This is a genomic window from Aeromonas sp. 84A, from assembly GCF_051919345.1.
GTDB lineage: Bacteria > Pseudomonadota > Gammaproteobacteria > Enterobacterales > Aeromonadaceae > Aeromonas > Aeromonas veronii.
The window spans coordinates 2,579,590-2,637,260 of record NZ_JBQBEW010000001.1; the positions used below are offsets into that span (position 1 = coordinate 2,579,590).

46 protein-coding genes and 1 pseudogene (2 of these 47 only partly in view) are annotated in these 57,671 nt (G+C 59.3%); 15 read left to right on the forward strand and 32 right to left on the reverse strand.

The annotated features are described in order from the left end of the window. The 3 genes from ACTG20_RS11765 to ACTG20_RS11775 all read right to left on the reverse strand — a co-directional run. Nucleotides 1-309 carry the beginning of a D-amino acid dehydrogenase gene (locus ACTG20_RS11765; protein WP_376787910.1) on the reverse strand. 999 nt of this gene lie to the left of the window's left edge, so the window shows 309 of its 1,308 coding nt (coding positions 1-309); the start codon lies at nt 307-309; its stop codon lies beyond the left edge, outside the window. 142 nt (nt 310-451) lie between these two features. Next, on the reverse strand, nt 452-1,972 hold the full coding sequence (locus tag ACTG20_RS11770; RefSeq protein WP_194496196.1) for a cryptochrome/photolyase family protein: 1,521 nt from the start codon (nt 1,970-1,972) through the stop codon (nt 452-454). Continuing rightward, nucleotides 1,972-2,136, reverse strand: a complete 165-nt coding sequence (locus tag ACTG20_RS11775) for a DUF2256 domain-containing protein (RefSeq protein WP_194496197.1) — start codon at nt 2,134-2,136, stop codon at nt 1,972-1,974. Before ACTG20_RS11775 ends, ACTG20_RS11770 begins: the two co-directional genes overlap by 1 nt. A gap of 460 nt (nt 2,137-2,596) precedes the next feature. Here ACTG20_RS11775 and ACTG20_RS11780 point away from each other — a divergent pair, with 460 nt between their 5' ends. After that, nucleotides 2,597-3,982, forward strand: a complete 1,386-nt coding sequence (locus tag ACTG20_RS11780; RefSeq protein WP_194496198.1) for a tryptophanase — start codon at nt 2,597-2,599, stop codon at nt 3,980-3,982. Nucleotides 3,983-4,116: 134 nt separating this feature from the next. Here the strand turns inward: ACTG20_RS11780 and cdd are convergent, their stop codons facing one another. From cdd to ACTG20_RS11795, 3 genes are all read right to left on the reverse strand, one after another. Beyond that, nucleotides 4,117-5,001: a cytidine deaminase gene (cdd, locus tag ACTG20_RS11785; RefSeq protein ID WP_194496199.1), complete on the reverse strand. Its 885-nt coding sequence runs from the start codon at nt 4,999-5,001 to the stop codon at nt 4,117-4,119. A 197-nt stretch (nt 5,002-5,198) separates the two neighbouring features. Then, a complete protein-coding gene (locus ACTG20_RS11790; protein WP_194496200.1) occupies nt 5,199-5,885 on the reverse strand; it encodes an LrgB family protein in 687 nt (228 codons plus the stop codon). Continuing rightward, nucleotides 5,882-6,238 (reverse strand): CidA/LrgA family protein, encoded by a 357-nt coding sequence (locus tag ACTG20_RS11795; protein WP_005333279.1) that lies wholly within the window; start codon nt 6,236-6,238, stop codon nt 5,882-5,884. The genes ACTG20_RS11790 and ACTG20_RS11795 overlap by 4 nt, the downstream gene beginning before the upstream one ends. Nucleotides 6,239-6,398: 160 nt before the next feature. Between ACTG20_RS11795 and ACTG20_RS11800 the strand changes: the two genes are divergently transcribed. Next, the gene (locus ACTG20_RS11800) at nt 6,399-8,108 is read left to right on the forward strand and encodes a glycoside hydrolase family 36 protein (protein ID WP_194496201.1); all 1,710 of its coding nucleotides are present in this window, start codon (nt 6,399-6,401) and stop codon (nt 8,106-8,108) included. 78 nt (nt 8,109-8,186) lie between these two features. On the opposite strand, the gene ACTG20_RS11805 is transcribed toward ACTG20_RS11800, so the two are convergent. Together ACTG20_RS11805 and sbcB are read right to left on the reverse strand one after the other, a co-directional pair. Next, a complete protein-coding gene (locus ACTG20_RS11805) occupies nt 8,187-8,687 on the reverse strand; it encodes a hypothetical protein (RefSeq protein ID WP_005360277.1) in 501 nt (166 codons plus the stop codon). Between the two features lie 155 nt (nt 8,688-8,842). After that, entirely contained in the window at nt 8,843-10,270 is a 1,428-nt protein-coding gene (gene sbcB, locus ACTG20_RS11810) for an exodeoxyribonuclease I (RefSeq protein ID WP_439987672.1), read from the reverse strand. Nucleotides 10,271-10,610: 340 nt separating this feature from the next. Between sbcB and ACTG20_RS11815 the strand changes: the two genes are divergently transcribed. Genes ACTG20_RS11815 through ACTG20_RS11825 form a run of 3 tightly spaced genes read left to right on the forward strand, consistent with a single transcriptional unit; the run spans nt 10,611 to nt 13,878 of the window. Further along, complete coding sequence (locus tag ACTG20_RS11815; protein WP_194496203.1) at nt 10,611-11,924, forward strand: anaerobic sulfatase maturase; 1,314 nt, start codon at nt 10,611-10,613, stop codon at nt 11,922-11,924. Between the two features lie 3 nt (nt 11,925-11,927). Further along, a complete protein-coding gene (locus ACTG20_RS11820; RefSeq protein WP_194496204.1) occupies nt 11,928-13,043 on the forward strand; it encodes a tetratricopeptide repeat protein in 1,116 nt (371 codons plus the stop codon). Nucleotides 13,044-13,077: 34 nt separating this feature from the next. After that, nucleotides 13,078-13,878 carry a formylglycine-generating enzyme family protein gene (locus ACTG20_RS11825; protein WP_110303098.1) on the forward strand — a complete coding sequence of 267 codons (801 nt, stop codon included), beginning with the start codon at nt 13,078-13,080 and terminating at the stop codon, nt 13,876-13,878. On the opposite strand, the gene ACTG20_RS11830 is transcribed toward ACTG20_RS11825, so the two are convergent. The 8 genes from ACTG20_RS11830 to ACTG20_RS11865 form a co-directional block, all read right to left on the reverse strand. After that, nucleotides 13,875-14,810, reverse strand: a complete 936-nt coding sequence (locus tag ACTG20_RS11830; RefSeq protein WP_110303097.1) for a LysR family transcriptional regulator — start codon at nt 14,808-14,810, stop codon at nt 13,875-13,877. The two genes, ACTG20_RS11825 and ACTG20_RS11830, sit on opposite strands and share 4 nt — an antisense overlap. Before the next feature lie 187 nt (nt 14,811-14,997). Beyond that, nucleotides 14,998-16,335, reverse strand: coding sequence for a BatD family protein (locus ACTG20_RS11835; RefSeq protein ID WP_234915281.1), 1,338 nt, complete (start codon nt 16,333-16,335; stop codon nt 14,998-15,000). Nucleotides 16,336-16,360: 25 nt separating this feature from the next. After that, nucleotides 16,361-18,091, reverse strand: coding sequence for a VWA domain-containing protein (locus ACTG20_RS11840; protein WP_194494814.1), 1,731 nt, complete (start codon nt 18,089-18,091; stop codon nt 16,361-16,363). Continuing rightward, entirely contained in the window at nt 18,088-19,131 is a 1,044-nt protein-coding gene (locus ACTG20_RS11845) for a vWA domain-containing protein (protein WP_194494813.1), read from the reverse strand. The genes ACTG20_RS11840 and ACTG20_RS11845 overlap by 4 nt, the downstream gene beginning before the upstream one ends. Then, nucleotides 19,124-19,645, reverse strand: coding sequence for a DUF4381 family protein (locus ACTG20_RS11850; protein ID WP_151286763.1), 522 nt, complete (start codon nt 19,643-19,645; stop codon nt 19,124-19,126). Before ACTG20_RS11850 ends, ACTG20_RS11845 begins: the two co-directional genes overlap by 8 nt. After that, nucleotides 19,645-20,628 carry a DUF58 domain-containing protein gene (locus ACTG20_RS11855; RefSeq protein WP_194494812.1) on the reverse strand — a complete coding sequence of 328 codons (984 nt, stop codon included), beginning with the start codon at nt 20,626-20,628 and terminating at the stop codon, nt 19,645-19,647. Before ACTG20_RS11855 ends, ACTG20_RS11850 begins: the two co-directional genes overlap by 1 nt. A gap of 8 nt (nt 20,629-20,636) precedes the next feature. Beyond that, nucleotides 20,637-21,614, reverse strand: coding sequence for an AAA family ATPase (locus ACTG20_RS11860; protein ID WP_439987674.1), 978 nt, complete (start codon nt 21,612-21,614; stop codon nt 20,637-20,639). A gap of 143 nt (nt 21,615-21,757) precedes the next feature. Then, nucleotides 21,758-23,296, reverse strand: a complete 1,539-nt coding sequence (locus tag ACTG20_RS11865) for an arylsulfatase (RefSeq protein ID WP_223849303.1) — start codon at nt 23,294-23,296, stop codon at nt 21,758-21,760. 364 nt (nt 23,297-23,660) lie between these two features. Here ACTG20_RS11865 and ACTG20_RS11870 point away from each other — a divergent pair, with 364 nt between their 5' ends. The 6 genes from ACTG20_RS11870 (at nt 23,661) to rplY (ending at nt 31,503) form a co-directional block, all read left to right on the forward strand. Continuing rightward, nucleotides 23,661-23,843, forward strand: a complete 183-nt coding sequence (locus tag ACTG20_RS11870) for a hypothetical protein (protein ID WP_439987675.1) — start codon at nt 23,661-23,663, stop codon at nt 23,841-23,843. Between the two features lie 295 nt (nt 23,844-24,138). Beyond that, entirely contained in the window at nt 24,139-25,416 is a 1,278-nt protein-coding gene (locus ACTG20_RS11875; protein WP_439987676.1) for an HD-GYP domain-containing protein, read from the forward strand. Nucleotides 25,417-25,536: 120 nt separating this feature from the next. Then, the gene (locus ACTG20_RS11880; protein ID WP_005333273.1) at nt 25,537-25,959 is read left to right on the forward strand and encodes a CBS domain-containing protein; all 423 of its coding nucleotides are present in this window, start codon (nt 25,537-25,539) and stop codon (nt 25,957-25,959) included. A gap of 242 nt (nt 25,960-26,201) precedes the next feature. Beyond that, a complete protein-coding gene (gene hrpA, locus ACTG20_RS11885) occupies nt 26,202-30,116 on the forward strand; it encodes an ATP-dependent RNA helicase HrpA (RefSeq protein WP_194494809.1) in 3,915 nt (1,304 codons plus the stop codon). A 95-nt stretch (nt 30,117-30,211) separates the two neighbouring features. Beyond that, nucleotides 30,212-31,099 carry a hypothetical protein gene (locus ACTG20_RS11890; RefSeq protein WP_194494808.1) on the forward strand — a complete coding sequence of 296 codons (888 nt, stop codon included), beginning with the start codon at nt 30,212-30,214 and terminating at the stop codon, nt 31,097-31,099. A gap of 116 nt (nt 31,100-31,215) precedes the next feature. Continuing rightward, on the forward strand, nt 31,216-31,503 hold the full coding sequence (gene rplY / locus ACTG20_RS11895; RefSeq protein ID WP_005333252.1) for a 50S ribosomal protein L25: 288 nt from the start codon (nt 31,216-31,218) through the stop codon (nt 31,501-31,503). 106 nt (nt 31,504-31,609) lie between these two features. Here the strand turns inward: rplY and ACTG20_RS11900 are convergent, their stop codons facing one another. Further along, nucleotides 31,610-32,002 carry a MerR family transcriptional regulator gene (locus ACTG20_RS11900; protein WP_005360322.1) on the reverse strand — a complete coding sequence of 131 codons (393 nt, stop codon included), beginning with the start codon at nt 32,000-32,002 and terminating at the stop codon, nt 31,610-31,612. Between the two features lie 122 nt (nt 32,003-32,124). On the opposite strand from ACTG20_RS11900, the gene ACTG20_RS11905 reads away from it, so the two are divergent. Then, nucleotides 32,125-33,300, forward strand: coding sequence for a thiolase family protein (locus tag ACTG20_RS11905; protein WP_194494807.1), 1,176 nt, complete (start codon nt 32,125-32,127; stop codon nt 33,298-33,300). On the opposite strand, the gene ACTG20_RS11910 is transcribed toward ACTG20_RS11905, so the two are convergent. From ACTG20_RS11910 to ACTG20_RS11960, 11 genes and pseudogenes are all read right to left on the reverse strand, one after another. After that, nucleotides 33,297-34,520, reverse strand: coding sequence for an EAL and HDOD domain-containing protein (locus tag ACTG20_RS11910; protein ID WP_005333249.1), 1,224 nt, complete (start codon nt 34,518-34,520; stop codon nt 33,297-33,299). The genes ACTG20_RS11905 and ACTG20_RS11910 overlap by 4 nt on opposite strands. 115 nt (nt 34,521-34,635) lie before the next feature. After that, the gene (locus ACTG20_RS11915) at nt 34,636-35,904 is read right to left on the reverse strand and encodes an OmpP1/FadL family transporter (protein WP_439987677.1); all 1,269 of its coding nucleotides are present in this window, start codon (nt 35,902-35,904) and stop codon (nt 34,636-34,638) included. A gap of 252 nt (nt 35,905-36,156) precedes the next feature. Continuing rightward, nucleotides 36,157-37,443, reverse strand: coding sequence for an outer membrane protein transport protein (locus ACTG20_RS11920; protein WP_005360328.1), 1,287 nt, complete (start codon nt 37,441-37,443; stop codon nt 36,157-36,159). A gap of 402 nt (nt 37,444-37,845) precedes the next feature. Next, a complete protein-coding gene (locus tag ACTG20_RS11925) occupies nt 37,846-38,625 on the reverse strand; it encodes a DUF3379 domain-containing protein (RefSeq protein WP_194494805.1) in 780 nt (259 codons plus the stop codon). Continuing rightward, entirely contained in the window at nt 38,618-39,217 is a 600-nt protein-coding gene (locus ACTG20_RS11930) for a sigma-70 family RNA polymerase sigma factor (protein WP_005333245.1), read from the reverse strand. The genes ACTG20_RS11925 and ACTG20_RS11930 overlap by 8 nt, the downstream gene beginning before the upstream one ends. Before the next feature lie 13 nt (nt 39,218-39,230). Next, entirely contained in the window at nt 39,231-40,742 is a 1,512-nt protein-coding gene (locus ACTG20_RS11935) for a BatD family protein (protein ID WP_194494820.1), read from the reverse strand. Between the two features lie 20 nt (nt 40,743-40,762). After that, nucleotides 40,763-42,213 (reverse strand): annotated as a pseudogene (locus ACTG20_RS11940) (VWA domain-containing protein). Next, nucleotides 42,204-43,196, reverse strand: coding sequence for a VWA domain-containing protein (locus ACTG20_RS11945; protein ID WP_194494803.1), 993 nt, complete (start codon nt 43,194-43,196; stop codon nt 42,204-42,206). The pseudogene ACTG20_RS11940 and the gene ACTG20_RS11945 overlap by 10 nt, the downstream one beginning before the upstream one ends. Beyond that, nucleotides 43,193-43,732 carry a DUF4381 domain-containing protein gene (locus ACTG20_RS11950; RefSeq protein ID WP_194494802.1) on the reverse strand — a complete coding sequence of 180 codons (540 nt, stop codon included), beginning with the start codon at nt 43,730-43,732 and terminating at the stop codon, nt 43,193-43,195. The genes ACTG20_RS11945 and ACTG20_RS11950 overlap by 4 nt, the downstream gene beginning before the upstream one ends. Continuing rightward, on the reverse strand, nt 43,717-44,619 hold the full coding sequence (locus ACTG20_RS11955) for a DUF58 domain-containing protein (RefSeq protein WP_194494801.1): 903 nt from the start codon (nt 44,617-44,619) through the stop codon (nt 43,717-43,719). The genes ACTG20_RS11950 and ACTG20_RS11955 overlap by 16 nt, the downstream gene beginning before the upstream one ends. Then, nucleotides 44,610-45,560, reverse strand: a complete 951-nt coding sequence (locus ACTG20_RS11960; RefSeq protein WP_194494800.1) for an AAA family ATPase — start codon at nt 45,558-45,560, stop codon at nt 44,610-44,612. The genes ACTG20_RS11955 and ACTG20_RS11960 overlap by 10 nt, the downstream gene beginning before the upstream one ends. Nucleotides 45,561-45,742: 182 nt before the next feature. On the opposite strand from ACTG20_RS11960, the gene fadI reads away from it, so the two are divergent. Next, nucleotides 45,743-47,053 (forward strand): acetyl-CoA C-acyltransferase FadI, encoded by a 1,311-nt coding sequence (gene fadI / locus ACTG20_RS11965; protein WP_194494799.1) that lies wholly within the window; start codon nt 45,743-45,745, stop codon nt 47,051-47,053. Beyond that, the gene (gene fadJ, locus ACTG20_RS11970) at nt 47,053-49,200 is read left to right on the forward strand and encodes a fatty acid oxidation complex subunit alpha FadJ (protein WP_194494819.1); all 2,148 of its coding nucleotides are present in this window, start codon (nt 47,053-47,055) and stop codon (nt 49,198-49,200) included. The genes fadI and fadJ overlap by 1 nt, the downstream gene beginning before the upstream one ends. A 161-nt stretch (nt 49,201-49,361) precedes the next feature. Here the strand turns inward: fadJ and ACTG20_RS11975 are convergent, their stop codons facing one another. The 4 genes from ACTG20_RS11975 to ACTG20_RS11990 form a co-directional block, all read right to left on the reverse strand. Next, nucleotides 49,362-50,882: a SpoVR family protein gene (locus ACTG20_RS11975; RefSeq protein ID WP_019445117.1), complete on the reverse strand. Its 1,521-nt coding sequence runs from the start codon at nt 50,880-50,882 to the stop codon at nt 49,362-49,364. A 9-nt stretch (nt 50,883-50,891) separates the two neighbouring features. Next, nucleotides 50,892-52,163 carry a YeaH/YhbH family protein gene (locus tag ACTG20_RS11980; RefSeq protein ID WP_005360363.1) on the reverse strand — a complete coding sequence of 424 codons (1,272 nt, stop codon included), beginning with the start codon at nt 52,161-52,163 and terminating at the stop codon, nt 50,892-50,894. A 23-nt stretch (nt 52,164-52,186) separates the two neighbouring features. Further along, nucleotides 52,187-54,109: a PrkA family serine protein kinase gene (locus ACTG20_RS11985; protein ID WP_005333223.1), complete on the reverse strand. Its 1,923-nt coding sequence runs from the start codon at nt 54,107-54,109 to the stop codon at nt 52,187-52,189. Between the two features lie 591 nt (nt 54,110-54,700). Next, the gene (locus ACTG20_RS11990) at nt 54,701-56,617 is read right to left on the reverse strand and encodes a RecQ family ATP-dependent DNA helicase (protein ID WP_194494798.1); all 1,917 of its coding nucleotides are present in this window, start codon (nt 56,615-56,617) and stop codon (nt 54,701-54,703) included. Nucleotides 56,618-56,971: 354 nt separating this feature from the next. Here ACTG20_RS11990 and sstT point away from each other — a divergent pair, with 354 nt between their 5' ends. After that, a protein-coding gene (gene sstT / locus ACTG20_RS11995) for a serine/threonine transporter SstT (RefSeq protein ID WP_005345324.1) crosses the window boundary here: on the forward strand, nt 56,972-57,671 show its 5' portion. Its footprint extends 551 nt past the window's final position; the window shows 700 of its 1,251 coding nt (coding positions 1-700); the start codon lies at nt 56,972-56,974; its stop codon lies off the right edge, out of view.

Here is a 57,671-nt window from a genome sequence, read left to right on the forward strand (position 1 = left end):
CATCCAGCGCAGCTGGAAGGGATCGGCAGTGGGGCGCACGGTGAAGGGGGCATGCTTTTGCAGCATCCATTTGGCGGCCTTGAGGGGGATGCCGGGTGCCGCCCAAGGGGCCGCATAACCGGGTGATATCTGCCCGGCGTTGGCATGGCTGGTTTCAAGGGCGACGCCATCTTGTCGCTCCAGCAGGGTCACCTTGTGACCCGCTTTGGCCAAATACCAAGCGCTGGTTACCCCAATTACGCCACCACCGAGAACCACTATCTCCATATCGTCTTTCCTTGACAGATCTCCTGATGTGGCCACCACCATAATCAGCCGCCACAGGATATTCAACCGCTCTGCGCAGGATTGGGATCTCCGTCTGCTTGCCAGTTACAAGCTGGTGTTTGGTGCGATGGTGAGCCTGATTGCCAGCGTAAATCGCTGCGCTGTTGTGAGGGACATGGCCCGCTTACAACTGCTCCAGCTTGATCAGGTAGTGCTCCGCCGTTACCAGAATGGCCTGCTGCTGCGCTGCGGCTTGGCCATCCCAGTTGGCATAGGGGAGGGCGAGGCGGGGATTGCCGCCCAGTTTGTCCCGATTGCGCCAGAGAAAGTGCCAGTAGAGGCTGTTGAAGGGGCAACTTCCGTCGCCGTGGCGGGTTTTCACCTGATAGTGGCACCCCTTGCAGTAGTGGCCCATCCGCTCGAGATAGGCGCCGCTGCTGGCGTAGGGCTTGCTGCCCATCAGGCCGCCATCGGCAAACTGGCTCATGCCGCGGGTGTTGGGCAGCTCCACCCACTCGATGGCATCCACATAGATACCGAGATACCAGGCATCCACCTCGTCAGGATGGATCCCCGCCAGCAGGGCAAAGTTACCGGTCACCATCAGCCGCTGGATATGGTGGGCGTAACCGTGCTCCAGAGACTGGCCAATGGCGTGGCGCACGCAGGCCATCCTGGTTTCTCCATTCCAGAAGAAACCCGGCAGCGGCCGGTTGGCCCCGAGAAAATTGGTCTGCTGGTAGTCGGGCATCTTCTCCCAGTAAAGGGCACGGACAAACTCGCGCCAGCCGAGGATCTGGCGGATAAAACCCTCCACCTGCGCCAACGTGATGGTTGCCTGATTGGCCTGCCAGTGGGTCTCGGCGGCGCGGATCACCTCAAGCGGATGAAGCATCTTGCTGTTGAGGGAAAACGACAGACGGCTGTGAAACAGACTCCAGCCCCGCTCGCTCAGGGCATCCTGATAGCGGCCAAAGTGGGGTAAGCAGTGGGTGAGAAAATGGGCGAGCAGCTCACGACTCTGGCGCCTTGTGATGGGCCACGGCAGCCTGCTGGCATCTGCCTCGCCGATGGTGCGGACCCCGTGGCGGGTCAGCATGGCATCAATCTCGCTCACATCATTGGCAAAGGTGAGGGGCGTCGGGATCGGCTGACGCTCCGGCAGCTTGGCGCGGTTCTCGTCATCAAAATTCCAGCGCCCGCCAAGGGGTTGGCCGCGCTCATCGAGCAGCACTTGATATTGCTTTCGCAGGGCGCGGTAGAAGAACTCCATCCGGCTGTGGGGGTAGCGCTGCCAGCCATCGCGGGGAGTGAGAAAATGCTCGCTCTCCACCTCGGTGGCAGGGATGGCAAGGCCCGCCGCCCAGCTTTTCAACTGGCTGGCGAGACGCCACTCGTCCGGGCTCTGCCAGGCAAAGCTGTCGACCTGATGTGCTTCGAGCTGAGCTTCCAGCAAGCCGGGCAAGTCGGGCCAGCGGGCGCTCTCATCCAGGGTCAGGTAACAGACGCGGTGGCCCGCTTGAGTGAGTGATGCTGCGAAGGCGCGCATGGCGGCAAAGAAGGCCAGCACCTTCTGGCGATGGTGGTGGCAGTAGTCGGTCTCCTGACGCAGCTCTGCAATCAGGTAGCAGACCGCCGGATCCGGGGTGCGAAACCAGCTGTGAGCGGCGTTCAGCTGATCGCCGAGAACAAGGCGCAGCTCCATCAGACTCGCTCTCCTACAGGTTGCTGGCTGTTGTGACGAGCGTGGCGACAGCGCTCGCTGCAGTAGCGAACCTCCTCCCAACTGTGCGCCCACTTGCGCCGCCAGCTGAAGGGGCGCTGGCAGACGGGGCAGATCTTCTCGGGCAGATGGGGTTTGCGATGCATGATGGCTTCCGGCCCTGGCTGTTGGGGGATGTGGCGTGTGGGTAGGGAGAATAACGAAGCGGGAGCGCGGGCGGATCAACCTCGCTGCCAGTTTGTCGCGCAGATGCCTACTTTGTGAGCGGGCGCACAGCCCGTCGGTGCGCCCCTTGTTTGCCAATTAACCAGCCGTTAACGTGGCGAGGCTGCCTGTTGGCAGCATCTATCAATGGATCTTGTTGGCCACCGACTGTCTACAACCGATATGGAGGGGAGTGATGCCAATCATGACAGCTACGCCCCGGGCAGCTTGTCTGCTCGCCCACTGGTATACCCGGGATCCCATTCTCACCTTCGACTTTCCTCACCGCTGATTGGCGGCACCCGCCGTTTGAATTTGTCAGCCGGACGACCCTGATCGCCCCGGCCTTTTTGCCAATCCCGATTTCAAACACACTGGCCTTGCGCCGGTGAGGAGTCTTATATGCGTCGTATACCCGAGCCGTTTCGTATCAAGATGGTCGAGCCCATCAAACAGACCACTGGCGCCGAGCGCCGTGCCGCCCTCGAGGCCGCTGGCTGGAACCCCTTCCTGCTGCTGGCTGAAGATGTCTATATCGATCTGCTGACCGACAGTGGCACCGGTGCCATGTCCGATCGCCAGTGGGCCGGCATCATGATGGGGGATGAGGCCTATGCGGGCAGCCGCAACTTCGTCGAGCTGGAGCGCACGGTGCGCGAGATTTTTGGCTATCAGCATGTGATGCCCACCCATCAGGGGCGCGGGGCCGAGCAGATCCTCTTCCCCGAGCTGGTCAAGCGCTGCAAGGGCAAGGCGCCGGTGTTTATCTCCAACTATCACTTCGATACCACCAAGGCCCACGTGGAGTTGGCTGGCGCGCGGGCCATCAACCTGCTCACCCCGAAAGCCCTCGACACCACGGCCCCTTATGCCTGGAAGGGGGATTTTGATCTCCCTCGCCTGAGCGACACCATCGAGACCCTGGGGGCCGCCAATGTAGCCGGCATCATCATCACGGTGACCTGCAACAGCGCCGGTGGCCAGCCGGTCTCCATGGCCAATATGGAGGCGGTCTCCGAGTTGGCCCGTCGTCACCAGATTCCGGTGGTGATCGACGCCGCCCGCTTCGCCGAGAACGCCTGGTTTATCAAGGAGCGGGACCCGGCCTATGCCAAGTGCAGCATCAAGGAGATAGTGCGCCAGATGTTCGCGCTGGGGGATATCTTCACCATGTCGGCCAAGAAGGATGGGTTGGTCAATATCGGCGGGTTGTGTTGCTTTAAAGAGGATCTCGACCTGTTCCGTGCGGTGCAGGTGCGCTGCGTGGCGATGGAGGGGTTTGTCACCTATGGCGGCCTCGCCGGGCGAGACATGGCGGCACTCGCCATCGGCCTGCGCGAGGGGATGGATGAGGAGTATCTCACCTATCGCATCAGTCAGGTGGCTTATCTTGGCGAGCGGCTGGCCGAGGCGGGTATCCCGATCCAGACCCCCACCGGCGGCCATGCGGTCTTTGTGGATGCCAAGAAGCTGCTGCCCCATATTCCGGCCGAGCAGTTTCCGGCCCATGCGCTCGCCTGCGAGCTCTATCTGGAAGGGGGCGTGCGCGGGGTGGAGATTGGCTCCCTGTTGCTGGGGCGTGATCCCGCCACCGGCAAGCAGGAGGCGGCGGATTTTGAGCTGTTGCGCCTCACCATTCCGCGCCGGGTCTACACCCGGGATCACATGGACTATGTGGCCGACTGCCTGATCGCGCTGAAAGCGCGGGCCAGCGACATTCGCGGGCTCACCTTTGCCTACGAGCCGCCGCTGCTGCGCCACTTCACTTCGCGGCTAAAACCGGTCTGATCAGCAACCGGTCAGACGGGGTGATCAACCGCGCCAAACTGTGCAGATCACCGGTCGCTCCCGGTTAAACGGCCCAGTAAAAAAGCCCCCGCACCAAGGTGCGGGGGCTTTCGTTTATCGACGCAAAGCCGGGGTCAGACCGCCTGATACTCCAGCTCGACGGAGCCCAGCGCCTTGAGGGTGGACTGGGCGGAGTCACGCTGGCTGATCTGGCCGTTTTTGTTCTCCAGCAGCACGGCGCGGCGGATGGTGGCGAGATCTTCGCCGTTAAGCACCGCATGGGCGCAGGCCATCTGCATCGGCGGCAGGCTGGGGTTGAAGGCGGCGTTCTCGGCGTAGCGGCCAGAGAAGATGCGACCATCGGCAAACTGCAGCGCCACCGCGGCATAGCCCTGACTGTAGGGGGCGTAGCTTTGACGGGCGGCGGCCAGCGCGGCCTGCCACAGCGGGTCTTCGCTTTGAAGCTCAAGCTCTGCGTGATCCTGCGGGCTCATCAGCGCATCTGTGATGTCGAGATCCGCCGGGCCAAACGAGTGGGGCAGGAAGGATTGCAGGGCGCTCAGGTCATCGGGCAGAGAGACTTTCAGGATCTTGGCGGTGCTCAGCTCGTTCATGAACTGACGGCAGTGTCCGCAAGGGGTGTAGTTGACGGTGATTTCGCTGATCCCGGTCTCGCCACCCAGCCAGGCGTTGGAGATGGCGGACTGCTCGGCGTGGACCGAGTGGAACAGGCCTTGTCCCGCAAACTCCATGTTGGCACCGAAGTACCAGGTGCCACTCAGGCCGCAGGCGATGGCACCGACATAAAACTTGGAGATGGGTGCCACAGAACAGGCGGCAGCCAGCGGCAACAGGGCGAGACGCAGAGCGCGATCATCGAGACCTGTGGCGGCTTTCAGGGTGGCGACTTGCTCCGGCGTGAAGCGGGCTTTGAAGTCGGCACTATCCAGCATGGGGTGCACGGCTGCTTTGAGCGGGGCAGAGAGGGTATCGAATGGCTTGGCAAAACGGGGATGCATAGTGTGTCCTCAAAGGCCAATTGGGCGGCCATTGTAGGGAGCAAGCTCGGGTAAATGTGTGAGCAGGCTCACGCCCTGACGGGCAAACGGAGGGGGATGGTAATGGAAACGTTTGTCTTGTGCAAATTGTGCGGCAGGTCGCACCCCGAGAGGCCAGCAGGCCCCCCGGAATGGTCAACAGGTGGTCAATGGGGTGATCAGATCAGCCAGTGATAGATGGCAAACAGCAGCGGGGCGACGGCAGCGGTGAGGATCCCGCACACCACCATGGCGAGCGATGCAAAGGCCCCCTGGGTTATCCCCTTCTCGGCGGAGGTGGCGGTGCCGATGGCGTGGGCACAGGCCCCCATGGCGAGCCCTTGGGCTTCCGGGTCGGTCACTTTGAGCAATCTGAGCAGCGGGTAGCCGATCAGGGCACCGACAATCCCCACCACCACCACCACGGCGGCCGCGATGGCTGGAATGCCGCCGATGGACTGGCTGACGCTCATGGCGAGCGGGGTGGTGATGGATTTGGTGGCAAGGGAGGCGAGCAGTGCCGGATCTGTGCCCATAAAATGACCGATCAGCAAGGTTGTGCACACCGAGATCAAGACGGAGGCGAGGGTACAGATTAGGATGGGCTTGAGCTTGGCCTGGATCTGGCGCGCCTGTTGATAGAGCGGCAGCGCCAGCGCCACTACGGCGGGCTCCAGCAGCATGGTAATGGGGCTGCTGCCGCGCTCGTACTGCTCAAGGGGCAGGTTGAGCCAGAGCAGCAGGCCGATGATCACCGCGGTCGGCACCAGCACCGGGTTGATGATGGGCCAGGGCAGGCGGCGATAGAGGGCGCGGGTGGCGAAATAGAGCGCCAGGGTCAGAGGGATCGCTAGCCAGAAGATCATTTGTTCATCCTCTGGTAGAGCCGGCCAACGGTGGCGAGGATCAGCACGATCCCGAGCACGATACAGAGCATGATGACGCCGAAGGATTGGCGCAGGGGCTCAAGCCAGGCCACCAGTCCGACCGCGACCGGCACGAACAGCACGCCCATGTGGCGTAGCAGTAAGCCAGCCCCCAGCTCGACCCAGTGCAGCTTGATCAGTTGCAGGGAGAGCAGCACGAACAGCAACAGCATGCCGATGATACTGCCGGGAAAGGCGAACGGCAGGATGGCTGCCACGGATTTGCCTGCCAGCAGGCAGGCGACGATGACCATAAAGTCACGAAAGTACAGCAAGGCGCGTTGCGCGATCACGTGAACCTCATCGACTGGGAAGAAAAATCGCAGTTTACCAGAGAGGCCGGGTCGCGGCATTAAAACAATAACAACTGAAATCAGTTCGTTTGAAGCTGATTTGATTGGCATTTTTTGAAAAGTGCCTGATAGAACCCTTTTCGAACTACAAGGAGTAGTGATGACATCCCTTTTGTCCCGAGTTCGCCAGCTGGCGAACGATACTGCGTTGCCACCCCATCTGCTGCAAACCCGTCAGTGGGAAGGGCCCCTGTGTCGGGTGCGACTCGACAACACCGGCGCTGATGCCACTCCGGTTGAGCGCTGGGTGCTGTTTGACGGCAAGCTTGGCCTGCCGGTGGAGAGCGCCATCTATGGCGAAGGATTCCAGATGCTGGCCCAGACCATGGGTTGCTGGCAATCACCGCAACATGTCGGCCGTTGCCCCGATGCCAGCATCTATCGCATCACCGATGACAATGGCTATCACACCATTCACAACCTGTTGCTGGTGGAGCATGGCAAGGGGTGGCTGCTGCTCGCCTTTGCCAGCTGCCACCGTTTTGGCGGGGAGTTTCGTCTCTATCCCGATGGCCGCTTGCAGATCCTGATGAACTGCGAAGGGCGAAAACTTGCAGCCGGTGAGCACTGGCAGAGCGAGGCACTGATCTGCCTCGAAGGGGCGGAGCGCGAGGATCTGCTGGCCGAGCTGGCACAACTGATCGAGGCCGAGCACGGCTCGCTGATCGGTAAGGTAAGTGAGCGCCCGAGCGGCTGGTGCTCCTGGTATCACTACTACGCCGAGGTGAGCGCTGCTGATATTCGCGAGAACCTGCAGGTGCGTGCCGAGCGCTTTCCGGCCCTGCGTTATGTGCAGATTGACGACGGCTATCAGGCCAAAATGGGCGACTGGCTCACTCCGTCGGCCAAGTTCGAGCAAGGTGTAGCCTCACTGGCTGCGGAGATCAAACAGGCTGGCTGCGAGCCTGCCCTCTGGGTCGCTCCCTTTATTGCAGAGCCCACTTCGCAGGTGTTTCAGGATCATCCCGACTGGTTTGTGAAGGGGGATGACGGCCTGCCGCTCCCCTCCGAGCGGGTCACCTATGGCGGTTGGCGCTGCACCCCCTGGTATGTGCTGGACGGCACCCACCCCGAGGTGCAAGCGCACCTTGAACAGGTGTTCCGTACCTTGCGCGAGCAGTGGGGCATCCACTACTTCAAGCTCGATGCCAACTTCTGGGGCGCTATCCACGGTGGCCGCTTCCACGATCCGGCCGCCACCAGGGTTGAAGCCTACCGGCGCGGCATGGCTGCCATCCTGCGTGGTGCTGGCGATGGCGCTTTCCTGCTCGGTTGCAACGCGCCCATCTGGCCAAGCCTTGGGCTGGTGCACGGCATGCGGGTGAGCGATGACGTGGAGCGCAACGGCCACCGCTATCGCCAGATCGCCCGCGAGGCCTTCTGCCGTGCCTGGCAGAACGACAAGCTCTGGGCACTCGACCCCGACTGCATTTGCCTGCGGGATCTGCCGAGCCAGCAGGCCAGCAAGGCGGATTACAGCTTCCATCTGGCAGCGCTGGTGGCGAGCGGTGGCATGATGCTGGCCGGTGATCGGCTGCAAGATCTCGATGAGGAGCAGGCTGCGCAACTGTGCAAGTTGCTGGCGCTCTGCGCCGCCCGGGCACCCTCTGCCCGTTTCGAATCGATGGACTTTGCCTGCGGCGAAGTAAGCCTGCCCGAGGGCGGCACTCTGCTCTGCCTGTTCAACTGGGAGGGGCAACCACAGGAGTTTCTGCTGCCGGAGGGGGGAACCGATTGTTGGCTGGGACAGGCTGTCGGCACGGCTGTCACCCTGCAAGGGGGTGAGGGGCGGGTGATCCGCTACACCTGATCACAGCGTCACCACATACAATTCAGGCTCCATCACGGAGCCTGAATTGTTTCAATCAGCGGTTATCAGTCACGTTTTTCAGTAACGCCACTCAAAACCGACGGCGTATTTGGCGGAGCCATAGCCCGGGATATCACTGCCGGAGGCGATCGCCTTGAGGGTCAGCAACGGGGTGATGGGCACCCCCAGACCAAAACCGATGGCCAGTTGATCATTGGGGTTCCCCATCAGATCGACCCGCATCACCCGATAGAGGGACATATCCTCGCTCAGGTGCATATAGGCTTGCGAAGCGCGGTTATAGACCTGACCAAACACCTCCAGCTGGAAACCTGACTGTGCGCTGATGGCCAGCGGTACCCCGACAAACTTGTAGAGATGGGAGCCGTTGAAGTAGCTGTTGGTGATCAGGGGAGTGAAATCAGTCTGCTGATAAAGGGTGTTGAAGTTCTGTTCTACGATGCGATAGGTCTGCTCGGGCAGGCGAGCAAGATAGTCCGGCACATCGAACCGGTATGCGGCGTTGGCTGCCAGCGGCAGCAGGGCCAGTAATCCGAGCAGTGCGTGGTGACGAGGCATCAGCAAATGGCTTCCATTCGGCCAAAGAGATCTCTTGCTTGGGAGACATCCGCTCAGGATGTTGCAAGATATTGGTTTTTGGGGAAATCCCCTTCGTCATTATGACCTGAAGAAGGGGATGGGCGGGAAGGATTTATTGTGAAACTACTCACAACTCATAAATCTTCCAGATAGTGATAGAGACTCTTTAGAATCGCAAAGTTCCGTTCGTTACTCTGGTTCTGCTCTGCCAGCGCCTCGAGACGGGGCACGTAGTCCGGCAGACGGCGGCTGAAGTAGTCGCTGCAGTGCAGGCGCCAGCGCTTCTGCTCTGCTTCGCTCAAGGTGTGTGGCCAGTTGCGGGCACGATAGCGGAACAGCATCTCCGGCAGCCGGGAGTCGGTAAAGGCGAACTCCCGCTCACCCAGCAGATCCGCGGGGGTGGCACGCACCAGATCCATGGTGGACTTGTCGCCATGGCCAAAGAATCCGGCGTAGAGCTGGGTATCGGGGTCGCTCTCATTGCTGCCGGCAAACTCCTGATTGAACACTTCCACCAGTTTTTCCCGCACCTCGGGGTGGGCGCGCAGCAGATCCAGGCTCTTGCGGCACTGCTCCCGATTGATGCCGAGCTCGTCGGCGCGCTCCGCCGTCAGGGTGGCGGCCGGCGCCAGCACCGGGCACTTGTTGATGTGCACCAGTTTGACCGGAATGCCCGCCAGATCCCCCAGCTCCTCTTTCTTGGTGTAGAGGCGCTCGCGGATCTCCTCGCTGGAGAGTTCAATGAGCGGGGTGGGGTCGCGGGTCAGATCCACCATGATCACCGCGTTCTGGTTGTTGGGGTGCCAGGCGAGCGGCGAGACCCAGCTTGCACAACCCTGCCAGGGGGAGAACATGCCGGAGACATGCACCAGTGGCTTCATGGTCACCACGTCAATCAGCGCCTTCACCTTGTTTTTGTTACGCAGATCAAAGAGATAACCAAACAGCTTGGGTTGGGCTTTTTTCACCAGCTTGGCCATCTCGATGGTGGCCAGCACGTCCGAGAGTGCATCGTGGGCATTGGCGTGAGTAACGCCGTTGGCGACCGTCAGCTTTTCAAGTCTGAAACTCGGTTTTCCTTCATCGTCAAAGGCCCACTCGATCCCCTCCGGCCGCAGGGCATAGCAGGCCCGCAGCATGTCGAGAATATCCCATCGGGAGTTGCCGTTCTGCCAGCTGTAGGCATAGGGGTCATAGAAGTTGCGATAGAGGGTGTAGCGGGTCACTTCATCATCGAAGCGGATGCTGTTGTAGCCAAGCACACAGGTATTCGGCGTGGCGAATTGCTCGTGGATCTGGCGAATGAAATCCGCCTCGCACAGCCCATCCTTCATTGCCTTTTGTGGTGTGATACCGGTAATCAGGCACGCCTCCGGATCTGGCAGATAGTCCGCCGGCGGTTTGCAATAAATGACCAGCGGCTCGCCAATGAGGTTGAAATCTGCATCGGTGCGAATACCGGCAAACTGCGACGGCCTGTCCTTGGCGGGGCTGATGCCGAAAGTTTCGTAGTCGTGAAAGTAGAATGTTGGCTCGTTGCCCGCGTGTGCTTTTTTGCTCATGTTGCTCGAGATGAGGTATCCGATGACGGCGGCTAGCGCCTGGGTGGGCGGTGCCAGGCACCACAATTGCCTGCATGGTAAACCATAGCGCAGGCAGAACGAAGGGCGAGCCGTGCAGGTGGCGGTTTATTGGGCGGTTGCTCCCGATATCTTATGCACTTCTGTCTTGCTCACCGGGACTATACGACCAATTTATCTCGTAGGATGCGATGATTTTTTATGACATCAGAATGTTAGCCTGGTCCCATATCCGCTGGTTATAAGGGGTATAACCAGCGTGTGACAGCGGGAGCCTTTAGACTGCAGGCCTCAAAACAGCAATTTTGCAGGTGGTGCAGTTATGGTGATTACTCAGGGTCCACAGTTCAACGGCAAGGCATCCAAGCGGATGCATGTGATGGCCAAACCTATCGGGGCCGTGTGTAACATCGACTGTACCTACTGCTACTACCTCAGCAAGCAGGATCTGCTGGAATACAAGAAGGGGTGTTCGCCCCAGATGGATGAGCAGACCCTTGAGACATATATCCGTCAATATATCGAGGGGCAGAATACCCCCGAGATCATCTTCTCCTGGCAGGGGGGCGAGCCGACGTTGCTCGGGCTCGACTATTTTCGCAAGGTGGTTGAGTTGCAGCGCAAATACCAGCCGCAAGGGGTGGTGATCGCTAACGATCTGCAGACCAACGGCATCCTGCTCAACGATGAGTGGTGTGAATTTCTGGCCGCCAACAACTTTCTCATCGGTCTGAGCATCGATGGCCCCGAGTTGCTGCACAACGCCTATCGGGTCAACCGAGCGGGGCGCGGTACCTTCAATCAGGTGATGGCGGCGGTGGCGTTGCTGCATAAATACAAGGTGAAGTTTGCCACCCTGACTTGCGTCAACAACCTCACCAGCAAGAATGCGCTGGAGGTTTATCGCTTCCTGCGTGATGAGGTGAAGTCGCCCCAGATGCAGTTTATCCCCATCGTCGAGCAGAAGAGTTTTCGCACCACCGCGCCCCAGACCTGGCAACCGCAGGAGCAACTCAAGCAGGGGGACAAGCGCCTCAATCCCTGGCACAAAAAATCGGTGGTCGAGCCCTGGTGCGTCTCGGCCGAGGGGTGGGGGGATTTTCTCATCACCATTTTCGATGAGTGGGTGCAGCGGGATCTGGGACGGGTCTTCGTGCAATATTTCGAGGCGAGTGTCGAGACCTGGATGGGACGCAAGAACCCCCTCTGTACCTTGGGGGAGATCTGCGGCAAGGGGCTGGCGATGGAGCCCAACGGCGATGTGTTTGCCTGTGACCACTATGTCTATCCCAAGTACAAGATCGGCAATATCCACCATCAGCCGCTCAGTGAACTGGCGTATTCGCCCGCCCAGCAAGCCTTCGGCTTTGCCAAATCGCGCAGCCTGACCCGCCAATGCCAGCAGTGTGACTACCAGTTTGCCTGCTATGGGGAGTGCCCGAAGAATCGCTTTATTCGCACCCACGAAGGGGAGGCAGGTCTGAATTACCTCTGTGCCGGTTGGTACAAGTTTTTCAGCCATATCGATCAGTCGATGGCCTATATCCTGCGCCGTGCCGGTTACCCTGTGGCCCATGGCAAGTATCGTGATGCGGGGATGAATAACGGCGTCATGACACATGGTCAGAGGAAATAAGCGATGCAGAGCATGTTGAGTCGCTGCGAGTTCCGTCACACCCGCTCCGGCACCATGGGCGCCTTGTGGTTGGCCCTTGGCATGACCCTGTCTGGCGCAGCGCTGGCGGTAGCCAGCCCTGCGCCGCCGGTCACCTCATCAGCGAATGGGGTACCCACCGCATCCGTGGCGGCCAGTGCCCCCTCAGCCGCCCAGATCCAGCAGTGGGCCTACAGTGCGCAGGATATCTCCCTGCCAGCGGTGGAGCGGGCCGATGCCCTGCGCCAGCTGGCGGCTTATCCGAACCAGAACAGTCTGGTGGCGGTGGCCAGAAGCCTGCGTGATGAGCACGCATTGGTGCGCGAAGCGGCGGTGATTGCTGCCGATCCCTATCAGTTTGCGCACCGCTGGCGACTGCTCTCACCACTGCTGGCTGACAGCAGTGCCGAGGTTCGCCGCGCCGCTACCCTCAATCTGGCTCGCGATTATGGCGCCATGAATGAGGGGCAACTGAGCGCCATTGGCCAGCCGCTGGCGGAGGTGAGCGAGTATCTCGCCCGGCAGCAGGACCCTGCGCAGCAGCTGTTGCAGGCAGATCTCTATCGCTGGACCCGGCAGTGGGACAAGGCGCAGGCAAGCTACGAACACCTGCTGGCCAATCAGCCCGATAATCCCCTGATCTGGCTTGGTCTCTCTGACAACTTGCGGGCCCAGCAACGGGATGCCGAGGCGCTGGCCTTGCTCAACAAGGGGATCCTTGCGCTGCCGCAGAATGCCAACCTCCATTACGCCAAGGCGCTGACCCAGGTGCGCCTCGATCAGAAGAGCGAAGCGGCAGTCACCATGGCACAGGCGGCGGAGCTCGCTAGCAATAACAGCTACTTCTGGTATCTCAACGGGGTGCTGCAAGAGCCGCAGGATCTCGAGAAAGCCATCGGCTCGTTCGAGCTGGCCTACCGGATCTCCGGCGCGCCGGAGCAGCTCTATGCGGTGTGCGATATCTACCTTCGCCACGATCACCCCAAGAGCGATGCCTGCATGAGTGAACTTGGCAAGATTGCGCCCCCCGAGGTGCTGGCCGAGCTCAATAGCAAGCGCGCGAGCAAGACGAGCGCGCCGCCGGTTTCCGCTGGCCAGTGATGGCTGCCACTTCTCTTACTGCACAGGTCAAGTTATGACGATCATACCGTTCAAATGCGCAATTCCGTTGCTGGCGACCACCCTGCTGGTGGCTGGCTGCACTCTCTCGGTCAAACAGGGTAACCAGCCGCCCCATCCGCTGCGACAGAAGGTTGAAGCGGACATGGTGCTGGTGGAAGGGGGCCGTTTTGAGATGGGCTCCAACGACCCTGCCGCCAAAGCGAGCGAAGGGCCGCAGCATACGGTCTCGCTCAACAGCTTCTACATGGCAAAATTCGAGGTGACCCAGGCCCTGTTCGAAGCGGTGATGGGCCCCTCCATCAGCTATTTCCAGGCACCGGATGTACCGGTCAACAACCTCAGCTGGCAACAGGCCAATCTGTTTGTGACAAGGCTCAATGAGTTGACCGGCGCTCACTACCGCCTGCCCACCGAAGCTGAGTGGGAGTATGCAGCCAAGGGGGGCAAGCTGAGTAAAGGCTATCGTTATAGCGGCTCCGATCAGATTGATGAAGTGGCCTGGTACAGCGGTAACGCCAAGAATCGCGCCTATCCGGTGGGGCTGAAAAAGCCCAACGAGCTGGGGCTATACGACATGACCGGCAATGTGGGGGAGTTTGTGGCTGATGCCTATGAAGAGACCTTCTATCGCCATAGTCCTCAAGAGAACCCGAACAATGCCCAGGAGAGCAAGAGCCACCTCGCCCATAAGTCGGTGCGAGGCGGCAGCTACGCCTATGAGGCTGAATTGTCTGAAAATTTCCGGCGTGATTTCGCCAGCCAGTCGGTGATGATGGCTGACATGGGATTGCGACTGGTGCGAGATGCCCGTTAGGGCTGAACGATGGAGGTGGTCAGCCCCAGCTCGCTGACCACTTCGAACAGCTGCTGGCGCAGCCAGCGGTGACCCGCCTCGGTGGTCCGGCTGGGATGCCAGATGGCCGACAGGCTGAATACTGATTCCTCGAAGGGGAAGGGGAGTACCCGCACATCATACATGCCGGCAAAGGTATTTATGATGGAGGTGGGCAAGACTCCGATGATCTCGCTGCACGCAATGATGGGCAGCATCTCCATGGCGGTCGGCACCCGTACCACGATATTGCGGTTGGCCATTTGCGGCAGGTGCTCGGCAGTGATCATGCTGCCTCTGACCTGCCACTGGGCCAACGCCACATGCTCCTCGGTAAAATAGGCCTCCACCGTCAAGTCGCTGCCCAGTCGCGGGTGGTTGCTGGCACACACCACCTTCACCTGCTCGCCATAGAGCACCTCGCTCTTGAGCATGCTGCGCCCGCTCTGGGTCATGTCGATGATGAGATCATAACGCTGCATCCGCAGGTCACTCTCCATATCCTCGGTAAAGAGGGGATGCACCTCGAGCGAAATACCTGGGGCGTGTGCCCGGATCTTGCACAGCAGCGCCGGGACCAGTTGGGCGCTGACCAGTCTGACACAGGCGATGGAGAAGACTCGCTGGGAAGTGCGCGGATTGAAGGTGCGCGAGGTCGAGAGGGTCGAGCTGAAGTTTTTCAGCGCGGCCGCCATCGCCGGATAGATGTCGATGGCAAACGAGGTGGGCTCCATCCCCACGACCTTGCGATTAAACAGAGGATCACCGTAGATCTCCCGCAGTCGCTTGAGGGCCTTGCTGACGGCGGGTTGGCTGATTTCCATGCGTGTCGCCGCCCGGGATAGGCTGCGCTCTTCATAGATGGCGACAAAGATCGGGATCAGGTTCAGCTCGGTACTTCTGATGTCTAACAAGAGAGGCCTCGTTACATGCTCGTGGAAAAATCACACTGCCTTGGCACTGCCGGGTAGCCGGAGGGGAGAACCTGCCACACCAGTCAGGTGGCGTGGCAGCCAGCGGGTATCCCACTTTGGCAGTGTAATGAAGTGGGCAAAGTGGGACAACCAGTGCAGGGGGTGGTTGCTGCGTGGCGCACTTTATTTATCTGTTTGCGTTGCTGGATGACTGATCCGCTGAGGTCGGTTTGCCAGTCAGGGGGGGCAATTCCGGCAGGGCCGCTTGCCAGCCGACAATGTGGCCCAACCGTGAGCGGATGTTGCCATGACTGGTGCCCCGTCGCCTTTGCAGGCGCAGCAGCAGGCGCAAGCCCATCCTGAGCGCATCAGCCCGATCAAGTGGATCTTGCTGGAATACAGCCTGTTGTTGCTGCCAAACCGGATCGGAACTGACACGACTAAGTTCCAGCCAACCCCTCTTGGCCCGCAGATAGCGATAGGCTAGTACCCGCACCGCCCCCCACTGCCTGCTCCAGATGGCGGCCCCATATTGCCAGCCGAGCGGGCGAGGGTGGTGACGGTAGTAACGGGCTATAGCCTGGAGCGCCAGCACCAGCAGGGCTACACCACCGGCTACTCCAAGCAACCGATGCCAGTAGGTCGCCAGCCAGGAGGCGGGAGAGTGGCGCACTTGCAGGGTCAGCCCGGGGAGGGTCAGGGTTTGCAGCTGGCCAGTCTGGCTGTTCCACCAGGCAAGCTCCAGCGCGGGCATGGTCAACTCACCACCGCGCTGCACGATATAGGTAGTCTGATCTTCCCGTGTCGAGAGGTACTCCCCCCGCTCCTGGGTATCGTTCAGTCGGGCTTGCGCCGGATAGGCCTGTACCCGCCCATCGCTTGCAAGCGGAGTGATCAGCGGCGGGATCAGCACCGAGAGGGTATCCTGTCCGTTGGCGGTAACAGTTCGGGTGATAGCATCCCCCACCCGCAGCTCGCCGTCAGCATGGTCATCCGCAGAGCGCTGCCAACGCTGGCTCAGGGTGAGATTGCTGGCGCTCAGCCAACGCCCGCCGACCGTCAGGGCTGGGTCGGGCAGAGCGGCGGCAAAACGCTGAGGGTGGCTGGTGAGGGTGATCTGCCGGGAGCCCCCTTCAGGGCGCGCCACGGTGGCCCGAACCGCGATGGCGGGGATCTCGAACTGGCCGGATTGCTGGGGATAAAGCGTCAGCTCCCAGCGCTGGTGCGACCAGGTCTCGCCATTGCGGCGCAGGGTGAAGTTGGTCGCCAGCTCGCTGCGCTGCTTGACCATGACCCCCGGCAGCTCGAACTGGCCGATGCGGGTACCCGCGGTAAACCAGCGGTTGGTGGCCAACTCCAGATAGAGGGTGATCTGTTGGTTGACGGCATAGGGGCGCTTCTCCCCCCCCTGATCTTTCAGCCAGCTCTTGAGGGTTACCTGAGTGGCGTCAGTCGCATCAGAAGCCTCGGCAGCCTGTGCTTCGACCGTGAGCAGCACGGCCCCGAGCAGGGTAGCAGTCACCATATATCTGCACAGCCAGTGGCGGAGTTTATTGTGCCGGTTGCACATGGGTAGGCTCCTTGTGGGTGGCAGAACGAGGACGGGCGGTTGCGCCCGTTTGCTGTGCGTGTAGCTGGAGGCGGAATTTGGCTTGCAGGAAGTCACTGGGATCAGACTCCACCCGGCGCAGCCACTTTTCGGCCTGCGCCGGATTGGCCAGGATCTGATCTGCGCTCAGGGTTTCGCGCGCCATCAGGGATGAAACCACGGTCTCTTCCGCTCCGTCGGCACTGCGTGGCTCTTCATCGGGCAGTTCACTGGAGTGATCAGGTCCATCCGGCGTGCCGGTCTGGCTCTGACTGGCGCGGTTGATCTCGTCAACAATCCGGCTCATCACCTGATAGTTGTGGGCGGCTGATTGGCGCACGTTCGGGTCGCTGGCCTCGTCAGCCAGTTGTCGGAACAGCCGGCGGGCGGCCAGATACTCACGCTGTCTGGCGAGGGCATTGCCGGCATAGAGCAGAGCCTGTTCTGAGTCGGCTTGCAGGAATGCTGACTGAGCCAGCGCAAACTCGGCGCCATAGTAGTAGGCCACCCCTTTGTAGAAGGGATCTTCATAGTGTTTAGCCGCCTCCAGATAGTCACCTTGCTGGAAGTACCACTGCCCCTGCTGATCCGGGGTGAGCCAGAGGTTGAACCACTGCTGTTTCAGCTCCTTTGCCCAGTGATTGATCGCAGGCTCTGTCGGCTCTACGGGCGCCAGCGAGAAGGTGGTGGCCTGCGCAGGCGTCGTCTGTAACAGGGAGAGACTGATGGCTGCCACCAGACCCCACTGCACCAGCCAGCCTTTGCGAAACCAGAGCAGCAACAGGGTGACGACCGGAAAGAGCAGGTAGTAACCCATGTCCTGCCAGGGCATCAGGGAGTCGTTGTGGATCAAAAAGTTGCGTTCAATCCCCCGGTTGATGCGCTCTACGTCGCCATTATCTACCGTCATGGTGAGCAGGGTGCCATCGCTGTCACTGGCCAGTCGCCGTAATGAGGCAAGCTCCAGCGGGCGTTTGCCACTCAGTGCCGGGTCGCCAGCGGCCAGGATCAGCAGCTGACGGGATTGACCACGGAAATAGTCAGCCAAGGGGGCGATGGCGGAGGGGCTGATGCCATCACTCACCAGCAAAACGGTGCTGCCGGTCTCATCGGCCAGAAGTTCGGTGAGCAGCGGGATCACCTGTTCGGTGCGCTTGCCCGCTTTAGGCATGATCTCGGGACGGATGGCGGCGAGGATAGGGTCATAGACGGCATTGTCACGGGTCAGCGGCATGGCGGTGTGGGCCGAGCCGGCAAAGACCACCAGCCCGTTGCGCCCGCCATCGCGGGTCGCCAGCAGATCGCTGATCTTCTGCTTGGCCCGCGTCAACCGGTTGGGGGCGATATCCGTTTCCAGCATGGAGTCGCTGTTATCGAGCAGGATCAGCAGGGCGCCCTGATCTTCGCCAAAGGGGGAGGGTTCACGGCTCCAGGTCGGCCCTGCGCAGATCAGGATGGCGAGCCCCATCAGCAGCCCCAGCACCTTGAGGGGCAGGTTCTTTTTCCAGCCGGTTTCCCCCAGCGTCAGCGCCTGGCGCAGATGGGGCGGCAGCCGCTGTTGCCAGCTGTTTGCTTCATCCATGCGCCAGCGCAGCAGCAGGATTGCGACAAGGGGGAGCAAGGCCAGCAGCCACCAGGGGCGCAGAAAGTGGGCATTCAGCCAGAGCTGTTGCCAGTAGAGAGGATCCATCATGGCGTGTCTCCTGAGAGAGCAGTGCGCAGGCGGTAGCGCCTGAGGGTCAACAGGGAAAAGAGGGTGAGATAGAGGACGACGCTGACGGCGATGAGGTAATGGTGCAGGCTTTCGCGAGTCTGAAAGCGGGTGCTTTCGTAGCGTTGTGGCTCCAGCTCACCGATCACCTGATAGGCGCGCGTCAGCTGCGCCTCATCAAGAGCCTGAAACAACTGGCCGCCGGTCAGGGTCGCCAACTGTTGCAGGGTATCGAGATCGAGTGCCTGTTCGCCGACGGTTGCCGGATCCCCCATGGCGATAGTATGCAGCCGCACACCGTTGACCGCGGCTACCCGGGCCGCATCCCGCGGGCTGACAAAACTGCCGGTGTCGTTGCCATCGGTAAGGATGATGGCGACTTTCTCCCGCTTGGCGCTGTTCTGGTCTAGTTGCCCGTGGCGATCACTGTTGTTGAACACTTTGATTGCCAGACCGATGGCATCCCCCAGATGGGTACTCTGGCCTGCCATGGCGACATCGGTCTCCTGCAGCAGGGTTTGCCAGGTGTCGAGTTCGGCGGTAAACGGCGCTTGGAGAAAGGCGGCATCCCCAAACAGGATGAGCCCGAGTCGATCTCCTTTACGCGTTGCAGCAAATTGTTTAAGCACCTCTTTGGCGGCGTCGAGCCGACTGAGGGACTTGCCGGGGTCGGGGGAGAAGTCGGTCTCGGCCATGGAGCCGGAGAGATCCAGCACTATCATCACATCCCGCCCGAACCGCTCGCGCACCTGAGGCGGGCCATAGATGGTGGGCTTGGCCAGTGCCAGCACCGCTAACAGCCAAACGGTGATCAGGGCGATCCGCTGCCACCAGCTGGCAGTCAGTTGGGTTGCCCCCTCACGCGGCGGTTCATCCAGCAGATCGCTCAGCAGATCGAAGAAGGGCACCTTGATGGCACTCTGCCGGGTGCGATAGGCCGGAATAAGGCGAAACACCAGCAACGGCAGGGGCAGCAGCCAGAAACAGTGGGGGTGGGCAAACTCGAGACCGGCCTCAAGCATGACGGGCCTCCGTCGCCAACGAGGCTGTTTGTATTGGAGTCTGGTGGTGGGCAAGCCAGTCGTTGCAGAGGGAAACGAGGCAGAGCTGATCACTGACGCTTAACACCACCTGATCACAGACCAGCGATACCAGCCAGCGCTCCCCCAGTTCGGTAGCGAAACGGGGTTGCCTATCAGCCATGGCATTGTCGAGGGTCTGCAGCAATGCCATGCCAAACAGCTTGCCGTGCCGGGGATCTAGGTGGGTCAACACCTGCTTGATCAGGTGAAACAGCGCCAGACTGGCCCCGGCATCAGACCAGTTGATCGTGCGCAGGGCCGCCTGTGCTTCACGGCGGTAACGCTGTTGCCACCAGCGCTGTGCCCGGTGATAGAGCCAGAGCAGCGCCAGCGCCCCCAGGCTCAGCGCCAGCAGCAGCCAGCCTGCGGTTTGCGGTTGCCAGCTGATGGTGGGTGGTACGGTCACGTCCTGCAATTCGCGCAGCATATAGGTGCCGGGCAGCTTGTGGTTCATCAGTGATCTCCTCCCAATGCGGTAATGAGGCGGGCGAGGTGGTGGCCACCGGTGTCGAGGGTGATAAGCGGCAATCCCTTGAGGGCCATCAGTCGCAGCAGTTGCTCTTTTTTCAGCTGCTGCTGGCGGGCTAGCCCCTGATCCAGCACAGGGATCTGGTGGGGCGCAATATTGAGCTGGTACTGGCCATCGCCGACTACCCAGCTGGCGCCAGCGGCTGTGGTCGACAGGGTCGACTCGAGGGGATCGGCGATGTGTAGTGCCAGCACATCGTTGTGCTGCTGCAAGTAACCGAGGCGGGTCAGGTCGGCCTCGGTGACGCCTGCCCAGTCGCTGAGAAAGATCAGGGTGGTATTTTTCAACTTGAGGCGGCCCAGCATCGCCAGCAGGGGGGTCAGACCGGTCGCCTCGCTGTCGCGGCTGGTGGCCGAGAGAGCATGATTGGCGGCACAGAGCTGGCGCAGCCCTGCCAACCAGTGGCCACGGGAGCGCTGGCCGCGCAGCCACGCCACGCCATCGCAGTGCAAAATGGCGAGCCCGACCCGATCGCTCTCTTTGAGTACTTGCCAGCCGAGCAGGGCAGCCACTTCGGCGGCCACCACCGACTTCATCACCTCCACCGAGGAGAAGAACATGCCGCTGCGCTGATCAACGCAGAGGATCACGTGACGATCTTTCTCTTCGCTATAACTGCGCACATGTGGGCGGCCGGTGCGCAGGGTCACTTTCCAGTCCAGGGTGCGAATATCATCCCCTTGCTGATAGTGGCGCAGCTCTTCAAAGTTGAGCCCACGGCCGCGAAAGCGTGACGGGTGGCGGCCGCACAGCAGGTTGCCGCTGTTTAGCCTGGGTAGCAGTGAAAACTGGCCGACCAGCCCCTGTAGCCGGACCAGTGTCAGGTAGTCGCAGTGGATGCGGGGGTCACCACTGGGCGGTTGCCCGCCCTGTGTCAGCCTGTCATGGGATAAGGAGCGAGATGTCATGGTATCGCTTACCCGATGACGACGTGATCGAGCAGAGTCATCACCACCTGCTGGTGATCCACCCCATCTGCCAGCGCGTCATAGCTGAGGGTAAAGCGGTGGCCAAGCACGCTGGGCACCATGGCGCGCACATCGTCGGGCAGCACATGGTTGCGCCCTTGCAGCCAGGCATAGGCGCGGGCGCACTTGTCCAGAGCAATGGATGCGCGGGGGCTGGCGCCGACCGCAATCCACTGTGGCAGCCCGGTGGCCGGGTAGCGATCGGGGTGTCGGGTCGCCATGACCAGCGCAATGATGTAGTGCTCCACCAGCGGTGAGACCGTCATGGCCGAGAGCTCTGATCTGGCCTGCAAGATGAGTTCAGGGGAGAGGGGGGCGAACCCCTCGTTCTGCTGGCGGGTACCGCGCTCTTCGGCCCGCACCAGCCGAATGATGGCAAGCTCTGCCTCATCATCGGGGTAGGCGACCGAGACCTTGAGGGCAAAACGGTCCATCTGGGCTTCTGGCAGCGGGTAGGTCCCCTCCTGCTCGATGGGGTTCTGGGTGGCCAGCACCATAAAGAGCTCGGGCAGGCGATGGCTCTTGTCACCGACGGTAACGGTGCCTTCTGCCATCGCCTCCAGCAGCGCCGCTTGTACCTTGGCGGGGGCGCGGTTCACTTCATCGGCCAGTACGATGCTGTTGAAGATGGGGCCTGGCTGGAAACGCAACTGGTGGGCTCCGTCATGCTCCTGATACATCTCGGTGCCGGTCACATCGGAGGGGAGCAGATCGGGGGTGAACTGAATGCGGCCGAAGCTGGTATTGAGGGCTTCTGCCAGCGCCTTGATCGAGCGGGTCTTGGCGGTGCCGGGCAAACCTTCAAGGAGCACGTGGCTATTGGTCAGCAGGCCGATGACCAGGGCGCGGATCACATGGGACTGGCCGACCACACTGTGACCAACCTGTTCGATGAGTTGCGAGATCTGTTGTTGCAAGGGGTTCATAGGGTTTTCCACAGGGTACATTTAACGAGACAGAGATAGGGCTAGGAGGGGGCCAACGGGTTTTCAATTTCCAGCCGGCACGGGGCGTCCGGCTGGAAATTGAAAACGCCCACCAGAGAGTGATGGGCGTTGGAGTCACCGCCTTACTTGATGGTGGCGACTTTTTGTTTGAGTGCGTCCAGCTCTGCCAGTTTGCCCTTGAGCATCAGGCTCTGGGAGCTAATGCTGGCCGGGTTCATCTGGAAGCTCTGCTGCATCGGGTAGTTGGGCAGAGTGTCGAAGAACTCTTTCAGGATCCCCTGCGCAGGTACGAACAGCCACATGTTGTCTGCCATCCAGCGCAGATACATGCCTGACTCATGCGGTGCCTTCTCGAACGGATCTGCGCGCAGGTTGATGATCTGCGGCCAGTTCGGAGTCACACGCGCCGCGTCGGTGATGTTGCCCTCCATGGTGGCAAAGTTAAGCTTGAAGTCATTCCAGCGCACGGCGTTGAGTTCGCCGTTTGAGGAGAAGTAGAGCATGGAGTTGCGTGGGGAGGTGTCAGCTTTTCCTGCGAGGTACGGCATGAAGTTGTAACCGTCCAGTTTCACCCGCCACTGTTTGCCGTTGGCCTTGTAGCCCTTGGCCAGCTTCTCTTTCACATCCGGTACACCGGCAGCGGCCAACAGGGTCGGCATCCAGTCCTGATGGGCCATCATGGCGTTGACCTTGGTGCCTGGCTTGATCACGCCCGGCCAGCGAACCAGTTGCGGAACCCGCATCCCGCCTTCCCATGTGGTGCCTTTTTCGCCGTAGAATGGGGTGGTGCCGCCATCCGGCCAGCTGACGGTCTCGGCGCCGTTGTCAGTGGTGTAGATCACGATGGTGTTGTCGGCGACCCCCAGCTCGTCCAGTTTGTCGAGCAGGATCCCCACCTGATCATCGTGCTCCAGCATGCCATCGGCATAGATGCTGACACCGGATTTACCCTGATACTTCTCTTGCAGACGGGTCCAGACGTGCATGCGGGTGGCGTTGTGCCAGATGAAGAAGGGCTTCTTGGCCTTGACTGCTTTCTCCATGAACGCCAGCGAAGACTCGAGGAACTCTTCGTCAGCATGTTCCATGCGCTTGCGGGTCATGGGGCCGGTATCTTCAATCTTGCCGTCGGCAGAAGATTTGATGACGCCGCGTGGGCCGAACTTCTTCTTGAACTCCGGATCTTTCGGGTAGTAGTAGGTTTCCGGTTCTTCTTCTGCATTCAGGTGATAGAGGTTTCCGAAGAACTCGTCGAAGCCGTGCTTGGTCGGCAGGTGCTGGTTCTGATCGCCCAAATGGTTCTTGCCGAACTGAGCCGTCATGTAACCTTGCTCTTTGAGCAGATCACCGATGGTGGGTGCCCAATCCGGAATGCCGTGGGTGGATCCGGGCATGCCGATGGTCAGCAGACCGGTACGGAATGGCTCTTCACCGGTAATGAATGCGGCACGGCCGGCGGTGCAGGATTGCTGACCGTAGTGATCGGTAAAGAGGGCCCCTTCATTGGCGATCCTGTCCAGGTTCGGGGTCTGGTAGCCCATCATCCCCTGGTTGTAGGCACTGATGTTCCAGTAGCCGATGTCATCGCCCATGATGGCAAGAATATTGGGCTTGGCGGCTGCTGTGGCACTACCAGCGGTGGCCATTAAGGCAAGGCTCATGGCTATTTTGTTTATTTGAATGGCCATTATTGGCTCCACTCCTAATCTGATGTGAATTGGTACACAAAATGGGCGATGAAAGCAGCGTGCGTTTAACTCGGTGGAAATATCATCCCGTGCAGGCTGTTGGAGGGGATGGAATACCCGGATGGGCACATTCTCCTTTATCGCTATCGTTATGACCTGCAAAGAGTGATATGACCTGAATAGCCCGAGTTAACCGCAGCTTGGAAATCAGCTTTCAACAGTTTCACTCTATAAATCCCGTTTATCCTTGTCGCCTTATAGCGAATATAACCGCTGGTTATCCGATATTTTCTCTCCAACCCTTTGGTCGCAGGCTATCTGGTGGACTGGAGCGAGCATGGGAAACTGTATCCAGAAGGCGGAGGTGTCTACCGCTATCGATGGCGACAAGGCGAATAAATGGGTGATGGAGTTCACAGTTTGGTTAATTAATTTGGGGATGGTGGCAGTTATGGGCGTTGTGGTGTGCCTTTATTTAAAATTCTTACTGGCAAACCGAGCACTCTTTAATTCTGATTAAGTCATAATTAAGTAAAGTGGAGGTGTTGATTGTTTCGTTCAGATATGCGTTTTAAAAATGCTCACAATCTCTACGCGAGATTTAAAAAGTCTACTTGCATATTTTTGAATGGATAAATATGACTTGAATGGGAGTGGCCAAATAAATCCAGCTGTGATCTTTGTCTTTTCAAGGTGCCAAGGTCATAAATGCCTATAAAAACAAGGTAAAAGGCTCGGCTATTGACTAAGTTGATAGAAGGCGAGGCATAAAACAGCGCCAGTTTGATACGACAACATCGCATGGGACCCGGATCATGGACAGAGCGCAGGGCACAGCCCCCTTTTCATTGCAAGTGGATCTAAGGCAGGTGGTGTATGCCCTGTCAGCCTCGCTGGATCTGGTGGGCATTGGCGATGTGGCCCACGGTAAACGGGTCGGGATTATGGCTGCCGAGTGCAGCCGGGAGCTGGGGATGAGTGAGGCCGAACGCTGTCTGCTGTTCGAGCTGGGGGTGCTGCATGATATCGGTGTCTCCTCGACCATCACCCATCACCATCTGGTCAGCGAGTTCGATTGGGAGTCCTCCCAGCGCCACTGCGAGGTGGGATATCAGCTGCTCAAGGATTTCCGTTTGCTGGCCCCGCTGGCCCTGCCTATCCGTTATCACCATACCCACTGGCACCTGTTGCGCGAGATGGCCGATGTGGACCCCAATGTAGCTCGTCAGGCCAACCTTATCTTTCTGGTGGATCGCTGCGATGCGTTGGCGGCGCCCTACTATGGTGATGGTTCATTGTTGATGCATACCAACGAGATCCGCGCACGCCTGCAGGATTTCCGTGACGAGTTCTTTGCCCCCGAGCTGGTGGATGCTTTCCTCAAGGCGTCTCGCTCTGAGGCATTCTGGCTGCAGCTGGAAGCGCGCTCCATCAATGATTACATGCTGGAGATGCTGCAGGTGCGGGAGCCTTGCCTGACCTTCAACGGGGAGCTAAAAGCGCTGGCGCAGATCTTCTCCGGCATTGTCGACGCCAAAAGCCCATTCACGATGACGCATTCACTCGGTGTGAGCAGGTTGTCTCGGGCATTGGCCGAGCAGATGGGAGTCAGTGCCATCCATTGCGACATGCTGGAGATCGCCGGTTTGCTGCATGATCTGGGCAAGCTCAGGGTGCCGGACGAGATCCTCGACAAGCCTGCCAGCCTGACGAAAGAGGAGCGGGCCATCATCAATACCCACAGCTTCGAGACTTACCAGATCCTGCGTCATATCGAAGGGTTTGAGGAGATTGCCTGTTGGGCGGCCTATCACCATGAGGAGCCTGACGGGGAGGGCTATCCGTTCCACCTGCCGGCATCCGCCATGGCGCTCGAAGCGCGGATCCTGCGGGTCGCTGATATTTTTCAGGCAATGGTGCAGGACAGACCTTATCGCCGCGGTCTGCCGGCTCGTGACGCATTGACCTTTATGCAGCAACTGGCGGATCAGGGGCGGGTCGATCCCGCTGTGGTGGCGGTGCTGGCCGATCACCTGCCGCAGATGATGATGGCAGCCATTCCGGATCGCGAGCCGGATCATGACACCAATTGAGGGAGAGGCTGGCCGCTGACTCATACTGCCGCGAGCCAGCTATGCTTGGAACAAGCCGAGCATGGTGCCGGTACCGGCGCACAAGACGCCAGCTTGATGGACTACCGTAGGGGAGCAGATATGGAATCGCTAAAAGCCAAGGATTATATGCAGAGCAGACCCATCACCTTCACTGCCGACATGATGGTGCAAGCTGCGGTCGAGAAATTTCTGAACAGTCATCAGCTCGGTGGCCCGGTGGTGGATGGGCAGGGCCATCTGATTGGCTGGATCTCCGAGCAGGATTGCATCGCAGTGCTGCTTAAGGAGGCCTATCACTGCGAACAGGTGGCGCAGGTCAAGGATGTGATGCGCAAGGAGGTGTTGTCGGTGGGACCCGATACCAGCATTTTGAGTCTGGCGGAGATGATGATGGGGCAAAAGCCGAAGATCTATCCGGTAGTGGAGGAAGGGCGTCTGCTCGGTGTCATCAATCGCCACAACGTCATGCAGGCCATTCACGCCCAGCTCACTACCTGTTTTGTCCATCACACCCACGGTTAACCCTGTTTTTCTCTCTCCCAAGGCAAGCTTCGGCTTGCCTTGGCATATTTCATATGCTGCCATTTATTCGTGTTATGCCATCTTACAATAATTGTTCTGCCATATATGAGGATCGGCCAATCTCTCTGTCTTCCCATATATAACGCTACGTTAAGGCTTGCACCGCCCCCGCTCGCTCTTTAGGATCGCTCCCAGCTTATCGATATGGCCCCTCTGGGCACTTATTTTAAGGAATTCCTACCTTGTCTCTCTCTATCGAGGCGCTGCGCCGCCGTCTCTCTGCCTGCATGAACCTCGACGCCCGCCGCCTTTCCAGCCGTCTGCACGGGGTCAAGAAGCTGCCTGAAGGCAAACAGGCTGCCGTGCTGGAGACCATCGCTGCCGATCTGGATGCCGCGCAAGCGCGCTATCAAACCCGTCTGGCCGGTGTGCCCAAGGTCACCTATCCGGACAACCTGCCGGTCAGCCAGAAGCAGGCTGAGATCGCCAAGGCCATTCAAGAACATCAAGTGGTGATCATTGCAGGGGAAACAGGCTCGGGCAAAACCACCCAGATCCCCAAGATCTGTCTGGCCCTCGGGCGTGGGGTCAAGGGCTTCATCGGCCACACCCAGCCGCGCCGTCTGGCGGCCCGCACTGTGGCGGCCCGTATTGCCGAGGAGATGGAGTCCGAACTCGGTCACTACGTGGGTTACAAGGTACGCTTTACCGATCAGGTGAGCGAGCAGACCCACATCAAGCTGATGACTGACGGTATTTTGCTGGCGGAGATCCAGAACGACCGGATGCTCACCCAGTACGACACCATCATCATCGATGAGGCCCACGAGCGCAGCCTCAATATCGACTTCATTCTGGGCTATCTCAAGCAACTGCTGCCCAAGCGCCCCGATCTCAAGGTGATCATCACCTCGGCCACCATAGACCCGCAACGTTTCTCCCGCCATTTCAACAAGGCGCCGGTGATCGAGGTCTCCGGTCGCACTTATCCGGTGGAGGTGCGCTACCGTCCGCTATTTGTTGATAAAAAAAGCAGTGACAAGAGCGAAGGTCTTGAAGAGCGCGACGAACTGCAGGGCATCTTCGACGCAGTGGAAGAGCTGGCCCGCGAGGGGCTCGGGGACATTCTTATCTTCATGAACGGCGAGCGGGAGATCCGCGATACCGCCGATGCCTTGCGCAAGCTCAATCTGCGCGACACCGAGGTGCTGCCGCTCTACGCCCGCCTCTCCAACGCCGAGCAGAACAAGGTGTTCCAGCCCCATGCTGGGCGGCGCATCGTGCTTGCCACCAACGTGGCGGAGACCTCGCTGACGGTGCCGGGCATTCGCTACGTCATCGATCCGGGCACAGCCCGCATCAGCCGCTACTCCTGGCGTACCAAGGTGCAGCGCCTGCCCATCGAGCCGGTCTCCCAGGCCAGCGCCAACCAGCGTAAAGGGCGTTGCGGTCGGGTGGCGGACGGCATCTGTATCCGCCTCTACTCGGAGGAGGATTTTAACAGCCGCCCTGCCTTCACCGACCCCGAGATCCTGCGCACCAACCTGGCCTCCGTCATCCTGCAGATGCTGGCGCTCGGCCTTGGCAATATGGAGGCTTTCCCCTTCGTCGAGCCACCAGAGTCGCGCCATATCAAGGATGGCCTGACTCTCTTGAAAGAGCTGGAGGCGGTGCGCGAGCTGCCCGCCACCGGCGAGCGCGAAGCCAAGTTGCAGCTGACCGAGACCGGTCGCCAGCTCTCGCGCATCCCCCTTGATCCGCGTTTGGCGAAGATGGTGATCAGCGCGGCGCAGACCGGCTGCTTGAGCGAGGTGATGGTGATCACCGCGGCCCTCAGCATTCAGGATCCCCGTGAGCTACCCATGGAGAAGAAGCAGGCCGCCGATGAGCAACACAGGCGCTTTGAGGACAAGGATTCCGACTTCTTCGCCTTTGTCAATCTGTGGAACTACCTGAAAGAGCAGCAGGATGCCCTTGGCAGCAACCCGTTTCGCCGCATGTGCCAGAAGGAGTTTCTCTCCTACCTGCGGGTGCGCGAATGGCAGGACATTCACTTCCAGCTGCGTCAGACGGTCAAGGAGCTTGGTTTTAAAGCCAACCATGAACCGGCAGATTTCAAGACGGTGCACTGCGCGCTGCTGACCGGCCTCTTGAGCCATATCGGCAACAAGGATCTGGAAAAACCGGAGTTTCTCGGCGCCCGCAACGGCCGCTTCCACCTCTTCCCGGCCTCGGGTCTGTTCAAGAAGCCGCCCAAGTGGGTGATGGCAGCAGAATTGGTGGAAACCTCGCGTCTCTACGCCCGCATCAACGCCAAGATTGAACCCGAGTGGGTAGAGCCGCTGGCGGGTCATCTCATCAAGCTGCACCACAGCGACCCCCACTGGTCGAAGAAAAACGGCGCCGTGATGGCCAAGGAGAAGGTGACGCTGTATGGCCTGACACTGGTCAACGAGCGCACCATCAACTTCAGCCGTATCGATCCGGCGCTGTGCCGCGAGCTCTTTATACGCCGCGCGTTGGTGGAGGGGGATTTCGAGACCCGTCACCGTTTCTTCAGCGACAATCGCAAGCTCTTGGCCGAGGTGGAGGCGCTGGAGCACAAGTCCCGTCGGCGCGACATCCTGGTGGATGACGAGGACTTGTTCCGCTTCTACGATGCTCGTTTGCCGGAGGAGGTGATCTCCTCCCGCCACTTCGACAAGTGGTGGAAAGAGGCGCAAAAGCGGGATCCCGAACTGCTCAACTTCGAGAAAGAGATGCTGATGAAGGGGGATGCGGCCCACATCAGCGATCTCGACTACCCCAACTTCTGGCAGCAGGGGCGTCTCAAGCTCAAGCTGACCTATCAGTTCGAGCCGGGGGAGGCCGCCGATGGCGTGACCCTGCATATCCCGCTGCCGCTCCTGAATCAGGTGGAGGTGAAGGGGTTTGAGTGGCTGATCCCCGGGCTGCGCCACGAGCTGTTGGTGGCCCTTATCAAGTCGATGCCCAAGCCGATGCGCAAGAATTTCGTGCCGGCGCCGAACTACGCCGATGCGCTGCTTGCCAGCATCAACCCCGAGCAGGGACCGCTGCTGGACGAGATGGAGCGTCAACTTCGCCGGATGACCGGCGTGACCGTGCCCCGCGAATCCTGGGACTGGAATTCGGTGCCCGATCACCTGAAACTCACCTTCCGGGTGGTGGACGACAAACACAAGAAAGTGGCGGAAGGGAAAGACCTGGAGGCATTGAAAGAGTCCCTGCGTGGCAAGGTACAGGAGACCCTGTCACAAGTGGCGGACGATGATATCGAGCAGTCCGGCCTCACTCTGTGGAGCTTTGGCGAGTTGCCTCAGGAGTACAGCCAGAAGCGCGGCGGCTTCGAGGTGAAAGCTTATCCGGCGTTGGTAGACGAGAAAGATTCGGTCGCCATCCAGCTGGTGGAGAGTCCGGTGGTGCAGCAGCAGCTGATGTGGGCCGGTCAGCGCCGGCTGGTGCTGCTCAACGTGCCATCTCCCATCAAGTATCTGCAGGAGAAGCTGCCCAACAAGGCCAAGCTCGGGCTCTATTTCAACCCGTTTGGCAAGGTGGCGGAGCTGATTGATGACTGTATCGCCTGTGGCTGCGACAAGCTGATTGAGCAGCATGGCGGACTGGCTTGGGACGAGGTCGGTTTCGAGGCGCTCAAGGAGTTTGTCCGTGCCGAGCTCAACGATGCGGTGGTGGAGGTAGCCAAGCAGGTGGAGGCCGTGCTGACGCTGTCCCATGAGATCAAGAAACGGCTCAAGGGCAAGATGCAGCTCGACACCGCCTTTGCCATGTCCGATATCCAGCAGCAGCTCGGCAACCTTATCCACAAGGGCTTTGTCACCGAGACCGGCTGGCAGCGGCTGCCGGACCTCTTGCGTTACCTGCGGGCCATCGAGCGTCGCCTGGAGAAGCTGGCTATCGATCCCAACCGAGATCGGGTCTACATGCTCAAGGTGCACAGTGTGGAGTCGGAGTACAAGGCGCTGCTGGCCAAGATCCCCAAATCCCAGCTTGTTCCCACCGAGGTGGCCAATATCCGCTGGATGATCGAGGAGCTGCGGGTGTCGTTCTTTGCCCAGAATCTGGGGACCCCTTATCCGGTCTCCGATAAACGGGTGCTTAACGCCATCGCTCAGTGCTAAGCTGCTATCTAACTGTTTTAACAGCATGATAGCGGGTGCTGAGAAGGGGTTGCCGGTCAGGTAGCCCCTTCAAACCGCAAGTCAGGGAGGCAAGGATGCTGGGGATCTGGTTGAGTGTGGCGCAGGTGGTGATCAGCGGTTATCAACCCATCGCGGAACAAACCTGGGTGCAGTTGAACCCGGAATATTACCCGCTGGCGCGCACGCCGCCTGCGATGTTTGTGGCCTGGCGTGGCAATCAGTTTCCGCCGCTGGCCCAAAAGCAGAAGCACGGTCGCTGGCAGATCCTCTTTCCCGCCCGGCTTGTCCCCCCTTTCGATCTGTTCGAGGGGGAGGCGCAGCTCTCCAAAACCTATCTGGCAAGGCTGCGGCGCATCGACGAGATGGCTTACGGGGTTGTCCCCGGGCAGGCTGTTGCGGCTGGTGCAATCGTGCAGCAGGGGAGTGGGTCCCCTGCTTATTACGCGCAACCTGTCGCGCCCTTTATCGCCGAGTTCCGCACACCTCAAGACGCGTTCGGTGGTGTTGATATGCCCAGCGACCCCGACGAGAGCGAACCTCTGCTCGCTCAGCTGGGGGTGACCTTTCGCACAGCGGGGATGAGTGGTACCCAAGGAGATGAGGGACTAGCGAGCGCCCATATGGCACTCGCCAGCCACACGGCTAGCTTATCCGCAGGCAGTGACGCCATGCTTACCCTCTCGGCTCCTGCGGCCGGCGGTCCACAAACTGTGTGTCATCAGGTCGCAGCAGGGGAGACCCTGTGGCGTATAGCGAATCAGTTATCCAGCGCCCAGGGAGCAGATACCTACAGCTATTTGCTGGCGCTGGTGGCTGAGAATCAGCCGCGGCTTGGCAAGAGCATTCGGGTCAGAACGGGGGAGGGACTCTACTGCCCGCGCGCCGAGACCCTGGCGCGGTTTGATGCCCTGAGCCCAGCCCAGCGTCAGCAGCAATTCGCCCGGTTGGAGCAGGGGCGCTAAATGCAGAGTCGGTGCCTTGTATCCGAATTTTGCCCGTGGTAGTATTCGCGCTCGTTTTGCGAGGTGCTGACCGGTCGCAGTTAGCACCATAAATTCATCCAAAAGAGATACATACTATGTCTTTCGTATTCCAAGCTGAAGTCCGTTCTGACCTGGGGAAAGGTGCGAGCCGCCGCCTGCGTCAAGCTGACCAAGTTCCTGCCATCGTTTACGGTGCAGGCAAAGAAGCCCTGTCCATCACTGTTGACCACAAGAAAATGATCCTGGCTCAAGAGAAGCCGGAATTCTATGAGTCTGTACTGACTCTGGTTATCAACGGTGAAGAAGTTAACGTAAAAGTGAAAGCTATCCAGCGTCACCCGGTACGTTACAAGCTGATCCACCTGGACTTCGTTCGCGTTTAATTGCGAACCGTCAGGTTGAAGAAAAGCCACTCTCAGGAGTGGCTTTTTGCTATCTGGCATCTTGTGAGCGGGCGGAAAGGACTTACCTGATAAGCCAACGAGGCGGTTATCCCAGCTGGCTAAGGGCCTGTTGGCAGCGCTGCTCGGCAGCATCCAGCTCCAGCAGTACCATCCTGATATCTTCCATCTGCTGTTGCAGTGTCTCCCGTTTCTCCTCAACCAGTCCCAGCATGGTCTGTAACTGGGTGCGGCTGCTCTTGTCGGCATCATAGAGATCAAACAGCTCGCGGATCTCGGCGAGGCTGAATCCGAGCCGCTTGCCGCGCAGGGTGAGCTTGAGGCGAACCCGATCCTGCTTGCTGTAAATGCGGGTTTGTCCCTCTCGGGCGGGATTGAGCAACCCCTGATCCTCGTAGAAACGGATACTGCGCGTCGTAATATCAAATTCCCGGGCCAGCTCACTGATGCTGAAGCGCCGTCCTTCATCCTTGTTGTTCATACAGACTTCTTGGCGAACTAAATCCTGTTTGCACCTTACCTAAACGTAAACTGCACTGCAACTCTTGTTCCATTGCGTCAGAACCCCTATGTTATGGTCATGTAACAAAGAGAGGCAGGCAAATGGATATTGCAATTGTGGCGGCAAAACGGACTCCGATGGGGGCGTTTCAGGGGGCATTGGCAGAGGTAACTGCGCCTGAGTTGGGTGCCGGTGCCATCGAGGCGGCACTGCAGCAAAGTGGGCTGAGTCCGGAGCAGGTCGATGAAGTGTTTATGGGCAATGTGCTGGCGGCGGGCGTGGGGCAAGCGCCAGCCCGGCAGGCGTTGTTGAAAGCAGGGTTGCCAGATAGTGTGCCTGCTACCACGGTCAACAAGGTGTGCGGATCCGGCATGAAAGCAGTGATGCTGGCGGCAGATACCATCCGCCTTGGTGACAACAGGGTGGTGGTCGCGGGGGGGATGGAGAGCATGAGCCGTGCCCCCTATCTGCTGGATAACGCCCGTAGCGGCTTTCGGATGGGGCATCAAAAGGTGCTGGACCACCTATTCCTCGACGGTTTGCAAGATGCCTATGATGGCCAGCTGATGGGGATACATGCCCAGCGCAGCGCCGATCAGGCCGGTTTGACCCGCACTGCCATGGATGAGTTTGCCCTGGCGTCATTGCAGCGGGCCCGCGATGCGCAGCAAGCCGGCGCGTTTGCATCCGAGCTGGCAAGTGTCTATCGCGATGATCGCTTGTTGCTGGCCGAAGACGAGCAGCCCGGCAAGGGCAAACCGGAGAAGATCCCGACCCTGAAGCCTGCGTTTGGCAAGGAAGGCTCTATTACAGCGGCCAATTCAAGCTCCATCTCGGATGGTGCGGCGGCGCTGATATTGATGGATGGCGCCACGGCGCAAGCCTGGCAGGTACCAGTGCTGGCACGGATTGTCGGTTATCAGAGCCATGCAGCATTGCCCGCCGAGTTTACCTCTGCACCCATTGGCGCCATTTCACGCTTGCTGGCGCGTCTGGCATGGTCGGTGGAAGAGGTGGATCTCTTTGAGATCAACGAGGCCTTCGCCATGGTCACCATGCTGGCCATGAGCGGGGTCGGCATCCCTCATCACAAGGTTAATGTGCATGGTGGGGCCTGTGCACTCGGTCATCCGTTGGGGGCGAGTGGCGCGCGCATTCTGGTGACGCTGATCGCCGCGCTGCGGCAACGGGGTCTGCGGCGAGGCGTAGCCGCGCTCTGTATCGGGGGCGGGGAGGCGACCGCTATCGCGGTCGAAGTGAATGATGAGGCGAATTAATTGGTGGCTTCCATCGCCAGCAGTTGTTCCGTGACCCAGGTGGTGGCGGCCAGATAGAGGTGACTCACCTTATCCTCGCTCAGCCCCAGGCGGGCTGTTCTGGCCGTGACCCGTGACCAGTTGGCGCTTTCGTAATCTTCACAAAATGCGAGGTAGAAACCGAGATTGCCTTTGCGCTCCAGCAGCGCCAGCCGAATATCGTCGATAAGAGGGATAGTGCCGAGCAGTTTGTCCATCGGCTGCTCCATCAGTACATCCAGCAGGGAGAAGAGACCGGTGATAAAGGCTTGTTGTGCCTGCTGGCTCGGGGCGTGGGCATGAGCCAGCAGTTCACAGAATCGGGCACGGATCATCGACATCTGGTAGAGTTCGGCGCTCTTGCCCTTGCCGGCGCTGGTCGCGGCTACTAGCGAGACAAAGCGCTTTAGCTGGGTGTTGCCCAGATAGATGGCAGCCTGGCGAAATGACGAAATAGGGTTGGTGTGACCTTTGAGATGGTTGACATAGCGCAACAGCTTGAGGGAAAGGGAGATATCCTGACCGAGCAGCTGCTCAATCTTGTTGATATCAGGCTCTGCCTCGTTGACCACGTTGAGCAACTGCATCACCACGACTTGCGCAGGCTCCATGGTGGCTTGCTTGACCATCTCGGGTCTGCTGAAGAAAAAGCCCTGGAACAGCTGGATCCCCAGCTGTTTGACCCGCTCGAACTCCGCCTTGTCCTCTACTTTTTCCGCCAGATAGGTGAGCCCCAGCGTCTGATGCCGCTGGATAAACACTTTGATCTGCATCAGGGGGGTGGCACGAAGATCAAACTTGATGATGTGGATAAAGGGGAGGAAGCGCTCCCAATCCGGCGACATGGTGAAGTCATCGAGTGCCAGTTGATATCCCAGCTTGTGCAACTGTTTCACCTTTTCCAGCAGGGCATCATCCGGTGGGGAATCTTCCAGGATCTCAATCACCACTTTTTCGGGCGGCAGGCACTCTGCCAATCCTTCCAGCAGCAGTGAGTGGGGGAAATTAATAAAGCAGGGGCGGCCGCCCAAGAGCTGATCGATATTCTGTTGCAGGAACTGTTCGACCACCAGGCGTGACGTCGCCTGTTGGGAGGAGATGCTCGGGAAGACATTATTCAGACTATCGCGAAAGAGCAGCTCATAGGCATGAGTTTTGAGGTCTCTGTCGAGGATCGGCTGTCTTGCTACGTAGGAATACATGCCTTGCTCCAGTAAAGGTACTGGGTTGATTTTATGGTGTTGCAGAACACTATGCCAGTGTTCACCTTATTGGGTAAGGCAATAATTGGCATAGCGTTTTTTGCAGGGAAGGAATTTAGAAGAGATAGCTCAATTGTGCACCTGCCAGCCAGGCATCCCCTTCAGAAGTGCCCTGGAAGGTGGAGGTCGTCATCGGATTACCCGGTTGCAGCTCCATTTTTTCAGTGACATCCACCTTTTTGCCATCGATCAGGGTCAGCCCCAGATCCACGGTCAGGTTGGGCGTGAACTGATACCCCATTCCCAGGCTGTACCAGAGGCGATCGGCATCCGGGATGGAAATGGTACGACGATCGGCTGGCACCGGGCTGGCGTCATAGGCAACGCCGGAGCGCAGTTGCCACTTGGGAGTGACCTGATAGGTCATACCGATGGCGTAGCGCCAGCTATCTTCCCAGTGCTCGTCCTTGATGTGCATGCTCTGCAAATTGTTGAGATCAGCTTCCAACTGAACGAATTTGCTCCAGTTGGTCCAGTTCAGGCTGCCGTGGATAGCCAGCTTGTCAGTCAGCTGATGGAATGCCGCCAACTCTGCCGTCGCTGGCAACGGCAGATCCAGACTGCCGGTATCTCTGATCTCGGTAACGGAGCCATCTGCATTGGGGCGGCCCACGATAGCATCTCCCGAGAGGGTCAAAGTGACATCGTGACGGTAGGAGAGGCCAATTCGGGTTTGTTCGGACAACTCCAGCAAAGTGCCGACATTCCAGCCCCATGCCCAGCCGTCCCCTTGCAAATGTTTTGCGATCAGGTTGCGAGAAGGGAAGGTGCCACCGACTTCGCCTTCGCCCTGAATAGCAGAGATCCCGGCACCAATTGACCACATCTCATTGATGCGATAGGCGAGTGAGGTACCCAGATCCATGGTCTTGATATCGGAGACATTGCCAAAGTGTCCCGCGCTGTAGTTATCCGGCATCTTGACGCCAAGGCCGTAGTAAGAGGTTGCCGAGAAGCCTAGTCGCCACTGCTCATTGAGTGGAATGATCAGATAGGCGTTGGGTACCCAGGCTGCGGCGGCGATATCGTGTGCACTGGCATCGGAGGTGACGATGCCGGCTTTGGTCGGCAAGCGGGTGTTACCTTCAATATTGACGTCAGGACTGACATAGATGACTCCGCCAGAGAGCGCCATCTGATCGAAGCGGGTCATGGCTGCTGCATTGCGGGAGAGCACACTGGCGTTATCCGCGATGGCGGCCTCACCGGCAAAGGCGCGTCCCAGGCCTGTAGCGGACTGTTCAGCCAGCTGGAATCCAGCGGCATGAGTCTGACCCGCGATCACCAGCAGGGCGATGGCGGACGGTTTGATGATGGGATGCATGGCAAAATCCTTGCTGTTACCCGAAGGTTCAATAGGTCATATGAATGGAGGCAGGATTTTATATGGTATGACCAGTAAGGCAACGATAATGGCCAGTATCTGGATAAAACGAGATTAAATGCTGGGATGATGCACTCTAATAGATTGATTAGAAAAGAAAAATATACACGTGTGTGCTACATGTGTGCGCTGAGATGGTTTTGTCGGATAAAAAAAGAGCGCCCGCCGGCGCTCTTTCCATTCTATCAATAATCAGAACTTCATGTTGAACTGGGCAGAGGCCAGGAAGGCGTTGCCGTGGGAAGTTCCTTTCCAACGCAGGCTGTCGGAGTGGCTACGCAGACCTTCGTTGACGTCAACTTCTTTACCGTCCAGATAAGCCATACCAAAGTCAACGCTCATATCGGTGTTGATATGGTAGGTGGCACCGGCGCTGTACCAGATACGGTCTGAGTCGGGAATGCTCAGGCTGCGGTAGTCAGCTTCGATCGGGGTGTTGTCATAGGCAAAGCCCATGCGAGCTTCCCATGCCGGGTTGATATACCAGGTACCACCGATGGAGTAGCGAGTAGAATCTTTGAACTTCTCATCCTTTTGCAGACATACGCCGCCAGCACATTGGCTGCTGGTTGCTTTCAGCTCCTGGAAGGCGCTCCAGTCAGTCCAGTTTACAGAGTAATGAACAGCAAACTGCGGGCTCAGGCGATGGTAACCGGCGAACTCGGCTTGTGCAGGCAGATCCAGCTTCAGGTTGCCATCCACGGTGCGATTCAGTGAGCTTGCGCCTTGGAAATCACCGTCAAAGCTCATATCGACTTGTGAACGGTAGGTCAGTGCGAAGCGATGGTTTTCATTGACTTCATACAGGGTACCAACGTTCCAGCCAAAGCCCCAGGTGTCGCCTTTAAGGTGAGCCAGACGAGTATCTGTCGGCAGCGGGCCACCTTGGCTAGGTGGGTTCAGTGGGCCCAGCAGACCGGCATAGCGGTTGAGTTCGGCGGCACCGTAAACGGCGTTGATACCGGCACCGACACTGAAGTGTTCGTTGACACGATAGGCAATGTTCGGGTTGATATTGAAGGTCATCAACTCGGTATCGCCAGCACCGGCACCAGCCGGGAAGGTTTTGGAGTATTCGGTGGAGAGACCGTAGTTGGAGAAGATGCCAATACCCCAAGCCCACTGGTCATTCAGCGGCTGAATAAAGTAGGAGGCGGGAACGAAGGCTGCCGGAGCAATGCCACTTTCGCTGGCTGGCGCCATTTTGTTCGCGCCAGCGTAAACAGCACCATCCACATCGACATCCGGTTTGATGTAGGTGCCGGAGACAGAAACTGCCATCTTGTCGAAGGTGGTCATGGCGGCCGGGTTACGGGCCAGAACAGAGGCGTTGTCGGCGATAGCCGCTTCACCGGCATAGGCGCGACCCAGACCGGAGGCCGAGTGCTCGTTCAACTGGAATGCCGCGGCATGGACTTGACCGGTGGCCAGCGCGATGGTGGCGGCAATCAGGCTCTTTTTGAAAATTGTTGTCGTCATGGTGTTCTCTCTTGTAGGCAGATTTTTTTGCCGATATTGGCTGCACGTTCAATGCAAACCTCGACAAAATCCGTTTTTATTTCAGCTTCTTCCCAATCAATTCTGGCGTGATTCTATGGATCTGGTAGGAGGTAAGAAATCAGACCAGTGACAGCAGAATACATAAAAGTGATCGATGTGTTAATCATTTGTTTTAACTTGCTGTTTAATTCATCATTTTGAGGGTGTAAAGGTGGATTATTGACCTGGATTGCCGATCTCCGTCACAAAAATAATTTTGTCAATTTTTCGAAATCTTGAGGCAAATGAGTGACAAAGAGGAGTAATCAGGGGGAGAACAGGCAGCGGCTCGTGACCGCTGCCTGCAATTGAGGATGGTTCTGAGGTTGTTAACCGGCGATGTTAAATATCCCACTGCAGACGTGACTGCAGGGCGTTGGCAACGGGGGCAAGTGGCTCTTTCATCTCGCCAATCAGTACCATGTTGGCGCCTTTGAGCTGGACAATCTCCCCTTTGAGGGTGCCATCTTCAAAGGTGGCCTGTTGCAGGGTTAATGGCACATGTTTGGGCACTAAAAAGAGGGTGACAGGCCCCATCTTTCCCTGGATCACCATGTGCAAGGCTGGTCCTTGATAAAACGAGCAGTGATTGACATAGGTCACCTTGAGCCCATCCATCCCGCTTAAGGTGGCGCCATACTTCTCCATCTTGGCATTGATGTTATGCAGATTGACCTGCTCATCGACACCTTCAATAAAGGGTTCTTCGCCATAGACATGAGCCATCGCCACCTGTGCGAGGGAGAGGGCCGCAGGAGCCGTTTCTGGCAGCGTGATCCAGCGGGTGCTCATTCCCAGCAGGAAGGCGACCGATGCAGCTAGGGCGATCTGGCGCCAGGATGTCGATGTCCGGAGCTTGACTGGCGCCGTGCCAAGGGGACGGGATGGCGGCAAATCAACTGGCGCGTCACTGTCTTGCTGCATGGCTTGCCTGAGCAGGATCCGCTCGGCCAGTCCGGCTGGGACCTCTACCTGCATGGCGCGCTTGAGGGTTCTGTCGAACTGCTTCATCTCGTCGAGATAGTTCCGATTGGCCTGGCTGGCGTCAGCGGTTCTGAGAAAGTCCGGTTGTTGATCGTTTGGCTGGATCATGGCGTTGCGGCGAAATTCGAGTTCATCCATGTCCGTGTCCTCTTGCTTGGTTCTTCTGCTCCATCGCCTCCTTGATCTGGTTGCGGGCGCGAAACAGGCGGGTCATGACGGTGTTCTTGTTGAGGCCGAGCATCTCGGCAATCTCCTCACCACTGAATCCTCCCACGACTTGCAGCAGCAGTGGCTCCTGGTACTCCTCGGGTAACCGGGCGATGTGACGGTGCAACCACTCGTTCTCCATCTCCTGTTCGCTGTGCAGCGCATCGTGCTGGGGCTGAGGGTGATCGTCGAGATCCACCAGCTCCAGCTGTTTGCGTTCAAAGCGGCGGGCGTTCTCCCGTCTGAGGATGGTGATCAGCCACCCTTTGGCCGCCTTGTCATCCTGCAGGGTGTCGATAGCCTTCCAGGCACGCAGGAAGGTCTCTTGCACCAGATCTTCCGCTACGTTGGGATCCCGGGTCAGCCAGTAGGCATACCGGTAGAGATCGCCATGCAGCGCATGAACCAGTGCTTCAAATTTGGTTTGTTTGTCAGCCATGGGATCAGAGACCGGCGAAGTGGCCGGATCATTTCCACCAATATGCTGCTGAGCACGTTTTTTTCTAAAAAACAGCAGTGCCATAGGGCAATCCTTGTCAGGGGGCGTGGCGGCGTGAGCGGGAACTCCCGTGCGCCAGCAGGTAAATCAGGTACGCAATACCGGCCGTTTCATCAGCCCTGAGGGTACACGCCAGAGCGCGCCACTCGATGGGCGGGCCAGAAGAGGGCCGTGCAAAACAGGCTCGCTCGAGTGCGGCGAGCGCGTTGCCGAGCCGATTATGCCCAGCGTCGGGCAACTGGCCTAATTGATAATAGGAGACCTGCCAGCGCAAGGTCGCCCATCGGATCAGTGCCTTGCGACTGGCATCCGGCTGGTGTTGGGCAAGGGCACGTTGCAGTTGATAGAAGGCGCGCCAGCGGGGCCAGTGGCGCCATAGCGTACGCAGCGCCACGGCCAGCACGACCCACCAAAGGCTCTCTCGCAGTGCCATCTGCGATGTCTGCTGCTCAGGTTGCCGATTTGTCGTTGCCTGAAACGTCAGCGTGATGGCAGGCAGGCTGGCCTGCTCAATCCGGCCACTTTGGGTATTAAACCAGGGCAGATCAATGGGGGGCAGCTGATAGTCGCCGCTCTGCTCCGCAACCAGAGTCTGGCGCCACTGTCGCTCAAACAGCAGCTTGCCATCTCGGTAACGCTCCTGCTGTTGCTCGCCATCGGGATGTGCCTGTATGCCGCTTGGCAGTTGATGGGCCATCAGGGGGGCAAGCTGTATCTGGCCGCTGTCACCATTCTCCATGGTCAGGGTGAGGATCCGGATCAGCGGTTCACCCACTTCCCCCATGGTGGCCGGTTCAAGCCGCTGGCTCAGGGTCAGCCGGGTGGCCACCGGCGTGGCGGGGGCTTTGTCGACCCGAACCTCGAGTGGTGCCGCGCGGGCCGAGAGTTTTTGCGGCTTGCTCCCTTGCTGCGTGAGCTGCCCCTGCAAGCGGGGTGAGTCGAGGTACCAGAGTCCCGGCGCTTTTGCCTGAATAAGCCAGCTGCGGGTGAGCCGGCCGGGCAGACCTGCCTGAGCGGGGGCGATCCACTCGTCGCTACCGAGGCGACGGATGGTGAAGTGGGCAGAGCTGAGCTCGCTCAGGGCCGGGTTTTGCATACTGGTGGGCAGCCATAGTGTCAGCCGGTAGATCACCGGCTGGCCGGGATAGAGCGGGCCCTGATGATCAAGGCTGGCCTGCATCTCGAGGGTCGAGGGGGCTGCGGGTTGCGGCAGCGCCGCTGTTTTCACCTCTCTCAATGGCAGGGTGAGCGAGGGGGTGAACTCATTTCCCAGCTTGAGCGGGGCAATCACCACCTCTGTATTTGCGGGGGAATTGCTCTTGTGCAGCGGGATCTGCCAGCGAGTCAGTTGTTGTACCGGGGTCGTGACCCGGCTCATGGTCACTCTGCCCACTGCAAACTGGCGCAGTAGGGGGGTGATCTCCAGTTCGTTGCTCTGGCGCTCGCCATCCGCTTCGATGATCAGCAGCCAATCGCTGGGATCGGCCCCCGGCAGCAGCTCTGCCCGTGGGGGCAGGGCCCAGCAAAGTGGACTCGCGAGTGCGAGCAACAGCCCCCATCCTGCCCGCGTCACCAGGGCTCCTCCACCTTGATAAGGTCCCGGCGCAGCGCCTCTTTACGCAGTCGCTGTTCCAGCAGCAACACCGGGGGAGAGGGTGGCAGGGGCATTGCTGCTGCCTGCTGTTCAGCCGATGGCTTGGGCTGCTTGCTGTTGCTGGTATCGGGAGCAGCCGCCGCTGCGCCCTGTAACAGAGAGAGGTTATAGAGCGCATCTTCATGGCCGGGCTCCAGTGCCAGAGCGGCCAGATAGGCCTCTTTGGCTGCGGCAAACTCCCCCAGATGCAGCAGGGCATTGCCGCGGTTGTAGTGGGCGGTGGCGCTCGTCGCTTCCTGATAGGCTGCGATGGCTTGCCGGTAGGCACCAGCCCGATACCAGGCGTTGCCGCGCCAGACTGGATCGTTGAAGGTGCGGGCCGCCCGCTGAAAATCCCCCTCTTGATAAGCCTGCATCGCTTGCAGGTCTACCCTCACTGCTGCTTGCAGGTCTTGTGGCGCCAGCAGCTGTGCTCCCATCATCAGCGCCACCATCAACCGTGCGCCGACTCTGGCCAGCAAGGCGAGCGGTAACAAGGGGAGCAGCAACCAGGGGCCAAGATCCAGTGGCGCCGGGGTGAGGGCTGAGGTCGTGGCGGGGAGAGGGGCAAATCGGGGGACGTTGCTGCCAAGCCACTGCAGCTCACCGCCGAGGCGATTGGCCAGTGCGGCAATGGCCTGACTATCGGGGGCGGGCAACTGCGCGGGCATGCGGGTGGCAAACCCCAACTCATTGGCCGGAATGGCGGGCATGGGGGCCGGTTGACCGCTGTTGGCAAGCAGAATATCGAGGCGTGCCGACTGGGTGTCGCGGCAAAGAAGGCGTTGCTGGCAGGGCCACAGGGCGGCGATTTGGGTCATCTGATTCTGGGTGAGGTCGTCGGTGATCAACAGTAGACGGGCCTGCTCACCGGGGGCCAGCTGCTTCATGGCAAGTGCCACAGCCCGTGCCGGGTTGCTGCCCTGCAGCGGCATGATATCAGGGCGCAAGTCGGGCAGCAGCAGCGAAAGGGCCTGATGATCCCGGTGGGCGGCATGGCGAGGTAGGCATCGCCTGCGTAGAGGATCAGCGCAATGCGCTCGCCCTTGGCGTGGCTCAACAGCTGCTGCAACTGCCATCTGACCCGGGTTGCCCGATCCGGTTTGAGATCGGTGGCGGTCATCGAGCGTGACAAGTCGAGTAGCCAGATATCGAGCGGTGCTGCAGGCTGCTGTTGCAGCTCACCGCGCAGTGCCGGTCCACTCAGGGCCAAAATGACGGGCAGGGTTGCCAGCCAGAGCCAAGGACGTTGAGGACGGGATGCTGGCAGCAGATAAGCCTGCATCGCAGGTGCGAGCAGCGGGGACTGGCGACGACGGCGCCACCCTTGCCAGAGCCAGGGGATGAGTGCGATCAGCCACAGGGGGCGGAGCAAGATCAGCTCCATCTGCGCGCGCCTCGTGTCAGCCAGCTACGCACCATGCGAAACTCCAGCCTGCCGTGCCCTGATGGCAGAAGCAGCAAGCCACAAAGCAGTGCCAACGGCCAGGGGTAGAGCTCGATCACCGGCTGGTACTGGGCAATCGGCATGGGGGCAGGTTCAAGGGCATTGAGAGTCGCGTTGATGGCATCGAGATCGCTTTGGGTGCGTGCCCGAAAGTAACGACCCTGGCCTGTCTGGGCCAGCTCTTTCAGGAGCGGCTCGTCCAGTTCGCTGCTGGGATCGGCCTGACCGCTGCCCGCCTCATCGTAGGGTTGGATAAAGGTATCGGGATCGGCCCCGACCCCCAGCGTGTAGATCCGTATTCCCTGCGCTGCGGCGAGTTTGGCCTCCTGCTGCGGGTCGGCATTGCCTGCGGTATTTCGGCCATCAGTGACCAGCAGCAGGGCGGTGGGGCGACCAGGATCCCCATGCTGACGTGCCAGCTGGATCGCCTCGCCAAGGGCGGTGGTTCGGCCGACCAGATCAAAATCGAGCTCGTCGCTCAAGGTCAACAGTGCCGGGATCTCCTGAGTGAGGGGAGAGAGCAGGTAGGCGTGATCGGCAAAGACGATGAGGCCCACCCTGTCTCCGGCCCGTTTGGCGATCAGCGCCTTGATCTGCTGGCGCACCGCCGTCAGCCGCGCTTGCTGCTCGCCGTTATCGAGCATATCAGGGGTGCGCATGCTGTCTGACAGATCCACCGCCAGCAGCAGATCCCGACTCCCTTCATATTGAATAACCGGTTCTCCCCACCACTGGGGGCGGCAGAGGGCGAGGATAAGGGCGCACCAGAGCAGCATGGCGCGCCAGAGCGGTAATCCGGCCTGAGGACGCAGCAGCGCAAACCCGGGGTGAGCCAGATAGCCGCGGCGCAGGGGCGGCAAGCCGAATCGCACCAGTAAGGGCAGCACCAGCGCCAGCGCAAACCAGGGCCAGGCCAGGATCATGGATTCCTCCGCGCGGCTTTGCGTCCTAGGCGGGTGGAGAGCTGCAAAAAGAGGGTTTGACCCCAGCGGCGATAATGTTGCCGAAGCTGTTCGCTCTGCTCGCTGCTCGGCTTCTGACTGCCATAGAGCCAACTGCTCCAGTGAGAGGCGAACTGGCTAAAATCGCTGCCGCCGTGACGATCGACGAAGGCGAGCCACGCCTCTCCCTGAAGCTGGCGCGCCTCGGGCCAGCGTTGCAATGCTTCATGACGCAGGGCCTCCTGTATGCGTGCCACCAGCAGTGCCGGATCTCCCTCCAGCTGACGACACCAGTGGCGGTAACGTATCACCCTACGGGCAATCAGGACGATCAGCAGCAGCAATAACCCTGTGATCAATAGCCACAGTAGCGCCTGTATTCTGGGGTCCAGACTCTGCTCAATCAGATCAGGTCCCGGGTGGATATCCCGCATCAGGGCGGTCAGCGGCGGGGTAATGGCCTCGGAGGCGGGACTGGTGCTGTCGAGCTCGGCGGGCGAGATCATCCCTGATGACATAACCCCTCCTGCCACTGCTGTTGCAGCGTCTGGCTGTTATCGAGCAGATAGAGGCGCTGTACCAGCGGCAGCAACTGCTGCTTGCTGTGGACCAGTTGGTGCTCGGCGGCTTGCCGGTAGCGGCGGGAGAAACCGACATGAACCCCATCCAGCCAGCCCTGATAGTGCTGGCCTGGCCGATCGATGGCCACCGGTAGCTGGCCGCCTTGGGGAAGGGCTGCCTCGAGGGGATCGCGGATCTGCCAATAGTGAATATCGTGGCGCCGCGAGAGCAGCTGCAATTGCTGACAGAGCGCCGACTCGCAGGGTCTGTGGTCGGTGATGATCGTCAGCTTGGCACCGTGGGGCAGCTTCAGGCCGGACAAGGTGTCGCCCAGCGAATGGGATAGTGCGCGACGTGCCAGCCCTTGCTGATAGTGATGGCAGAGGGATTCGAGCAGGGGCAGCACGCTGCCGCGCTGGCTCTGGTGATGGGGGATAAGCCCGTGGCAGATCAGGGTGCTGTGCTGCTTCTCCCCTTGCCAGAGCAGGGCTGCTGCCAGCTCGCATCCCAGGCGCGCCTTGAGCTGTAGTGTGGAGCCGAAATACATGGCGGGAGAGAGATCGAGCAGCAGCCAGTGCGCCTGATCGAGCTCCTCGCTATAGAGGCGGGTATAGGGACGACCGAGGCGTGCGGTCACTCGCCAGTCGATATGGCGTACCTCGTCACCAGCCTGATAGGCGCGCAGCTCTCGAAACGTGAGTCCGGGAGCACGGCCCGGTTTGCCGCGTTCGCTGTTGCTTCTGCCCGCGTGAGGTGGCTTCCTGGCCTTGGCCCAGAGCCGGATATTGAGCAGCCGTGGCAGCAACAGGGCGATATCGGGATGCAGACCGGGTTCTAGGGGCATGGCACCTGATCCAACAGTTGGGCGATCAGGATATCGTTATCCAGATTGTCGGCCAGTGCCTGATAGCTGGGGATAAGGCGATGGCGCAGCACCGGATAGGCTTGCAGCTGAATATCTTCCGGTAGCACATAATCACGTCCGGCGAGCCAGGCGCGGGCGCGGGCGGAGCGAGCCAGCCCCAGCGTAGCCCGAGGGCTGGCCCCCACGGCAATCAATGGCTCAAGGGCAGGGCAAAGGCCGCTGCCCGGGCGGGTGGCGCAGACCAGCTCCACCAGATAGTGCTCCAGTCGGCTTTGCATGGTCACCGCCAGCACTTCGCTGCGCACACGCTGCAAGCTGGTCTGGCTCAGGGTCACCGGCGCCGCACCAAGCTGTTCACCGTTGGCGTTGAGCTGCAAGATGGCGAGCTCCATGGTGGGGCTCGGGTAATCCACCATCAGCTTGAGCAAAAAGCGGTCGAGCTGCGCCTCCGGCAGGGGATAGGTTCCCTCCTGCTCGATAGGGTTCTGGGTGGCGGCGACCATAAAGAGGGGGGGCAGCCGCCAGCTCTTTTTGCCCACGGTGATCTGGTGTTCGGCCATGGCTTCCAGCAGCGCCGATTGCACCTTGGCCGGCGCCCGGTTGATCTCGTCTGCCAGCACCAGATGGTTGAAGAGGGGGCCTGGCTGGAAAACAAAACTGGCATCCTGCGGGTGAAACACCTCGCTACCGGTGAGATCGGCAGGGAGCAGATCGGGGGTAAACTGGATACGGGCAAAGCGTCCCTCGACGGCGCCAGCGAGCGCCTTGACGGCGCGGGTTTTGGCCAGCCCGGGGGCCCCTTCGATTAACACATGTCCTTCACATAACAGGGCAATCAGGAGCCCTTCTATTAGCTCCTCCTGCCCCAGGATCTGACTGCCAAGATAGTCCCTAAGTGCTCTGAACTCGGCCGCTGCCATGCGATAAACCCGTTGTTTTTATGGAAGTTGATCTTTTTATACTCCAGTTGCTTCCCAAGGGCGAGCAAAGGGGCCTTGTCGTGCTTAATTTAGTTTCAATCAGCTGTATGAAACTTGTGATTGGATTGTTAAGATGTGGCGCAATGAGGTCAGACCTCTGCCTTTTAAACCAAGGAGCCAGGATGAAACAGCCATTGAAACTGACGACTCGCCAGGGCGAACGGATTGCCGTCGTGGCGGGGCTGCGTACCCCCTTTGCCAAGCAGGCCACCGCCTTTCATGGCGTGCCTGCAGTCGATCTCGGCAAACTGGTGGTGAGCGAGATGCTCGCCCGTACCGATCTCGATCCCAAGCTTATCGACCAGCTGGTGTTTGGCCAGGTGGTTCAGATGCCGGAAGCCCCCAACATTGCTCGCGAGATCGTGCTCGGTACCGGCATGAGCGTCAATACCGATGCCTACAGCGTCTCCCGCGCCTGCGCCACCAGTTTTCAGGCGGTGGCCAACGTCACCGAATCCATCATGGCCGGTACCGTAGACATCGCCATCGCTGGCGGTGCTGACTCCTCCTCCGTACTGCCTATCGGAGTGAGCAAGAAGCTGGCCCGCGCCCTGGTGGATCTCAACAAGGCGCGCAATCTGCAGCAGCGCTTCAATATTCTGCGGACATTGAGGGTCAAGGATCTGCTGCCTGTGCCGCCTGCGGTAGCGGAATATTCGACCGGTCTCTCCATGGGACAGACCGCCGAGCAGATGGCCAAGAGCCACCAGATCAGCCGCGAGGCGCAAGATGCGCTGGCTCACCGCTCCCACACTCTGGCCGCGCAGGCTTGGGCCGATGGCAAGCTCAGTGGCGAGGTGTTTACCGCTCATGTACCGCCTTACAGGTCACCGCTGGAGCGGGACAACAATATCCGTGAAAGCTCGGACTTGGCGAGTTACGCCAAGCTCAAGCCGGTTTTTGACCGGGTCCATGGCACAGTGACTGCGGCCAACGCCACGCCGCTGACCGATGGCGCCGCCGCAGTGTTGCTGATGCGCGAAGGTCGCGCGAAAGAGCTTGGCCTCGAACCGCTTGGTTATATCCGCAGCTTCGCCTTCTCGGCCATTGATGTGTGGCAGGACATGCTGATGGGGCCCTCCTATGCCACGCCGTTGGCGCTGGACAGAGCCGGTATCACGCTCGGTGATCTCACCCTGATCGACATGCACGAAGCCTTTGCCGCCCAGACCCTGGCCAACCTCAAGATGTTTGCCAGCCACGAGTTTGCCCGTGACAAGCTGGGCCGCGATCAGGCCATCGGCGAGGTGGACATGGAGAAGTTCAATGTCCTCGGTGGTTCGCTGGCCTATGGCCACCCCTTTGCCGCGACCGGTGCGCGGATGATCACCCAGACCCTGCACGAGCTGCGTCGTCGCGGTGGGGGATTGGGGCTCAACACCGCCTGTGCGGCGGGCGGATTGGGCGTGGCTATGGTGTTGGAGGTTGAATGATGAACGCTAAGACTTTTTCCCTGGATGTTCGCAAAGATGGCATCGGCATCCTCACCATGGATGTGCCGGGCGAGAGCATGAATACCCTCAAGGCCGCCTTTGTCGAGGAGATCCGCTCTGTACTGGACGAGGTAAAACGCAACAAGGATTTGATCGGGCTGGTGATCACCTCCGGCAAGAAGGACTCCTTCATCGCCGGCGCTGATATCACCATGCTGGCCGCTTGCACCAGTGCCAAGGATGCCGAGACCCTGTCGCGAGAAGGGCAGGAGATCTTTGCCGAGATCGAGGGGCTGACCATTCCGGTGATCGCCGCCATTCACGGCCCCTGCCTCGGAGGAGGGCTGGAGTTGGCGCTGGCCTGTCATGGTCGGGTGGTGACCGAGCACGGTAAAACCGTGCTGGGATTGCCGGAAGTGCAGCTCGGTCTGCTGCCGGGCTCTGGCGGTACCCAGCGTCTGCCGCGCCTTATCGGGGTGGCCAAGGCGCTGGATCTGATGCTGACCGGCAAGCAGGTTCGTGCTAAACAAGCCAAGAAATTGGGGCTGGTGGACGATGTGGTGCCGCCGTCAATCTTGCTGGATGCTGCCATCAAGCTGGCCAAGAAGGGCAAACCGCGCCATCAGTTGAAACGGGATCTGCAGGGCAAGGTGCTGGAGACCAACAAGCTGGGCCGCAAGGTGCTGTTCGATCAGGCCAGCAAGGGGGTGAAAGCCAAGACCCGTGGTAACTACCCGGCGCCGGAGCGGATCCTGGACGTTGTGCGCATCGGCGTGGAGGAGGGGATGAAGGCCGGTTTGGCCGCCGAATCCCGTCACTTTGGCGAGTTGGTGATGACGGCTGAGTCCGCCGCCCTGCGTTCCATCTTCTTTGCCACCACCGAGATGAAGAAAGAGGTCACCTATCAGGGAGCCGCGCCGCGCAAGGTGGCCCATGCCGCCGTGCTGGGTGGTGGTCTGATGGGGGGCGGTATTGCGTTCGTCACCGCTACCAAGGCGGGCGTGCCGGTGCGGATCAAGGATGTGGCAAGCGCCGGGATCGGCAATGCCATGCGCTACAGCTATGACATTCTGGCCAAGAAGCTCAAGCGCCGTCACATCCTGCGCAGCGAATTGGAAAAGCAGATGAGCCTGTTGACCGGTACCCTCGATTACTCCGGTTTCCACCGGGTCGACATGGTGGTGGAGGCGGTGTTTGAAGAGCTCGCGCTCAAACACCAGATGGTGAAGGACGTGGAGCGTGAGTGCGGTGAGTACACAGTGTTTGCCTCCAACACCTCTTCCTTGCCCATTAACCAGATTGCGGCAGAGGCGGCGCACCCGGAGCGAGTCGTGGGGCTGCACTACTTCAGCCCGGTGGACAAGATGCCGCTGGCGGAGATCATCCCCCACGCTGGTACCAGTGCCGAGACGGTCGCCACCACTCTGGCCTTTGCCCGTGCTCAGGGTAAAACGCCTATCGTGGTGAAGGACGAAGCCGGTTTCTACGTCAATCGCATCCTTGCCCCCTACATGAATGAAGCGGCGCGACTGGTGCTGGAAGGGGAGCCGGTGGAGGTGCTGGATAGCGCGCTGCTGGACTTTGGCTTCCCGGTTGGCCCCATCACCTTGCTGGACGAGGTGGGGATCGATGTGGGCGCCAAGATCTCCCCCATTCTCGAGAAAGAGCTGGGCGGCGAGCAGTTCCAGGCGCCCAAGGCGTTCGACAAGCTGCTGCAAAATGATCGCAAGGGACGCAAGAACGGCAAGGGCTTCTACCTCTATGGCAAGGCGGCACCGCGTAACAAGCTGACCGGCAAAGAGGGCAAGAAGACGGTGGACGAGAGCGTCTATGGCGTGCTCGGCATCAAGCCTTCTGCCAAGCTGGCCCGTCAGGAGATCGCCGAGCGCTGCGTGCTGCTGATGCTCAACGAAGCGGCGATGGCGCTGGATAGCGGTGTGGTGGCCTCGGCTCGTGATGGTGATATCGGTGCCATCTTCGGCATCGGTTTCCCGCCCTTCCTCGGCGGCCCGTTCCGTTATATGGACACGCTCGGGATCGATCATCTGGTTGGCCGTCTGGAGTATTACCAGAAGCGCCACGGTGACCGGTTTGCTCCCTGTGCCCGTCTCAAGGCGATGGCCGCAGAGCAGCAGACCTTCTACTGATAGCCGCTGCAGAGTGACCGCAAGGCAAAGAGGCCCGCACCCCATGCGGGCCTCTTTCTATGTTGTGGTTTGTTCCGGTTGTGCTGCGATGATGCAGGCAGAGGCAAACGCTGATAAAAAACGACCCACCGAAGTGGGCCGTAGAGATCTAGGGGCATGGGTCAGATCCCCGGTTTGCGCTCCGGGCAGCGGCCGATGATATCGGGCGGCAGCTCGCCGTTATCCTGCTCCAGCACCACGTCGAATCCCCACAGTTGATGGAGGTGCTTGAGCACCTCATGGCGTGAGTCGCCAAGGGGGATGCGGTTGTGGGGCACATAGCGCAGGGTGAGGGAGCGATCCCCCTTCACGGCAACGTTGTAGACCTGAATATTGGGCTCCAGATTGCTGAGGTTGTATTGGGCCGACAGAGTATTGCGCACCTGACGGTACCCCTCGTCATTGTGGATAGCGGAGACCTTCAGATAGTTCTTCAGGTCGTCGTCATCAATGGCAAACAGCTTCATGTCCCGCATCACTTTGGGACTGAGGAACTGGCTGATAAAGCTCTCATCCTTGAAGTTCTGCATGGCAAAGTGGAGGGTTTCGACCCAGTTGCTGCCGGCATAGTCGGGGAACCAGTATCTATCCTCCTCGGTCGGGTTCTCGCAGATGCGGCGCAGGTCGGTAAACATGGCAAACCCCAGCGCATAGGGGTTGATCCCCGAGTAGTAGCGGCTGTTGTAGGCCGGTTGATAGACCACGTTGGTGTGGCTGTGCAGCACCTCCATCATGAAGCGATCGCTCAGCTTGCCCTCGTCATAGAGGTGGTTGAGGATGGTGTAGTGCCAGAAGGTGGCCCACCCCTCGTTCATCACCTGAGTCTGCTTTTGCGGATAGAAATACTGGCTGATCTTGCGCACGATGCGCACCACTTCCCGCTGCCAGGGCTCCAGCAAGGGGGCATTCTTCTCGATGAAGTAGAGAATGTTCTCCTGGGGCTCTGCGGGGTAGCGCCTGTCCTCCACACCCGCGGCTTTATGCTGCTTGGGCAGGGTACGCCACAGCTCGTTGACCTGAGTCTGCAGATAATCTTCCCGCGCCTTCTGGCGCCGTTTCTCCTCGGCCATCGAGATCTTCTGGGGACGCTTGTAGCGATCGACACCGAAGTTCATCAGGGCATGGCAGGAGTCGAGCAGCTGTTCCACCGCCTCGATGCCATGCTTCTCTTCACACTGGGTGATGTAGTTCTTGGCGAACAACAGGTAGTCAATGATGGAGGAGGCATCGGTCCAGGCCTTGAACAGGTAGTTGTTCTTGAAGAAGGAGTTGTGACCGTAGCAGGCGTGGGCCATCACCAGCGCCTGCATCGGCATGGTGTTCTCCTCCATCAGGTAGGCGATGCAGGGATCCGAGTTGATGACGATCTCGTAGGCCAGCCCCATCTGGCCGCGCTTGTAGTTGCGCTCGGTATGGATAAAGCGCTTGCCGAACGACCAGTGTTGATAGCCGATGGGCATGCCGACGCTGGAGTAGGCATCCATCATCTGCTCGGCGGTGATCACCTCGATCTGGTTGGGGTAGGTGTCCAGCTTGTAGAAGCGGGCGACCCGGGCGATCTCCTGGTGATAGGTCTCCAGCAGATCGAAGTTCCAGTCTGGTCCGTCATCCAGTGGCGCTACACGTTTTTCTGTTTCGATCATGTGACCTCCTCACGCCGCTTGTTTCTTGAACAGCTCGCGGAACACCGGATAGATATCCTCGACCTTGCGAATGTGCTCCATCGCAAAGTGAGGGAACTGGCTGGCTACCGACTCATATTCGTGCCACAGGGTCTGGTGGGCACGGGTAGTGATCTCGATGTAGGAGTAGTACCTCACCCTTGGCATGATGTCCCGCGCCAGAATTTCACGGCACTGCGGTGAGTCATCAGCCCAGTTGTCACCATCCGATGCCTGCGCCGCATAGATGTTCCACTGGTTGGCGGGGTAACGCTCATTGATGATGTCATTCATCATCTTGAGGGCGCTGGATACGATGGTGCCGCCAGTCTCCTGGGAGTAGAAGAACTCGTGCTCGTCCACCTCCTTGGCCTGGGTATGGTGGCGGATATAGACCACCTCGACGTTCTTGTAAGTCCGGCTCAGGAACAGATAGAGCAGGATATAGAAACGCTTGGCCATCTCCTTGGTGGCCTGATCCATGGAGCCCGAGACGTCCATCAGACAGAACATCACCGCCTGACTGGAGGGGACGGGCCGTTTGACGAAGTTGTTGAATTTGAGATCGAAGGTGTCAATAAACGGCACCGCGTCGATCCGCCGCTTCAGCTCGCGGATCTCCTTCTCGAGCAGGGCGATTTCGGCAAAGTGTTCGTTGGGATCGGTGGCCAGCAGGGCCAGCCGATCTTCCAGTTCATGCAATTGGCGTTTCTTGCCTGCTTGCAGCGCCATGCGACGTGCCAGCGAATTTTGCAGGGAACGCACCACGTTGATGTTGGCGGGCACCCCGTTTGAGGTGTAGCCAGCACGGTAGGTTTTGACTTCCATCAGCTGATTGAGCTGGGTTTTCTGCAGCCTGGGCAGCTCCAGGTCTTCAAACAACAGATCGAGATACTCATCCTTGGAAATCTGGAACACGAAATCATCGGCCCCTTCCCCCTGATTGGATGCTTGTCCCTCGCCGGAACCCTGTCCACCGCCCCCTCCTTTGGGGCGGTCAATCTTGTCGCCGGAGACGAACTGATCATTGCCGGGATGCACCATCTCCCGTTTACCGCCGTGCCCCTGATGAAAATGGGGCTCGCCGATATCCTTGGTCGGGATGCTGATGCTCTCACCCTTGTCTACGTCCTGAATGCTGCGCTTGGAGACAGCATCCGAGACCGCTTGTTTTATCTGCTTCTTGTAGCGGCGGATGAAGCGCTGCCGATTGACAGCGCTTTTGTTTTTGCCGTTGAGCCTGCGGTCGATAAAATGCGCCATAACTCCCCCTTGAACAGTCAGGGTCAGGATGACTTGCGTACCCTGAGATACCATTCGGAGAGCAGTCGCACCTGTTTGCGGGTGTAGCCTTTCTCCATCATCCGTTCGACAAAGTTATCGTGCTTCTTCTGCTCCTCGGCCGAGGTTTTGCTGTTGAAGGAGATAACCGGCAGCAGCTCTTCCGTGTTGGAGAACATCTTCTTCTCGATCACGGTGCGCAGCTTCTCGTAACTGGTCCAGTTGGGGTTACGGCCTGCATTGTTGGCCCGGGCACGCAGCACGAAGTTGACGATTTCGTTGCGGAAATCTTTCGGGTTGCTGATCCCGGCAGGTTTTTCAATTTTCTCCAGCTCGCTGTTGAGGGACGCTCTGTCAAACAGCTGGCCGGTTTCGGGGTCACGGTACTCCTGATCCTGGATCCAGAAGTCGGCGTAGGTGACGTAGCGATCGAAGATGTTCTGACCGTACTCGGAGTAGGACTCGAGATAGGCGGTCTGGATCTCCTTGCCGATGAACTCCACATAGCGTGGGGTCAGATAGCCCTTGATGAACTCAAGGTAGCGATCGTGCAGCTCTTGCGGGAACTGCTCGCGCTCGATCTGCTGCTCCAACACATAGAAGAGGTGTACCGGGTTGGCGGCCACTTCCGCGTGGTCGAAGTTGAAGACGCGGGAGAGGATCTTGAACGCAAAGCGGGTAGAGAGACCATTCATCCCCTCGTCCACACCGGCGTAGTCGCGATACTCCTGATAGCTCTTCGCCTTCGGATCGGTGTCCTTCAGACTTTCGCCATCATAGACCCGCATCTTGGAGTAGATGCTGGAGTTTTCCGGCTCTTTCAGCCGTGACAACACAGAGAACTGGCCCAGCAGCTCGAGGGTGCCCGGGGCGCATTTGGCCTCGGTCAATTCGCTGTTGATCAGCAGCTTCTCGTAGATCTTCACCTCTTCCGAGACGCGCAGGCAGTAAGGCACCTTGACGATGTAGACCCGGTCGAGGAAAGCTTCGTTGTTCTTGTTGTTGCGGAACTGCTGCCACTCGGATTCGTTGGAGTGGGCTAGCAGAATGCCGTCAAAGGGGAGGGCGGAGAGCCCTTCGGTACCGTTGTAGTTACCCTCCTGGGTTGCTGTCAGCAGCGGGTGCAGCACCTTGATGGGGGCCTTGAACATCTCCACAAACTCCATCACCCCCTGGTTCGCTTTACAGAGCGCACCTGAGTAGGAGTAGGCATCGGCGTCATCCTGGGCGAAGTGCTCCAGCATGCGGATGTCGACCTTGCCGACCAGTGAGGAGATGTCCTGGTTGTTGTCATCACCGGGTTCAGTCTTGGCAATGGCGATTTGATCGAGGATGGAGGGGTTGACCTTCTCCACCTTGAACTTGGTGATGTCGCCGCCAAACTCGTGCAGGCGTTTGGCCACCCAGGGGGACATGATGGGACGCAGGTAACGGCGCGGGATGCCGTACTCTTTTTCCAGGATCTCCCCATCCTCTTCGATGTCGAACAGGCAGAAGGGGTGATCGTTGACCGGTGAGCCCTTGATGCGATAGATGGGCACCTTCTGCATAAGGGATTTGAGTTTCTCTGCCAGCGAGGATTTACCGCCGCCAACGGGGCCCAGCAGATAGAGGATCTGTTTCTTCTCCTCCAGCCCCTGGGCGGAGTGTTTGAGGTAGGAGACGATCTGTTCGATGGCCTCTTCCATCCCGTAGAAATCCTTGAAGGCGGGATAGCGTGCCACGACGCGGTTGGAGAAGAGTCGGCTCAGTCTGGGGTTGGCTGAGGTGTCTACCATCTCCGGCTCACCAATGGCGGTCAGCAGACGTTCGGCTGCGGAGGCGTAGCAGGCTTTGTCCTGCTTACACATATCCAGGAACTCCTGGATGGTATATTCCTCTTCTCTCGCTTTTTCATATCGCTGTTGGTAATGCTCGAATATGCCCATAACTTTGCCCTCGTTATAGTCGCTTACCCTGAAAAAAGTGGATGACTGCTTTTGTGTTGTGCGCTTTTAAAGCCTAGTCAACAGACTCCAGTAATCCATCACGGTTGATAGGTTAAATTCTGAAGAAACCTGCCCGATCCTTTTGCGGGGAGGGTCAGTCAACAACACCGCTATGTTACTGACTGTTAAATTATTTTTGCCACGATAGTGAGGTAAATGTCAAAGACATAAAAAATAAATGTTTATGGGAAAGAGGGAACTTATTGCGAAAAGATTAAGGGGTTTGACGAAAGGCAATGGGGCTGCGGGTTGGCGGGGTTATGGATGAGAATGTCATTACGTGAACGTCAACGTAAATCACTTTGTTTGGAGTTTAGGCTCTAATTTTTACATTGACGCTACATTTTGAGTGCCATAGATTGGCGATGTGTGAGCAGCAAGACGCTTTAGCAAGAGAGTTGACTGTTGCCTCACCAAGCTCTGTTTAAGCACGTTTCCGTTGGCTTGACCCTCGCAACCGCGAGGGTCTTCTTTTTCTGTGTCTGTAAACGCTTGTTTTTGCTGGTGGCTATTGACGCCGCCAGCACTCATCTAGCAAGGGTAGGCTTGTTGCACGGCCGCCAGGACGCGGGCAAACGGGTGGGCGGCCAACTGGCCAGCGCCCGCCAGCGATTTGGCTTTGATCCGGCTGGTCAGCGGTGTGGTGATACCGCACAGGAAACGGGCCAGAACACGCGCATCCACCGAACCGGTTTTGGCAATCAGCGGATCGCACCAGGCGCGGATCCCCGCCTCGTTTGGCATGGTCAGCGAGGGCTGGGGCGGGAGATGCGCCACCTCGCCGCGACAAACCGAACAGTGGCCACAATGAACCGGCGCCACCTCATCGGCAAAATAGCGGGCGAGGCGGTGGCTCAGGCACTCGCTTGAGGTGAAAAAGTCGAGCATGGCTTGCAGTCTGGCCAGCTCGCTCTGCTCTTTTTGCAGGAACAGGGCGTGCAGGGCATTTGCTTCCTGCTCGTTGTCCCACCCCTGACGGGTGATCCGGTAGACCTCGGTCATCTGTTTGCTTTCAAGCTCGATCCAGCCTTGCTGCTGCAGGTAGTCGAGCGCCGCAACCGCCCGCTGTCGCTCTCCCTGATAGCCCTGCCAGAGGGCGTCAAAGTCCATGGTGCACCAGCTGCGGGCTTGCGGGGCACAGGCGAACAGCTGCTCCAGAAACTGGCGGCGTTCCGGATTGAAGCGGCTCACTATCTCGCCTTTATCCAGCACAAACTTGAAGCGGTAATCTGCGTAGTAGCTGTAGGCCGGGGTGATGATGCCCGCCATCTCCAGATAGACCAGCAGGGTTTTAAGGGGCAACTGGCGGATATTGGTGTCGTTGGATAGGCGCAGCAGGGTGAATTCCCACTCGTTCCCGCTCTGCTTGATGATGGCAAGGAGCTGGAGGATGGCACTCAAATCCGGCGTATCGCCGTAGACGAAGTTCTCCAGCACCGGCAGCTGGCTCTGGTTGGCCAGCACGATACAGCGCGATGGCTGGCCATCCCGTCCGGCGCGGCCAATCTCCTGGCTGTAGTTCTCGATAGATTTGGGCAGATCGTAGTGAATGACCCGCCGGATATCCGCTTTGTCGATCCCCATGCCAAAGGCGATGGTGGCGACGATGCAATCCACCTTGCCCGCCATGAAGTCGTGCTGGATCTGGCTGCGCAGCGCCGAGTCGAGCCCAGCATGATAGGCGCGGGCGTTGATCCCTTCTCTAATGAGTTGCTCGGCACAGGCTTCTGCGGTGTGTTGCAAGGTGACGTAGACGATGGTGGGGGCCGCCGGAGCGTTGGCCAGCTCCTGTGCGAGCCAGCTATCCCGCGCGTCGGGCGACAGGGGAATGACCGCCAGATCAAGATTGGGGCGGTAGAAACCGGTGACCACGAACCCCTCCGGCGCGATGCCGAATTTGGTCTGCATATCCTGAATCACCGCCGGCGTGGCGGTAGCGGTCAGCAGCAATACCTGCGGGATCTTCAGGTCATGGCGATAGCTCGGCAGCTTGAGATAGTCGGGGCGAAAGTTGTGGCCCCACTCCGAGATACAGTGCGCCTCATCGACGACCAGCAACGAGAGCGGCACTTGCTGGATAAAGCGGCGAAAACGCTCGTTTTTGAGCCGTTCCACCGAAATCATCAGGATCTTGAGCTGGCCATCCAGCGCCTGCTGCATCACTCGTCGGCTCTCCTCCGGGCTCTGGCTTGAGTCGAGGGTAGCGGCGCTTATTCCCTTGCTTTTGAGGAAGGCGAGCTGATCGTGCATCAGCGCCAGCAGCGGCGAGATCACCAGGGTCAGGTGAGGCAGGGCGAGGGCCGGCAGTTGATAACAGAGGGACTTGCCGGAGCCGGTGGGAAAGATGGCGGCGGCACTCTGACCTGCCAGCACCCGGCTGATCACCGCCTCCTGACCTGGCCTGAGTGCGGAGAAACCAAAATATTGGTTGAGCAGGGATGGGATCATGGCAAGGCTCCGCGGCAAATGGGGGATGATAGCACAGCGAGCCGGTCACGGGTGACACAGGAATGGTCGTGAGGGTAAGGGCAGAGAGTGTCGATAAAACGTACAAAAATGGGCGGTTGCGCTGTAGTTAAGGTTTTGTTGCGGTTTTTTGTGATGGAAACGGGATATTTTTTGGTGAGTCTCTGGAAAAAAAAGATGGCGAATGGGATATTCCGTCATGCAATCCGGTGACTGGCGGATCGGCCCGACAGAAGGCTGGCCACAGACACCACATTCGGGCGACAGGGGTCTCCCGATGAGTGGTTGCAGACAGGACTCATGATTCATGCACTACGGTGCTTAGGGACTTTTTTGATGACACAACAACACCCCCTCCTTCGGCTGGTCAATAGCACCAGCCTGGTCAGCCAGATCCTGGTTGGTCTGGTATTCGGTATCTTGCTGGCACTGTTTGCGCCCGAGTGGGCGAAAACGGCAGGTCTGCTCGGCAGTCTGTTTGTTGGTGCACTGAAAGCGGTAGCCCCGCTGCTGGTATTCGTACTGGTCATGGCGGCCATCATTGGTCACAAGCAGGGTCAGAAGACCAATATTCGCCCGCTGCTGGCTCTCTACCTGTTTGGTACCTTCTCTGCGGCCGTGGTCGCGGTGATTGCCAGCTTCCTGTTTCCCTCCAACCTCCATCTGGTGGCCAATACTGCCGAGATCACCCCGCCAGGCGGGATAACCGAGGTGCTGCAGACCCTGCTGTTCAACGTGGTGACCAACCCGGTCAAGGCGCTGATGGATGCCAACTATATCGGGATCCTGGCGTGGGCTATCGGTCTGGGTATCGCCATGCGCCATGCCAACGAGAGCACCAAGGCGCTGATCACTGACCTGTCTCACGGTGTCTCCGCCATCGTGAAAGCGGTGATCCGCTGTGCTCCGCTAGGGATCCTGGGTCTGGTTGCTTCCACGCTGGCAGAGACCGGCTTTGACGCCCTGTTTGGCTATGCCCAACTGCTGGTGGTGCTGATCGGCTGCATGCTGTTTATCGCCTTCGTGGTCAACCCGT

What these genes read in the sequence shown, in the direction of transcription:
- fadI (WP_194494799.1), top strand. Translation starts at nt 45,743, where the DNA reads ATGAAACAGCCATTGAAACTGACGACTCGCCAGGGCGAACGGATTGCC.
- ACTG20_RS11990 (WP_194494798.1), bottom strand. Translation starts at nt 56,617, where the DNA reads ATGATCCCATCCCTGCTCAACCAATATTTTGGTTTCTCCGCACTCAGG.
- ACTG20_RS11770 (WP_194496196.1), bottom strand. Translation starts at nt 1,972, where the DNA reads ATGGAGCTGCGCCTTGTTCTCGGCGATCAGCTGAACGCCGCTCACAGC.
- ACTG20_RS11815 (WP_194496203.1), top strand. Translation starts at nt 10,611, where the DNA reads ATGGTGATTACTCAGGGTCCACAGTTCAACGGCAAGGCATCCAAGCGG.
- ACTG20_RS11780 (WP_194496198.1), top strand. Translation starts at nt 2,597, where the DNA reads ATGCGTCGTATACCCGAGCCGTTTCGTATCAAGATGGTCGAGCCCATC.
- rplY (WP_005333252.1), top strand. Translation starts at nt 31,216, where the DNA reads ATGTCTTTCGTATTCCAAGCTGAAGTCCGTTCTGACCTGGGGAAAGGT.
- ACTG20_RS11865 (WP_223849303.1), bottom strand. Translation starts at nt 23,296, where the DNA reads ATGAGCCTTGCCTTAATGGCCACCGCTGGTAGTGCCACAGCAGCCGCC.
- ACTG20_RS11985 (WP_005333223.1), bottom strand. Translation starts at nt 54,109, where the DNA reads ATGGGCATATTCGAGCATTACCAACAGCGATATGAAAAAGCGAGAGAA.
- ACTG20_RS11950 (WP_194494802.1), bottom strand. Translation starts at nt 43,732, where the DNA reads ATGTCATCAGGGATGATCTCGCCCGCCGAGCTCGACAGCACCAGTCCC.
- ACTG20_RS11820 (WP_194496204.1), top strand. Translation starts at nt 11,928, where the DNA reads ATGCAGAGCATGTTGAGTCGCTGCGAGTTCCGTCACACCCGCTCCGGC.
- cdd (WP_194496199.1), bottom strand. Translation starts at nt 5,001, where the DNA reads ATGCATCCCCGTTTTGCCAAGCCATTCGATACCCTCTCTGCCCCGCTC.
- ACTG20_RS11825 (WP_110303098.1), top strand. Translation starts at nt 13,078, where the DNA reads ATGACGATCATACCGTTCAAATGCGCAATTCCGTTGCTGGCGACCACC.
- ACTG20_RS11900 (WP_005360322.1), bottom strand. Translation starts at nt 32,002, where the DNA reads ATGAACAACAAGGATGAAGGACGGCGCTTCAGCATCAGTGAGCTGGCC.
- ACTG20_RS11805 (WP_005360277.1), bottom strand. Translation starts at nt 8,687, where the DNA reads ATGCCTCGTCACCACGCACTGCTCGGATTACTGGCCCTGCTGCCGCTG.
- ACTG20_RS11860 (WP_439987674.1), bottom strand. Translation starts at nt 21,614, where the DNA reads ATGAACCCCTTGCAACAACAGATCTCGCAACTCATCGAACAGGTTGGT.
- ACTG20_RS11980 (WP_005360363.1), bottom strand. Translation starts at nt 52,163, where the DNA reads ATGGCGCATTTTATCGACCGCAGGCTCAACGGCAAAAACAAAAGCGCT.
- ACTG20_RS11775 (WP_194496197.1), bottom strand. Translation starts at nt 2,136, where the DNA reads ATGCATCGCAAACCCCATCTGCCCGAGAAGATCTGCCCCGTCTGCCAG.
- ACTG20_RS11790 (WP_194496200.1), bottom strand. Translation starts at nt 5,885, where the DNA reads ATGATCTTCTGGCTAGCGATCCCTCTGACCCTGGCGCTCTATTTCGCC.
- ACTG20_RS11975 (WP_019445117.1), bottom strand. Translation starts at nt 50,882, where the DNA reads ATGATCGAAACAGAAAAACGTGTAGCGCCACTGGATGACGGACCAGAC.
- ACTG20_RS11910 (WP_005333249.1), bottom strand. Translation starts at nt 34,520, where the DNA reads ATGTATTCCTACGTAGCAAGACAGCCGATCCTCGACAGAGACCTCAAA.
- ACTG20_RS11845 (WP_194494813.1), bottom strand. Translation starts at nt 19,131, where the DNA reads ATGCTTGAGGCCGGTCTCGAGTTTGCCCACCCCCACTGTTTCTGGCTG.
- ACTG20_RS11835 (WP_234915281.1), bottom strand. Translation starts at nt 16,335, where the DNA reads ATGGTGACTGCTACCCTGCTCGGGGCCGTGCTGCTCACGGTCGAAGCA.
- ACTG20_RS11915 (WP_439987677.1), bottom strand. Translation starts at nt 35,904, where the DNA reads ATGCATCCCATCATCAAACCGTCCGCCATCGCCCTGCTGGTGATCGCG.
- ACTG20_RS11880 (WP_005333273.1), top strand. Translation starts at nt 25,537, where the DNA reads ATGGAATCGCTAAAAGCCAAGGATTATATGCAGAGCAGACCCATCACC.
- ACTG20_RS11840 (WP_194494814.1), bottom strand. Translation starts at nt 18,091, where the DNA reads ATGATGGATCCTCTCTACTGGCAACAGCTCTGGCTGAATGCCCACTTT.
- ACTG20_RS11960 (WP_194494800.1), bottom strand. Translation starts at nt 45,560, where the DNA reads ATGGCAGCGGCCGAGTTCAGAGCACTTAGGGACTATCTTGGCAGTCAG.
- sbcB (WP_439987672.1), bottom strand. Translation starts at nt 10,270, where the DNA reads ATGAGCAAAAAAGCACACGCGGGCAACGAGCCAACATTCTACTTTCAC.
- ACTG20_RS11920 (WP_005360328.1), bottom strand. Translation starts at nt 37,443, where the DNA reads ATGACGACAACAATTTTCAAAAAGAGCCTGATTGCCGCCACCATCGCG.
- ACTG20_RS11905 (WP_194494807.1), top strand. Translation starts at nt 32,125, where the DNA reads ATGGATATTGCAATTGTGGCGGCAAAACGGACTCCGATGGGGGCGTTT.
- ACTG20_RS11800 (WP_194496201.1), top strand. Translation starts at nt 6,399, where the DNA reads ATGACATCCCTTTTGTCCCGAGTTCGCCAGCTGGCGAACGATACTGCG.
- ACTG20_RS11945 (WP_194494803.1), bottom strand. Translation starts at nt 43,196, where the DNA reads ATGATCCTGGCCTGGCCCTGGTTTGCGCTGGCGCTGGTGCTGCCCTTA.
- ACTG20_RS11870 (WP_439987675.1), top strand. Translation starts at nt 23,661, where the DNA reads ATGGGAAACTGTATCCAGAAGGCGGAGGTGTCTACCGCTATCGATGGC.
- ACTG20_RS11930 (WP_005333245.1), bottom strand. Translation starts at nt 39,217, where the DNA reads ATGGCACTGCTGTTTTTTAGAAAAAAACGTGCTCAGCAGCATATTGGT.
- ACTG20_RS11850 (WP_151286763.1), bottom strand. Translation starts at nt 19,645, where the DNA reads ATGAACCACAAGCTGCCCGGCACCTATATGCTGCGCGAATTGCAGGAC.
- ACTG20_RS11955 (WP_194494801.1), bottom strand. Translation starts at nt 44,619, where the DNA reads ATGCCCCTAGAACCCGGTCTGCATCCCGATATCGCCCTGTTGCTGCCA.
- ACTG20_RS11855 (WP_194494812.1), bottom strand. Translation starts at nt 20,628, where the DNA reads ATGACATCTCGCTCCTTATCCCATGACAGGCTGACACAGGGCGGGCAA.
- fadJ (WP_194494819.1), top strand. Translation starts at nt 47,053, where the DNA reads ATGAACGCTAAGACTTTTTCCCTGGATGTTCGCAAAGATGGCATCGGC.
- ACTG20_RS11925 (WP_194494805.1), bottom strand. Translation starts at nt 38,625, where the DNA reads ATGGATGAACTCGAATTTCGCCGCAACGCCATGATCCAGCCAAACGAT.
- ACTG20_RS11890 (WP_194494808.1), top strand. Translation starts at nt 30,212, where the DNA reads ATGCTGGGGATCTGGTTGAGTGTGGCGCAGGTGGTGATCAGCGGTTAT.
- ACTG20_RS11875 (WP_439987676.1), top strand. Translation starts at nt 24,139, where the DNA reads ATGGACAGAGCGCAGGGCACAGCCCCCTTTTCATTGCAAGTGGATCTA.